Origin of the sequence: Streptomyces sp. NPDC050315, assembly GCF_040655775.1 — a bacterium.
In the GTDB taxonomy this organism is placed as follows: Bacteria; Actinomycetota; Actinomycetes; order Streptomycetales; family Streptomycetaceae; genus Streptomyces.
On sequence record NZ_JBFAKN010000016.1, the window covers coordinates 1 to 57,671 of the forward strand.

Consider the following 57,671-nt stretch of genomic DNA (forward strand, 5'->3'; position numbering starts at 1 on the left):
TAAGCACGCCGCCAGCGTTCGTCCTGAGCCAGGATCAAACTCTCCGTGAATGCTTCCCCGTAATCGGGGTGAACACCACGAGAGCGGAACGACCGAACGGAATAAGTCCAGTCATTCACAGCGTCCTCGCTGTGCGCCTTCCAAGCGGAAGGACTTTTCAAAGGAACCTCGTCCCAGCTGACGCTGGAGACGGGGTATCAACATATCTGGCGTTGACTTTTGGCACGCTGTTGAGTTCTCAAGGAACGGACGCTTCCTTTGGTCCCGTTTCACCGGGCCCTCCGGGCGCTTCCCTTCGGTGTTTCACACTCTATCAGGTCTTTCTGGCCTTCCGAACCGCGCTCTTTTCCGTAGCCATTGCACGCATTACAAAACAATGCAGGCATACAGAAACGACCGAGATTCTCGGATCAGAACTTCTGATGGGGTGCTGTCCCGGTCCTGGGCCGCAGCGACTGCGGCCTCGTTTCCGGGGCAGGTGTTAGACAGTACAGGCGGGGTTGGGGCGAGGCAAATCGGGGGAAGGGCGGGCGTCCAGCGGTACCCCTTCACACGCGTGCTCGCGCCTCGCGTCTGTCATGCGGAGTGTCCACTTCTTATGACTTACGCTCTGACCGGTGCGCCGTCCGGGACAGGTAGTGACGGCGACCTGATAGATCTCCACCCCTGGGAGGCTTCCCATGACCACCGTGACGTCCCCGCTCGCCGGACGCGCCATCGGGCTCAGTGCAGTTCCTGACCCCGTCTTCTCCGGCGCGATGGTGGGGCCCGGTACCGCGATCGACCCTGAGCGGGAGCCTTCCGTGGCGCTCGCGCCCGTGGAAGGCGTCGTCGTTTCTCTGCACCCGCACGCGTTCGTCGTCGTCGACAGCAACGGGCACGGAGTACTGACGCACCTCGGCATCGACACCGTTCAGCTCAACGGCGAGGGCTTCGAGCTGCTCGTCAACAAGGGGGACACCGTGACGCGCGGCCAGGGCGTCGTCCGGTGGAACCCCGCCGCCGTCGAGGAGGCCGGCAAGTCGCCGGTCTGCCCCGTCGTCGCCCTGGAGGCCACCGCCGACGCGCTCGGCGACGTGCGCGAGGACGGCGATCTGAAAGCCGGAGACCAGCTTTTCAGCTGGCAGTGATGCGCGGCGCCGTTCCGTAGGGCACGCGCGCGTGGCGCGCGCGGACGGCAGCGTGTACCGAGCGGTCCCACCGGACCGCACGTACGACAGTTCAACGCGACGGCAGTGACCGTCGCATCACACGGAGACGGGTGCAATGGAGACAACGCTGCGAGGCGTCGGCGTGAGCCACGGTGTCGCCATAGGCGAGGTGCGACACATGGGGACGGCGGTGCTGGAACCGCCGGCCAAGCAGATCCCCGCCGAGGAAGCGGAGCGCGAGCAGGGGCGCGCCCGCCAGGCCGTGGAAGCCGTGGCCGCCGACCTGATCGCCCGCGGCAACCTCGCGGGTGGTGAGGCGCAGGCGGTGCTGGAGGCCCAGGCCCTGATGGCCCAGGACCCCGAGCTGATGGCCGACGTCGACCGCCGGATCGCGGTGGGCAGCACGGCCGAGCGTGGTGTGTACGACGCGTTCGCGGCGTACCGGGCGCTGCTGGCCGGTGCCGGGGAGTATCTGGCGGGCCGGGTCGCGGACCTGGACGACGTGCGGAACCGGATCGTGGCGCGGCTGCTGGGCGTGCCGATGCCGGGTGTGCCGGACAGCGACGAGCCGTACGTGCTGATCGCGCGGGACCTCGCGCCGGCCGACACGGCGCTGCTGGACCCATCGCTGGTGCTCGGCTTCGTGACCGAGGAGGGCGGGCCGACCAGCCACAGCGCGATTCTGGCGCGGGCGCTGGGCGTGCCGGCCGTGGTCGCGCTGCCGGGTGCGCACGAGCTGGTCGAGGGCACGGTGGTGGCCGTGGACGGCTCCACCGGGGAGATCTTCGTGAACCCGAGCGACGAGAAGCGCGCCGAGATGGAGCGGGCGGCCGCGGAGCGGAAGGCCGCGCTGGCCGCCGCGACCGGGCCGGGCGCGACGTCCGACGGTCACAAGGTGCCGCTGCTGGCGAACGTCGGCGGTCCGGCGGACGTCCCGGCGGCGGTCGAGGCCGGTGCCGAGGGCGTCGGGCTGTTCCGTACCGAGTTCCTGTTCCTCGACGACAGCAAGAACGCGCCGTCGGAGGAGAAGCAGGTCGAGGCGTACCGCCAGGTGCTGGAGGCGTTCCCGGAGGGCCGGGTGGTCGTGCGCGTGCTGGACGCGGGCGCGGACAAGCCGCTGGACTTCCTGACGCCTTCGGACGAGCCGAACCCGGCGCTGGGCGTGCGGGGTCTGCGTACCCTGCTCGACCACCCCGACGTGCTGCGCACCCAGCTCACCGCGCTGGCCAAGGCGGCGGAGGGGTTGCCGGTCTACCTCGAGGTCATGGCGCCGATGGTGGCGGACCGTACGGACGCCAAGGCGTTCGCCGACGCGTGCCGTGAGGCGGGGCTGCAGGCGAAGTTCGGCGCGATGGTGGAGATTCCGTCCGCCGCGCTGCGGGCGCGTTCGGTCCTGCAGGAGGTGGAGTTCCTGTCGCTGGGCACCAATGACCTGGCGCAGTACACCTTCGCGGCCGATCGTCAGGTCGGTGCGGTGTCGCGGCTGCAGGACCCGTGGCAGCCCGCGCTGCTCGACCTGGTGGCGATTTCGGCCGAGGCCGCCAAGGCCGAGGGCAAGAGCTGTGGTGTGTGCGGCGAGGCGGCTTCCGACCCGCTGCTCGCGTGTGTGTTGACGGGACTGGGCGTCACCAGCCTTTCCATGGGTGCGGCGTCGCTTCCTTACGTGCGCGCGACGCTGGCGAAGCACACGCTGGCGCAGTGCGAGCGTGCCGCGTCGGCGGCGCGTGCGGCGGACACCGCCGAGGAGGCCCGTCTGGCGGCGCAGGCGGTGCTCTCCGGGGAGTGATCGCAGGGTCGGCGCTCGCTCGGTGAGCGTCCGATGTGGTCGTGATGGCCGTCCCGCCCTTGTGGCGGGGCGGCCATCGGCGTTTCGGGCGGGCTGCCCGCCGGCCTGTTATGTGTCCCCGCAGTGCTGGTGGGGGTAGGCGGGCGGCGGCACGGCGATGCCGGGGAGGTAGTCGACGCCCGGCTCGGGTGAGACGGGGTCGCCGGTCCTGGCGTCGGTGCAGTACGCGGAGAAGACCTCGGCGGCGGTGAGGGCGCGCAGCCAGGTGCCGTGCAGGGACCAGCCGCGTACCTCGTCGCCGTGCTCGTCGTCGAGGGTGCGGGAGACGATGCCGCCCGGGCGGCGCAGGGCGATGCCGGCGGCGAGCACCGTGCAGAAGATCAGTGCTTCCGCTTCAGACAGATGGAGGCGGCCGTCGGGGCGCGCCGTGGCGTGCAGCGTCGCGAGCAGTGGGCTGCCGTCGCCGGCGGGGACGCTGCAGACGAGGTGGTGTCTGCCGGGTCCCAGGGCGTCGAGGAGCCGGAGCATGGCCTGGGAGGCGTTTTCGAAGGCGTCGTGGGCGGTGTCGCCGTCGCAGGTGGGGCAGCGGCCTGCGGTGGCGAGGAGGGCTCCGGCGCGGTCCCAGGTGTCCTGGCGGTCGGCCTCGTCGAGGAGTGCGGGCAGGATGTCGGTGAGCCGTCGTCCGGTGTACGGGACGGTGGCGCCGGCCGCGGCGATCTCGGTGGTGTAGCGGGCGCGGCTTTCGGGGCGGTCGGGGTGCAGTCCCTTGTCGGTGCAGTAGGCGGCGTATTCGCCGGGGTCGAAGAGGGTGAGGGTGGTGTGCCGGCCCTGCGCTGCGAGGGTGCGGAGCAGGCCGTCGAGCCGGCGGAGGTAGCCGGGGTGGTCCTGGCCGGTGAAGGGGAAGGTGCGGTAGCGGCTCATGGCCGCAAGGTCGTCCGGCGTCGGCAGGACGGCGAGGGTGCCGGGGATTTCGCGGCTCTGCCGGCGCCGGGCGGCAGCGGTCCGGCGGCGGGCGTGGCCTGCGGGTCCGCGGGCCCGGCGGGTGGTGCGGCGGCGTCCGGCGGCGGGCTCGGTGCCGGGTCGGGTGCGGCGTGCGGTGCTGGTCATGATTTTCCCCCTTGGTGCTGCTGGTGAGCGGGCGCGGGCCGGCCGGTCGGCGGGCCCGGGCTCGTGTGTCGTCATCGCTGGCGACTCATTGCTCACTGAGCGTAAGCGAGGGGTCTGACAATGGCGCTCGTGAGCCGCCGGAACCGCCCATGACCAGGCGTTTCCGGCGGCTCACTTGATCACTTCGCGTGCGATCACCGTGCGCGGTCGGCGGCGATCCGCTCGTAGAACCGGAGGAGTTCGAGGTTGTCGACGGAGCCGGGGTTGACGGCCTTTTCCAGCGGGGTGCCCTGGAGGAGGCGCTTGACCGGGACTTCGATGCGCTTGCCGGTGAGGGTGTGCGGTACGCCGGGGGCCTCGATGATGTCGTCGGGGACGTGGCGCGGCGAGAGCTGGGTGCGGATGGTCTGCTTGATGCGGCCGCGCAGGTCGTCGTCGAGGGTGGCGCCTTCGGCGAGGTGGACGAAGAGGGGCATCCAGTAGCCGCCGTCGGGGAGTTCGAGGCCGATGACGAGGGATTCGCGGATTTCGGGGAGGCGTTCGACGGCTTCGTAGATGTCGGCGGAGCCCATGCGGACGCCCTGGCGGTTGAGGGTGGAGTCGGAGCGGCCGTGGATGACGACGGTGCCGCGTGCGGTGCGGGTGATCCAGTCGCCGTGCCGCCAGACGCCGGGGTACATCTCGAAGTAGCTGTCCCGGTAGCGGCTGCCGTCGGGGTCGTTCCAGAAGCGGATCGGCATGGAGGGCAGCGGGTTGGTGACGACGAGCTCGCCGACCTCGTCGGTGAGGGGCTTGCCCTGGGGGTCCCAGGCCTGGACGTCGGTGGCGAGGCAGGGGGCCTGGAGTTCGCCGATGTAGACCGGGAGGGTGGGTACGGCGCCGGCGAAGCAGCTGCAGACGTCGGTGCCGCCGCTGACGGAGGCGATCCAGAGGTCTTCGGCGACTTCGTCGTGCAGCCAGCGGAAGCCGTCGGGGGGCAGTGGGGAGCCGGTGGTGGCCACGCACTTGACGCGGGAGAGGTCGTAGTCGCGTCCGGGGTGGACGCCGGCCTTGGCGCAGGCCATGACGTATGCGGCGGAGGTGCCGAAGAGGGTGGCGCCGGTGCGTTCGGCGATGGCCCATTGGGCGCCGGTGTCGGGGAAGCCGGGGCTGCCGTCGTACAGGACGATCGTGGCGCCCACGAGGAGGCCGGCGGCGAGGAAGTTCCACATCATCCAGCCGGTGGAGGTGTACCAGAAGAAGCGGTCCTCGGGGCCGAGGTCGCAGTGGAGGCCGGCCTGCTTGAGGTGTTCGAGGAGGATGCCGCCCTGGGACTGGACGATGGCCTTGGGGAGGCCGGTGGTTCCGGAGGAGTACAGCACCCACAGGGGGTGGTCGAACGGCACCTGTTCGAAGACCGGCTCTTCGTCCCGGGAGACGACGTCGTCCCAGTGGAGTGCGCCTTCGGGGGCCTCGGTGCCGAGGAGCGGGATGTGCACGACGGCGGTGAGGCTGGGGAGTTCGGCGCGCAGCTCGGCCACGGTGGCGCGGCGGTCGTGTTCCTTGCCGCCGTAGCGGTAGCCGTCGACGGTAAACAGGACGACCGGTTCGACCTGCTGGAAGCGGTCCAGGACGCTGCGGGCGCCGAAGTCGGGGGCGCAGGAGGTCCAGACGGCGCCGACGGCGGCGGAGGCGAGGAGGGCGACGACGGCCTGCGGGATGTTGGGTACGTAGCCGCTGACGCGGTCGCCGGGGCGGACGCCGAGGCGGCGGAGTTCGGCGGCCAGGGAGCCGACCTGGGCGCGGAGTTCGGCCCAGGAGACGGGGGTGGGTTCGTGGCTCTCGTCGACGTGCAGGAGGGCGGGGTCGGCGGCCCTGGCGGGGTCCTCGCCGGCGCGCAGGGCGTGCTCGGCGTAGTTGAGGGTGGCGCCGGGGAACCAGCGGGCGCCGGGCATCGTGGCGTCGGCGAGCACGGTGTCGTACGGGGTGCTGAAGCGGACGTCGAACCATTCGGCGGTGGCGCGCCAGAAGGTGCTCAGCTCTTCGACGGACCAGCGGTGCAGTGCGGCGTAGCTCGCGGCGGGGTCCCCCGGGGTGGCGGCGGGGGCGCCGTGGTGGGTGGCGGCCCACTCCTGGAAGCGGGTGACCTGTGCCCCGGCGATACGGTCCGCGCCGGGCTGCCACAGGGGCTCCGGGTGGGGTGCGGGCTGCGGTGCGGTGGTCATCATGCGGCTCCCGGGCTGTACACGGTTGGTGTGCCGGTCCGTGCGCTGCGGTGGGCGGTGCCGCCGGCCGTCCCGGGCCGGCGGTGCCCGACGCGTCCGTAGGGGGTGCGCAGGACACGACTGGTCAGGACGATGCCACGTGATCGTCTGCTGCACCAGGGTGGGCACCCCACATTCGGGGGGAGGGGTATGTGGCGGGACCACGGTGTGAAGGGCGTGTCCGGAGGCGGGCCGCTGCTCCCGGAGTGCGGCCTCTCTTTTGGGGACACAGCAGGTCAACGCAGGTGAACGGAAGCTGAACGATGCCTTCATCGGCGTGTGTCGATGGCAGGCTGACGGTATGGACGGGCGGGATCTGGTGCGGTCGGCACGGATGGTCAGGGCGGTGGGCGCCGCACAGGGGTGGTTGTCGGTTCGGTCGGCGCTGCGCCGGAGGAGGGCGGACGCGGCCGGGCTGCCTCCCAGGGGTGCGGAGCGGGCGCGTGTACCGGGTGCGGCGGTGGGGGCGGAGCCGCAGCCCGGTGGCGGCGTGGTGCAGTTCGGGCGGTCCTCGCTGCGCATTCGGGTGACGGCGGGCGGCGCGGTGTTCTGCGGCTGGGACGGGGCGGTGCCGGAGCCGTCGTACGCGCTGGTGGGGACGGGCCCTGAGGCGGACGGCCGGGCGGAGCTGGAGCCGGACACCGAGGGCGGCTGGCGTGTGGTGTCGGAGCGGGTGACGGTCGCGGTGTCGCGGTACGGCGCGGTGGAGATCCGTACGCCGGGCGGGGTGGTGCTGCGTCGGGAGCTGCCGCCACGGTGGTGGGACCGGGTACCGGAGGGCGCGTCGGGGCGCGATGCCGCGCCCGGGGGCGGCCCGGACGAGGCAGCCGCGTCCGAGGAAGGCGCGCGGATCGGGGCGTACGGGGAGTCGCGGTGGGTGCAGCGCTCCGAGGTGGCGGCGGACGCGCGGTTCTTCGGACTGGGCGGCCGCGCCGGCGGGCCGCGGCTCCGGGACGGCACGTACCGGCTGTGGAACACCGACCCCGGGGGCGCGTTCGGGCCGGGCGACGATCCGCTGTCGCTGACCATGCCGGTGCAGCTGGTCGTCGCGGACGCGGGGACGCACCTGGTCTTCCACGACAACTCCTGGGACGGGCGGGTCACGCTGCACGAGGGCGAGGAGGGCCGGGGTTCGGGGCACGACCGGGCCGGTTCCTGCGAGCTCCGGATGGACGGTGGTCCGCTGCGCTACTGGGTGCTGACGGGGACGCCGGCCCGGGTACTGCACGGGTGGGCGTCTCTTACGGGTGCGCCCGCGCTGCCACCCCGCTGGGCGCTCGGGCACCAGCACGCCCGGTTCGGTTTCGGTACTGCCGCGGAGGTGCGGCGGGTGGCCGCCGGTTACCGTGCGCGCGGTGTGCCGCTGACGGCGCTCCACCTGGACATCGACCACTTTGACGACCACCGGGTGTTCACGGTGGACCGCACCCGCTTCCCCGACCTGCCGGGGCTCGCCTCGGAGCTGCGCCAGGAAGGCGTGCGGCTGGTGTCGATCATTGATCCCGGGGTGAAGGCGGAGCCGGGGAACGCGGTGTACGAGAGCGGGGCGGCGGCCGACGCGTTCGTACGGGAGGCGCGCGGGCGCGAGGTGCGGGGCGCGGTGTGGCCCGGTGAGGCGGTCTTCCCCGACTTCACGGACGCCCGGGTGCGCAAGTGGTGGGGCGGCCTGTACGCAGAGCGGCTGGCACAGGGGTTCGCGGGCGTGTGGCACGACATGAACGAGCCGTCCTCCTTCGCGGCGTTCGGCGAGCCGACGCTCCCCCGGTCCGCGCGGCACGCTCTGGAGGGCCGGGGCGGGGACCACCGGGAGGCGCACAACGTCTACGGGCTGGCGATGGCGCGCGCCGGCTATGAGGGGCTGTGCGAACTGCGCCCCGAAGAGCGGCCGTTCCTCTTCTCGCGCTCCGGGTGGGCCGGACTGCAGCGCTACGGGGGCACGTGGTCCGGTGACGTGGCGTCCGGATGGCCGGGGCTGCGGGCCTCGTTGTCGCTGGTGCTGGGCCTGGGGCTGTGCGGCATTCCGTACAGCGGCCCGGACATCGGGGGCTATTCGGGAGTGCCGTCGGCCGAGCTGTACCTGCGGTGGTTCCAACTGGGCGCGTACCTGCCGTTGTTCCGTACGCACTGTGCGCACGACGCGGGGCGCCGGGAGCCGTGGGAGTTCGGGGACGAGGTACTGGAGCACGCGCGTGCGGCGGCTCTCGAACGCGAGCGGCTGCTCCCCTACGTGTACGCGCTGGGCCACCTTGCCGGGCTCACCGGTGCTCCGTATGTGCGCCCGCTGTGGTGGGGCGCGCCGCGCGACCGGGCGCTGCGCGACTGCGAGGACGCGTTCCTGCTGGGTGACGCGCTGCTGGTGGCACCGGTGCTGGAGGCAGGGACGCGGCGGCGGGCCGTTCGGCTGCCGCGCGGGCGGTGGTACGACACGGTGACCGGCGAGGCGTACGACGGGCCGGGGCAGGTGGTGGTCGAGGCGCCGCTCTCGCGGATTCCGGTACTGGCGCGGGCCGGTGCCGTGCTGCCGGTGGCGGGCGCGGACGGCGGTATCGAGCTGGAGGTCTGGGCGCCGGCTCCGGGGCGCAAGGGCGGCGGAATTGTCGTGCCGGATTCCGGGGACGGTTGGGAACGCCCGTGCGTTGAACGGGTGGAGTCGCGGTGGGAGGCGGGACGTGTGGTGGTGAGCCGGGCGGACGGGGAGCCCGTTGAGTACGGGGTGCGGATACGTGGAGGCGGGTCCGGGTCGGGGGCCTGAGGGGCCGGGCCCGGTCCGGACGGGGAACGCGGCAAGGAGACGGGCGAAGCGGAGGACGTGGTGGGGAGCGAGGCTGTGGAGGGTTCCGGGGCGCCGGTCGGCGGGTTCCGGAGCGCGGCGGAGCTGGCGGATCTGATGACGCCGATGGCGGTGCGGACGGCGGCGACGCTGCGGCTCGCGGACCGTATCGCCGACGGCATACGGACCGCGCCCGCGCTCGCCGCCGCCACGGGCAGCGCCCCCGGGGCGCTGGAACAGCTGCTGAACCATCTGGTCACGGTGGGGCTGTTGCGGCCGGCCGGTGAGGCGGGGGCCGGGTACGCGCTCACCGCGGCCGGTGAGGAGCTGCGGGACGGGCATCCCGGTGGGCTGCGCCGGATGCTGGACACCGGGACCGCGATCGGGCGGGCCGACCTCGCTGCCGTCGAGCTGCCGCACTCCGTACGGACGGGTGCGGCGGCCTTCCCGGAGCGGTACGGGCGGGACTTCTGGGCCGACCTGCGGACGGACCCGGCGCGGACCGCCGACTACGACGCGCAGATGGCGGCCGACGTGACGGCGTGGGCCGAGGCCGTGCTGCCGGTGTACGACTGGGCCGGGCTCGGCCGGCTGGTGGACGTCGGCGGCGGCAACGGCACGATGCTCGCCACACTGCTGAGGGCCCATCCGGCGTTGCGGGGCACGGTGTTCGACCAGCCGGAGACGGCGCGGTCCGCGCGGGCCACCCTCGCGGCGGCCGGGATCGGGGACCGTGGTGACGCGGTGGGCGGCGACTTCTTCGGGGAGCTGCCGTCCGGTGCGGGCGGCTATCTGCTGTGCGCCGTGCTGCACGACTGGGACGACGAGGCGGCGGTGGCGATCCTGCGGGGCTGTGCGCGGGCGGCGGGCAGTACGGGCAAGGTGCTGGTGGTGGAGAAGTTCGGCGTGGACGGCGAGGCGGTCAGCACGGGGATGGACCTGCGGGTGCTGGTGTACTTCGGCGGCCGCGAGCGGGGCGTCACGGACCTGACGGCGCTGGCCGCGCGGGCGGGGCTGGAGGTGAGCGGGGTCCATCCGGCGGGGCGGCTGGCGGTGGTGGAACTGACCGCACGCTGACGCGGTGATCGGGCGGGACGCGACGCCGTCGGCCGCGCGTGGTGGTCTTCCGCGGCCGGGCCGGGCCTGGTAGACGATGGGCATGCCAAGACTTGCTGCCGCGCTGCGCGGCCTCGCCGTCACCGCCGCCACCCTGGTCTCCGTCGCCGCCCTGCCCTCGGGGGCCGAGGCCCAGCAGCCGCATGGAACGCCGTCCTCCGCACCGGCCGCGCCGGCCAAGGGCGCCAAGGACCCGAAGGCGCCCAAGGAGTTCGTGGCACTGCGGGATGTGGATCCGACGATCCGGCAGGAGATGCGGTACTACACGCCGCACAACTTCATGGGCGTACCGGTCACCGGTTACCAGAAGCCGATGTGTCTTCTGACGCGGGACGCGGCGGAGGCACTGCACCGTGCGCAGGTGTCCTTCCTCAAGGAGGGCTACACGCTGAAGGTGTACGACTGTTATCGGCCGCAGCGGGCGGTGAACCACTTCGTGGAGTGGGCCAAGGACCTGGACGACCAGCGCATGAAGGGCGAGTTCTATCCACAGGTCGACAAGTCGACGCTCTTCGAGGACGGGTACATCGCGGAGAAGTCCGGGCACAGCCGGGGCAGCACGGTGGACCTGACTCTGGCGAAGCTGCCCGCGCTGCCGACCCGTCCGTACGTGCCCGGTGAGCCGCTGCGTCCCTGCTACGGCCCGCAGGACGAGCGGTTCCCCGACAACTCGCTCGACATGGGTACCGGCTTCGACTGCTTCGACACCCTGGCGCACACCCTCGACCCGCGCATCAAGGGAGAGCAGCGGAAGAACCGGCTGCTTCTGAAGGAGGGGCTGGAGAAGACCGGTTTTGTGAACTACGAGAACGAGTGGTGGCACTTCACCTTCCAGCCGGAGACGTTCCCCGACACCTACTTCGACTTCCCCGTCGCACGGAAGTCGCTCGCCGGACGCCACTGACAGCCGTCGCGCACCGGGCTACGGTGCGCCCATGACGACACGGGAATTCGCCACCTACGAGGACTTCTGGCCGTACTACGTCGCGATGCACTCCAGTGCCGCGACCCGGTGGGTGCACCTGACGGGCACGCTCACCGGGCTCGCGGTCTCGGCGTACGGGCTGATACGGCGGCGCCGGAAGCTGCTGCTCGGGCTGCCGCTCATCGGTTACGGGACGGCCTGGCCCGCGCACTTCCTCATCGAGGGAAACAACCCTGCCACCTTCGGGCACCCGGCCTGGTCGCTGCGCGGTGACGCGCAGATGATCCGCATGATGCTGGCGGGCCGGGACGCCGAGCTGGACGAGATCGCCCGCAAGTGGCTCGCGGAGAACGCCCAGTAGGCCCCTGCCGCCGCCCTGCCTGGTTCAGAGCCGCCCGCCGGCCGAGTCCGACGACAGCCGCTGGGCGACGTACACCGGGATCACCGACAGGGCGATGAGCAGGGCGGCGACGACGTTGATGACGGGGGCCTGGTTCGGGCGGGCCAGGTTCTCGTAGATCCAGATGGGCAGCGTCTTCGTGCCCGGTCCCGCGGTGAACGTGGTGACCACGATCTCGTCGAAGGAGAGTGCGAAGGCCAGCAGCGCGCCCGCGAACAGGGCCGAGCGCAGCGCGGGCAGCGTGACGTGGCGGAAGGTCTGGGCAGGGCGGGCGCCCAGGTCGGCGGATGCCTCGGCGAGCGAGGGCGCGATACGGCGCAGCCGGGCGGCGACGTTGTTGAAGACGATGACGACGCAGAAGGTCGTGTGGCCGACGATCACGGTGAACAGGCCGAAGCCGATGCCGAACGGGTCCAGAACGGTGCGGAAGGCCGCGTTGAGTGCGATGCCGGTGACGATGCCCGGCAGCGCGATGGGCAGCACGACCAGGAACGACACCATCTGCCGGCCGAAGAAGCGGTGGCGGTGAACGGCGAAGGCGGCCAGTACTCCGAGGACGAGCGCGAGGGCAGTGGCGGCGAGGCCGGCCTGCAGGGAGGTCCACAGGGCGTCCCGTACGCCCTGGCTGTGTGCGGCGCGGATCCACCATTCGCCGGTCAGCCCGCTGGGCGGCCAGCCGAAGGAGCGGTCGGCGTTGAAGGAGTTGAGGACGACCAGGAGCAGGGGCACGTGGACGACCGCCAGCCCGGCGGCCATGAGCACGCCGAGCACGACGCGGGCGGTGCGGGTCAGATGCACCTCAAATTCCTCCTCGGAGGCGGGAACCGGGGCGTCCGGCGGTCCGTTGTCACTGTGAGTACAGGGTCACCACGCTGAGTGTGGGGCTGCGGCACTGAGTACAGGGGGTCACAGTGAATCCAGCGCACCCGCGCGCCGTACGGCCGCCAAGTAGCAGACGATCAGCACGACCGGTACGGCCGAGAGCGCGGCGGCCAGCGGGAGATCGAGCGTCACCTGTGACGCGATGACATTGCCGAGCAACTGCGTGCGGCCGCCGACGATTTGCACGGTGAGGTAGTCGCCGAGGCTGAGCGAGAAGGCGAAGACGGAGCCGGCGAGCAGGGCGGGGCGCACGGCAGGCAGGACGACGAGGCGCAGGGTGCGCCAGGCGCCTGCACCGAGGTCGGCGGATGCCTCCAGGTGCGGGGTGGGCAGCCGCTCCAGGGCGGCGAAAACGGGGAGGATCATGTACGGGAGCCAGAGGTAGGCGAGGACGAGCACGGCGGCCGGCAGGCCGTAGCCGGGGCCGGTCAGGCCGAGCGGGGCAAGTACCGCGTTGACCAGGCCGTGTTCGCCGAGCATGACGCGCCAGGCGTACGCCTTGACGAGGTAGCCGGCCCACAGGGGCATGAGCACGGCCACCAGCAGGGCGCGCCGCCACCGCCCCGACGCCACCCGCGCCATGAAGAAGGCCATGGGCAGGGCGAGGAGGGCGTCGATGAGGGTGACGGCGACGGCGACGCCGAGGGTGCGCACGGTGATGGTGCGGTAGACGGGATCGGTGAGGAGAGTGCGGAAGTTGTCGATGTTCCAGATATGAACGACGTCGGAGGTGAAGCTGTCGGTGGTCCAGAAGGCGGACAGGAGCAGGACGGCGAGCGAGCCGAGGTAGGCGAGGCCCAGCCACAGCAGGGGTGGCGTGAGCAGCGCCGCCAGCCTCAGCCGCGCGCCCGTGCGGGAGGTTCCCGCAGGCACTGAAGTCCCCGAAGGCATCGCGGCGGAAGTCTCCGAAGCCGACGTATCCGAAGTCGAAGGCACCGAGGTCACCGGGTCGCTCTCAGCCCTTGATCTCCGTCCAGGCGCGTGTCCACTGGGCGTAGTCGGTGCACTGCACGTTTGTCCTGCCGTCCAGGCACTGCTTCACAGGGGTGGTCCAGAAATGCACGCGCTTGTAGTAGCGCTCGTCATCGGCGTGGTAGGTGGCGCAGTGCTTGGGGTCGGCCGTCTCCTTGCACGCCTCGGCGTTCGCCGGGGCCTCGCCGAAGTACTCGGCGACCTGGGCGTTCACCTTCGGCGAGACGATCCAGTCGAGCCACTTGTAGGCGCAGTTGGGGTGCTTGGCCTTGGCGGCGACCATCCAGGTGTCCGACCAGCCGGTGGCGCCCTCCTTGGGCAGGACGGCCTTGACCGGGGCCTTCTCGGCCTTGGTGAGGTTGGCGATGACCTGCCAGGTGGTGCCGATGACGCTGTCGCCGCCCTTGAAGGCGGTGACTTCCTTCTGGTAGTCGCTCCAGTACTCACCGATGTTGCGGTGCTGCTTCTTCAGGAGCGCGACGGCGGCGTCCAGCTGCTTCTGGTCCAGCGCGTAGGGGTCCTTGATGCCCAGCTGCGGCTCGGTCTTCATCAGGTACAGCGCGGCGTCGGCGATGTAGATGGGCGAGTCGTAGGCGGTGACCTTGCCGGCGTGCTTCGGGGCGTCCTCGAAGACGGCCCGCCAGGAGTCGGGGGCCGGCTTGACCTTGTCGGTGCGGTACATGAGGAGGTTGGCGCCGCGGCCGTGCGGGACGCCGTACATCTGCCCGTCGACGGAGTTGAACGGCTGCTTCTTGAGGCCCGCGAAGATGTCCTTGTAGTTCGGGACGAGCTCGGTGTTGACGGGCGCCGCGTCGCCGGAGGCGATCAGGCGGAGGGTGGCGTCGCCGGAGGCGGAGACCGTGTCGTACTGACCGGTCTTCATCAGCGAGACCATCTCGTCGGAGGTCCCCGCGACCTTGGTGTTGACCTTGCAGCCGGTCTGCTTCTCGAAGGGGTGGACCCAGTCGGTCTTGGGGTCGTTGGAGCCGTCCTCGGCGTAGCCGGCCCAGGCGATGATGTTGACCTGGCCTTCGCCCTTGCCGAGCGTCTTCTTCATGGGGACGTCCGGCGCGCGGAAGCCGCCGCCCCGGTCGTCGCCGCCTCCGCCGCTCCCCCCGGAGCCGCACCCTACGGTCAGCAGCAGGACCGTGGCCGCCGCGGCGGCCTTCCACACGTTCGTGTTGCGCATCCGGTTCTCTCCCGTCGCACACGGCGTCAGACACAGGCTCCGAGCGTCGCCAGTATCCGGATCAAGGCGGTGCTCCACCAGTGCGCGTCGGGACACGATCGGGTCAAGTCCATACGCAGCGACCGGACTTCGGGCACGTGCGTCGGCTCGCCGCGGCGGCGCGGGCCCTCGGCCCGGTACGGGACATCAGCCCGGTACGGGATAGGCGTCGTCGGCGTCCCAGGCGAGGCGTACGGGGGTGTCGGCGCGGGCCGGCAGGGCGGGCCCGGAGGTGTTCAGGCGGAGTACGGTCAGCCGGTCGCCGCCCTCGTCGAGCCGGACGCGGAATCGGGTGTGCGGGCCGGCGTGCGCGATGTCGGTGATCCGGCCGGTCACCGACCGCTCCCCCGGGCTCCCCGGCCCGGCGCCGTACAGCTCGTCGAGTGGCGTGATCCGTATGCGCTCGGGGCGGATGCTGTACGTGCCCGGGCGGCCCGTCAGTCGCTGTGCTGCCGCGCCGCGCACCAGGTTCGTCACGCCCACGAATCCGGCGACAAAGGCGGTGGCCGGGCGGTCGTAGATCTCCAGGGGCGGGCCGGTCTGCGCGATGCGGCCGCCGTCGAGTACGGCGACCCGGTCGCTCATCGTCAGCGCCTCCTCCTGGTCGTGGGTGACCAGGAGGAAGGTGATGCCGGTGGTGCGCTGGATCTGTTTGAGCTCGGTCTGCATCTCCTGGCGGAGCTTGAGGTCCAGGGCGCCGAGCGGCTCGTCCAGGAGGAGCAGTCCGGGGCGGTCGACGAGGGCGCGGGCGAGCGCGACGCGCTGGCGCTGGCCGCCGGAGAGCTGTGCGGGGCGCCGGTCACCGTAGCCCTCGAGTCGTACGGTGGCGAGCGCCTCGCGGGCCCGGGACCGGCGTTCGTCCTTGCGGACGCCGGCCACGCGCAGCGCGTAGCCGACGTTCTGCTCGACCGTCATGTGCGGGAAGAGGGCGTAGTCCTGGAAGACGGTGTGCACGTCACGGCGGTGCGGGGGCAGGGCGGTGACGTCGCGGCCGGCCAGTTCGACGCGGCCGGAGGTGGGGCGTTCGAAGCCGGCGATGAGGCGCAGCAGGGTCGACTTGCCCGAGCCCGAGGGGCCGAGAAGGGAGAAGAACTCGCCTTCATGGATAGCGAGTTCGGCGTGGTCGACGGCGCGTACGGTGCCGAAGTCCTTGGTGAGGGCGGTCAGGCGGACCGCCGTCGGCCGGGCCTCGGGCCCACGTGCGGCCGCCGCGCCGCCGGTACGCGCTGCGAGCGGTGCGGGCCTCGGGCCCGGCACGTTGTCCTCTGCCATGCGGTCTCCTCCCCGGTGGGCGGCTTGATCGCGCCGGGTGACTGTACCGGGGCGGTGCGGCCGTCGTCACGGGTGCGGGGCGTCGTGGGCGCGGTCCGACGCGGGGCCATGTCGCCGCCTGCCGCCGGTACCGGCCCGTCGGGGGCCGCATTCTCGCGATGCCGTCGAAGGGTGCGTGAACAGCGCGTGAACCCTGCTGCGCGAGGGGCGGGAGGGAGGCATGCTGTCCGCGTGCCTGCCTGGACGGACCAGCTCCGATTCGCCTACCAGCCCGTCGTGAACCTCACGACCGGTTCCGTCGCCGCGCTGGAGATACTCGCCCGCCCCGAGCACGGGGACGTGCTCACCCAGGCCCGCCGCTCCCCCGGCATCGACGTCGAACTGGCCGCGCTCGCGGTGCGGCACGCCACGCAGCGCGAGACGCTGCTGCCGCTGCAGGTGAACCTCTTCGCCACCACCGCGGCGGAGGTGCCGGGGCTGACCGCGCTGCGCGCCGCGGTGCGTGCGGTGGGGCGGCGGCCGTGCGAGATCACCCTGGATCTGACCGGGCCGTACACGCATGTACCGGCTCCCGCGCTGCTGGAGGCGGTGGCGGGCCTGCGCGCCGACGGCTTCCGGATCTGCGTGGACGGGGTGGGCGACGGGGACATCCCGTTGCGGCTGTTGGGTGACCTGGCGCCGGATGTGATCAAGCTGGACGCCTCGCTCTGCACGGACCTGGACGCCCGGCCGGGGCGCGCGGCGGTGGTGCGGATGGTGCGACAGCTCTGCGACGAGCTGGGCGGGCTGTTGGCGGTGGAGGGGGTGGAGACCGAGCGGAGTTACGCGGCGGTGCTGGGGGCCGGCGCGCAGCTCGCCCAGGGGCATCTCTTCGCACCGCCCGCGCGCCGACCCACGGCCGAGGTCTTCGTGCCGGCCCGGGTGCCGTTGGCAGCTGGGCCGGGTGAGGCGTCGCCGTCCGCGCGTGTGCCGGGCGCGGCCCAGGCATCGCCCGCGCCGGGGTCGAGCCCGGCCCAGGACCTGGACCAGGCACCGGCCCCTTCCCCCGTCATGCCCAGCGGTGGCCAAGCCGGTCCGCCCGTTGCGCAGTTCCTGCAGCCGGCCGCGTTGTTGCCGGTGACCGCGTCGGCGGAGGAGGTGCGGCGGCGGCTCACGGGGCTGCCGGATGTCTCCGGGGTGCTGTTGGTGGACGCGGACGGCGTTCCCGTACGGGCGGTGGACCGGGACCGGTTCCTGCTGTCGCTGTCCGGGCGGTACGGGCACGCGCTGTACGCGGACCGGCCGGCGCTGCGGCTGGGCGACCGGCCGCGTACGGTCGGCGCGGGGGCGACCGCGTGGGAGGTGCTGGACGTCATCGCGGACGGCGACCGGGACCGTACGGGTGACGACGTGGCGGTGGTGGACGAGCAGGGGCGGTGCATCGGGGTGGTGCATCTGGCGGACATCCTGCGGGCGCTGGCGGAGAGCCGGGTGGAGGAGGCCGCGCGGCTCAATCCGCTGACCCGGCTGCCGGGTTCCGACGCGGTCAACGGGGAGGTGGACCGGCGGATCGCGCAGGGCCGGGCCTTCGCCGTGAGCTGGCTGGACGTGGACGGGTTCAAGCAGGTCAACGATGGCGCCGGGTTCGCGGCGGGGGACGAGCTGATCCGCGCGGTGGGCACGGCGCTGGCCCGGGCGGCGCACGACGACGCGGCCTGCCGGGTGGGGCACATCGGGGGCGACGACTTCCTGGTACTGACCGACCCGGAGGGTTTGGAGGCGATCGCCGCTGCCGTACTAGACGTGCCGTGGTCGGCGGGCGGGCGTCCCGTGACGCTGTCGCTGGCGACGGTGGTGTGCCCGGCCGGCGCGGTCGCCGGGCACGCGGAAGCGGCCGCGGCGCTCGCCCCGCTCAAGAAGGCGGCGAAGGGGCTGTCCGGCGCGAGCTGGGTGCTGCGCCGGTACGGCATGCCCCACCACGAGGTGCGCCGAGGCCAAATGCCCAGCCCGGCGCCCGACCCGGCGACCAGCCCGACGCCCGGCCGGACGCCCAGCTCAGTGCCCGACCAGGCCCACGGCCCGGCGCACAGCCCGGCCCCCAGGGCGTATGCCGGCGGCCTTGAGGCCCACGCCGACGAGCCCCAGGCGCCCGGAGCCCCGCGCCCTCGCGCCCCAGGTATATGCCGGTGACCTCCGCGGGCGAACAGGGAGGGGCAGCAGAGGCGCATGTTAAGCGCGGCGCGCTACGTGGTGGCAGTCGTTGCCGTTCATGTGCTTGACGCCCCATCACGGCCGGTGAACACTTCCGGGTGTCAGTCGGCGTGCCGTACGCAGGCTTCCCCCGACCGCGCGGTGATGCCGCGCGTTTCTGTGCCCCACCGGCGCCCTGCCGTACTGACACGCTCGTCGCGGAGGCCGGGCGGGATGCGGGACAACACGGCCGTCCGCTCCGCCCCGTACGGCTGTCGTGGCGCGTCCGGAAATCTGCGGCCGGGCCATGGGAGAAGTACGCACCCTGCACGGAGGACCGGGGTCCGTTCCCCGGGCAAGGGCCCAAGGAGCCGCAGATGTATTCCAATGGGGACATATTCGTCGGTGAAGTCATCGGCACCGCGATCCTGATTCTCTTCGGCGCGGGCGTCTGCGCCGCCGTCACACTGCACTACTCCAAGGCGAAGTCGGCCGGCTGGGTGGCCATCGCGTTCGGCTGGGGCCTCGGCGTACTCGCCGGGGCCTACACCTCGGCGCCGCTGTCCGGCGGCCACCTCAACCCGGCCGTCACCCTCGGCTCCGCCATCGCGGGCGGCACGCCGTGGTCGAAGGTGCCGCTGTACATAGTGGCGCAGCTCATCGGTGCGCTCATCGGCGCGGCGCTGACCTGGGGCGTGTACTACGCGCAGTTCGCGGCCAACTCGCAGGCGGACAAGGCCCAGCCGACGCTGGGGATCTTCTCGACCGGGCCGGAGATCCGCAAGCCGGTGGCGAACCTCGTCACCGAGATCATCGCGACCGTCGCCCTGGTGCTGCCCATCCTGTTCTTCGGTGAGAACAAGGGCATCGGCATCGGCCCGATCCCCGGCACCGACGGCGGGGTCTACGGCTCGGGCATCAACGTGCTGCTCGTCGCGCTGCTGGTGGTCGGCATCGGTCTGTCGCTCGGTGGCCCCACCGGGTACGCGATCAACCCGGCCCGTGACCTCGGTCCCCGTATCGCGCACGCGCTGCTGCCCATCCCGAACAAGGGCACGTCCGACTGGAGTTACGCGTGGGTGCCGGTCGCGGGCCCGCTGATCGGCGCGGTGCTCGCCGCCCTGGTGTACAACGTGGCCTTCTGACCCCGCGTGGGTGGTTCATGATTCCCTCGATGGATTCCCGGATCCCCGGATCTCCACGCGCGCGTGGTTCATCCCCCCTCAATGACCGCCCTAGCGCGCATCGTTCATGACTGCCCCTGTGCGCGGGCTTCCGACCGCGCCGTTCCGCCCGCAGCCTTGCGCTGCGGGCACCACCGCTCGCCGACTGCGGTCATCCGACTGAGGAGACGCCATGACGGACAGCACGGACAGCACGCAGAAGTACGTCGCCGCGATCGACCAGGGCACCACCTCCAGCCGTTGCATCATCTTCGACCAGGACGGCGCGATCGTCGCCGTCGACCAGCGTGAGCACCGGCAGATCTTCCCCAAGCCCGGCTGGGTGGAGCACGACGCGACCGAGATCTGGTCCAAGGTGCAGGCCGTCGTGGCGGGCGCGCTCGCGGGCGCCGGGCTGCGTGCCGACCAGCTCAGCGCGCTGGGCATCACCAACCAGCGGGAGACCACGGTCCTGTGGGACCGCAGGACGGGCAAGCCCGTGCACAACGCGATCGTCTGGCAGGACACCAGGACGGCGGCGCTCTGCAACGAACTGGGCGGCGCGGACGGCCAGGACCGGTTCCGTGAGGCCACGGGCCTGCCGCTGGCCAGCTACTTCTCGGGGCCGAAGGCGGCCTGGCTGCTGGACAACGTGCCCGGGCTGCGGTCGCGCGCGGAGGCCGGCGAGATCGCGTTCGGCACCATCGACTCCTGGCTGATCTGGAATCTCACCGGCGGCACGGACGGCGGGGTGCACGTCACGGACGTGACCAACGCCGGCCGGACGATGCTGATGAACTTGGCCACCCTCCAGTGGGACCCGGCGATCCTCTCGGCGATGGGCATCCCCGAGGCGGTGCTGCCGGAGATCAGGTCCTCGGCCGAGGTGTACGGCACGGCCGTGGGCCAGTTGGCGGGCGTGCCGGTGGCGTCGGCGCTGGGCGACCAGCAGGCCGCGGTGTTCGGCCAGACCTGCTACGGCGTCGGCGAGGCCAAGAACACCTACGGCACCGGCTCGTTCCTGCTGCTGAACACCGGGAACCGGCCCGTGCCCTCCAAGAGCGGGCTGCTGACGACGATGGGGTACCAGCTGGGCGGCGAGGCGCCCGTGTACTGCCTGGAGGGGTCGATCGCGATCACCGGCGCGCTGGTGCAGTGGTTCCGCGACCAGTTGGGCATCATCAGCTCCGCCGACGAGATCGAGACGCTGGCGGCGAGCGTGGACGACAACGGCGGTGCGTACATCGTTCCGGCGTTCTCCGGACTGTACGCGCCGTACTGGCGCTCCGACGCGCGCGGCGTGGTCACGGGTCTGACCCGCTATGTCACCAAGGCGCACCTGGCGCGTGCCGTGCTGGAGGCGACGAGCTGGCAGACCCGCGAGGTCGTGGACGCGATGTACCAGGACTCGGGCGTGCAGATCACGACGCTGAAGGTGGACGGCGGAATGACCGCCAACAACCTGCTGATGCAGCATCAGGCGGACGTGCTGGGCGTGCCCGTGATCCGCCCGGTGGTCGCGGAGACCACCTGCCTGGGCGCGGCGTACGCGGCGGGCCTGGCCACCGGCGTGTGGCAGGACCTGGACGAGCTGAAGGCGCACTGGAAGCGGGACGCGGAGTGGTCGCCGCGGATGCCGGGCGAGGTCCGGGAGCGGGAGTACGCGCAGTGGCGGAAGGCGGTGGAGCGCAGCTTCGGCTGGCTGGACGACAACGGCGAGTAGGACGGTCGGCAAGGCGTCCTGCGGGGCCGTTCTATGGCGCCCGCGGGTCCGGTGCGGCCCGTACTCCGGACGGCGGGGTACGGGCCGCGCGGCGTGTCCCCACGGGCCTCAGCGGGCCGCACAGGGCCGCGCCGGACCGCCGCACGGCTCAGGACAGCGCCGGCTCGCGCTGTTCCTCGCTCATGCGCAGCGCGTGCTGCACGACCTCGACGAGGACGTCGCGCGCCGAGCCCTTCTCGCGTGCGTCGCAGTACACGATGCTGACGTCGGGGTCCAGGTCCAGCGCGTCGCGGACGGTCTCGGCGGGGTAGCGCTCGGCGCCCTCGAAGCAGTTGACCGCGACGGTGAAGGGGATGCCGCGGCGCTCGAAGTAGTCGATCGCGGCGAAGGAGTCCTCCAGGCGGCGGGTGTCGGCGAGGACCACCGCGCCCAGCGCGCCGGTGGACAGCTCGTCCCACAGGAACCAGAAGCGGTCCTGGCCCGGCGTGCCGAAGAGGTAGAGCACCAGGTCCTCGCGGAGGGTGATCCGCCCGAAGTCCATGGCGACGGTGGTGGTGTGCTTGGCCTCGACGCCCGCGGTGTCGTCGACGGGCCGGCCCGCCTCGCTCAGCTGCTCTTCCGTGCGCAGCGGCTTGATCTCGCTCACCGCGCCGACCAGCGTTGTCTTGCCGACGCCGAAGCCGCCCGCGACCAGGATCTTGAGCGTGACCGGCTCGACGGCTTTCTTGCGGCGTCGCTCAGCGCGCCCGAAGACCATTGACCGCTTCCTCCGTTTTCGGTGCTGCCGCGTCAGCGACGGGCCGGCGCACCGTGGCTGATGACAAGTGGTGATGACAAGTGAGGGGGTACGACAACTCCCGGGTAGGAGTGGATCGTTCCGCACCGACTGTACCGACGGCAAGCCCTCGGTCCGGCACCGCCCCTGACTGATGTGCTCATGATCACTGAGCGTGCAGGGCGCCGCGTACGGGCGCTTCTGCCCGGCGAACCGCCGCCTTATGCCCACTAAACCCGCTGGTCCACCGTTTACGCAGGTCGGCCCGGGTGGCGTAACTCCGGCGTAACGCCCGGGGAGTACCGTCGACGGCTTCACGAAGGGAGTCGGTCATGCGGGAGACGGCACCACCGGGCGCGGAGGGCGGGGACGACGGGCCCTGGGTCTCCTCCCGGCCCCGCGCCGAGCGCGCCCGGCAGCTGGCCGATGTGCTCCGGCAGCGGATCACCAGCGGCGCGTACGAGGACGGCGTGCTGCCCAGTGAACGCGAGTTGGGCGCGCACCTGGGGGCGTCGCGCAACGCCGTACGTGAGGCGCTCGGGCTGCTGCGCAACGAAGGGCTGATCACCCGCAAACAGGGTGTGGGCACGACGGTCGTGATGCCCAAGTACGGCCACGGGCTGGACCGGCTGGCGGGCCTGGCGGAGACGCTGACCGGGCACGGCACGGTCACCAACGAAGTACGCGCTGCCCGCCCCGTGCCGGCTCCTCCGGCGGCCATTGCGGAGCGGCTGGGCCTGGCCCCCGGGGAGGGCGCGGTGTACATCGAGCGGCTGCGGCGGCTGGGCGGCCTCCCGCTGTCCCTGGACACCACCTACCTCACCGCCGACATCGGGATGCCGCTGCTCCGCTGCGACCTCGCGCACCGCGACCTGTTCGCGCTCATCGAGGAGACCTCCGGGCAACGGCTGGGCCGGGCCGAGGTGTCGGTGCACGCGGTCAACGCGGGGCCGGACACCGCGGCGCTGCTGGGCGTGGAGGCGGGCGCCGCGGTCTTCGCCATCGAACGGCTCACGCATCTCGCCGACGGCCGCCCCGTGGACGCCGAGTCGCTGCACATCAGGGCGGACCGGCTGGCGCTGCACGCCATACTGCACCGCGGCCCGGCCGCCCCGAAGGAAGCGTGAATGACCGGCCTGACGCCCGACACCACCACGCTGGTCCTGCTCGCGCTCTTCGGGCTGGCCGCCGGGATCGGCATTACGGCCGTGGGCCCCGGAGGGGTACTCGCGACGGTCGGCCTGTTCGTCCTCACCGACCTCTCCCCCGCCCAGGTCGCGGGCACGGCCATCGTCACGCACGTCGCCACCGGAATGCTGGGCACGGCCGCGTATGTGCGCTCCGGTGAGCTGCGGGAGCCGCGCACACGGCGCACGGCATGGGTGCTGGCGGGCGCCGCGGTGCTCGGCACTCCGCTCGGCGTACTGGCCAACACGCTGTTCTCGGGGCGCGCCTTCGGGCTGCTGCTGGGCGCCTTCGTGGCGCTCGTCGGGGTGCTGGTGTGGTACCGGGAGCGGCGCGCGGCGCCTACGGAGGCGGCGTATCCCTCGCCCGGGGTGACGGCGCCGCTCGGCTTCGGAGTGGCGGTGGCGAGCGGGGTGTTCGGGGTCGGCGGGCCGATGCTGACCGTGCCGCTGCTGGTCGCGCTGCGGATGCCGGTACTGGCCGCGCTGGCTGTCGCGCAGGTCCAGTCGGTGGTGATCGCCACGGTGGGGACGCTCGGCTATGTGGCACACGACGCGGTGGACTGGCCGCTGGCGGCGCTCGTCGGCGTACCGGAGCTCGCGGGCGTGCTGATCGGCTGGCGCATCGCCCGCGCGCTCCCCTCACGCACCCTCAAGACCGGCCTCGTACTGGCCCTCTTCGCACTGGCGCCGTACTTGGCGCTGTACGGGGGCTGAGGGCGCGGGCCCCGTAGGGGCGCCGCTCGTATACGGAGGCTGAGGCCGCGGGCCCTGTAGGAGCGCCGCGCGTATACGGGTGCTGAGAACCCCGCTCCCGTGCGGGCCGCGCAGGCTCTTACAGAGCGCGCAGGCCGTTGATGACCTCGCGCAGGATGTCCTCGTCCGGGAGCTCGGCGGGCGGCACCGGGCGGGTGACCCGGACCAGCTCCGCGTCGAGCAGGTCGCCGATGAACACCCGGACCACGCCCACCGGGAGGTCCAGTTCGGCAGCCAGTTCGGCCACGGAGAGCGGGGCCTCCCGGGTGAGGTCGACGATGTCGAGGTGTTCGGGCGACAGGGACTGATCGGTGACCGGTTCGTCGGCGCGGCTCTCCGCGATCACCTGCGCGATCAGGTCGAGCCGGGCGACGGCGGCGCTGGCGGTGCGGCCGCGGGTCATGGCGTACGGACGGACGACAGGGCCCGCCTCGTCGTCGAACCACCGGGCCGGGCCCGCTGCGGACCCGGCCTGATCTTTTCGGTTCATGCGGTCACCGTCGTCATCCTCAACTGGGCCCACCGGTCCTGGGAGCCGTACCCAGGTGCGTACCCACCCGCTTGACCAGCAGCGTCATCTCGTACGCGATCAGGCCGACATCGGAGTCGGCGTCGGCGAGCACGGCCAGGCAGCTGCCGTCGCCGGCGGCGCTCACGAAGAGGAACGCCTCGTCCAGCTCGACCATGGTCTGCCGCACCTGGCCCGCGTCGAAGTGCCGGCCGACGCCCTTGGCCAGGCTGTGGAACCCGGAGGCGACCGCGGCCAGGTGCTCGGCGTCCTCCCGGGGCAGGTCGGCGGAGGCTCCGGTGGCCAGGCCGTCGCTGGAGAGGATGAGCGCCTCGCGGATGGAGCCCACCCGGCCGACCAGCTCGTCGAGCAGCCAGCCCAGTTCGCCCGAGCCCTTTCCTGCGGTTCCGGCTGCTGTTGCCTTCGGTGCGGTCATCGACCGTCCCCTCCCATGTTCTTTCTCGGTGCTGTGGCGCTGCCGTCTTCGCCGGATTCGCGCCGGCCGCGCTGCCAGCCGCGCTGGAGCGATGCCATGCGGGCCCGTACGTCCTCGGCGTCGCGGTCGGCCGCGCGGTCCGCGGCCTGGGTCGCCGCGCCGGACGGCCGGCCGGACGACGTCTTGAGCTGGGGCGCGAGGCTGGCCTGCCGCACCCGCCGGGGCAGCGCGGGCACGGTCTTCGCGGGCTGCGCCTCTTGGGCGGACGGGGTCGCTTCCCCGGTTTCCCCGGGCGCTGCGCGCTCTACGGGCCGCTCTTCGTCGCGTACTTCCGCGGTCGGCCGTTCGGCGCCCTCCACCGGCCGGCCGTGGTCCCTGACCAGGACCGGCGAGCGGCGGCGGCGCGGCAGCGGCGCGGGGCCGCCGCCCGGGGGCGGCTCGTCGGCCGGCTCGTGCTCCACGCGCTCGGCGGGCACCGGGCCGGTCGGCAGCGCGGGGCGGCCGTCCTCGGTACGGCGCTGTCTACGGGGGCCGCGGAAGATGCTCTCGTCCTCCTCGGAGGCCCGCTCCGCGGCGTCCGGTGCGCCGCGCTCCGGCAGCGGCACCGGCACCTGGGCGAGCGCTGCCAGCGCCCCGCCACGTGCCGCCTCGGACGCCGCGCGACGCAGCGTCGAGCCGGTGTCCTCGCCGCGGCCGTCCGCGCGCCCGTCGGGGCTCTCGGTCAGCAGCGTGCCGGGGATGAAGACGACCGCGGTGGTCCCGCCGAACGGGGAGGGCTGCAGCGAGACGCGTACGCCCTGCCGCTGGGCCAGCCGGCTGACCACGAACAGGCCGAGCCGGTCGGTGTCGGACAGCTCGAACTCGGGGGTCTCGGCGAGCCGGAGGTTGGCGTCCAGGAGCGCGTCGGGCGCCATGCCCAGGCCGCGGTCGTGGATCTCCAGGGTGAAGCCGTTGGCGACCCGCTCGCCGACCACCTGCACCGCGGTGTGCGGCGGCGAGAAGACGGTGGCGTTCTCCAGGAGTTCGGCGATCAGGTGAGTGAGGTCGGAGACGGCCGGGCCCTCCACCGCGAGCCGCGGCAGCCGCCGCACCTCGATGCGCTCGTAGTCCTCGACCTCGGAGACCGCGGCCCGTACGACGTCCATGAGCTGGATGGGCTTGCGCCACTGCCGGGACGGCGCGGCGCCGGAGAGGATGACCAGGCCCTCGGCGTGCCGCCGCATACGGGTGGTGAGGTGGTCCAGGCGGAAGAGGTCGGCCAGCTCGTCGGTGTCCTCCGTACGGCGCTCCATGGCGTCCAGGAGGGTGAGCTGACGGTGCAGCAGGACCTGACTGCGGCGGGCGAGGTTGACGAAGACCTCGGAGACGCCGCGGCGCATGTCGGCCTGCTTGACGGCGGCCTCGACCGCGGCCCGCTGGAGAGTGTGCAGCGCCTGGGCGACCTGGCCCATCTCGTCCTGGGTGAATTCCAGCCGCGGCGCCTCGGTCTCCACGTCGACCTGTTCGCCCGCGGCGAGGCGGCGCATGACGCTGGGCAGCCGTACGCCGGACACCTCGTGCGCGTCCTTGCGGAGTTGGCTGAGGTCCTTCACGTGCCGGCGGCCGAGCCGGAAGGAGACGATGATCGAGGTGAGCAGGGCGACGAAGCCGAGGACACCGGCGAACGCGGCCTTGGCCAGTACGGTCATCGCGGCGGGCTGCACCCGCTCCCCGAAGCGGTCGCCCGCGGCCCGGTCCATCCTGTCCAGGTCGTCGAGGACCTGTCGCGCGGTGGCGTGCCAGCGTTCGGCGTTGATGGCTCCGGTGGCGCCGGACGCCCCCGCCGCGATCACCGCGTCCTCGAAGGACTCCAGTTCGCGCGGCTTGGCGCCGTTCCAGTAGTCCTCGAACACGGCACGTTCGGCGGCGGGCAGCGCGCTGAGGCTGGTCTTGTACAGGACCTTGCGCTCGGCCACCCGGTCGGAGAAGTCCCGCAGTTCGCGCGGGGACATCGAGCCGGACACCAGCGCGGCGCTGAGCAGCGCGTCCTCGCGCGCGAGGGCCTCGCGCCCGCGCGTGATCGCCACCAACGCGCTGCCCTGTTTGGAGATTTCCGCGTCGGGCAGGAAGTGCATGCTGCCCAGGAAGACGTAGCAGGGGTCGACCAGGGCGTTGTACTGGTCGAACGCCTCGCGGCGGGTGAGGGTGTTGTTCTCCACCCCGTCGCGCAGCTCGTCCAGGCGCGCGAACCCCTTGACGGCGGCCTGGAGCCGCGAGCCCGCGCTGCCGAGGAGGTCCTCGCGTACGTCGGAGCCCTTGGAGTTGGCGCGCAGCCGGGCCACGGCCCGGTCGGTGGCGAGGGTCTGTCGGCGCAGCTCGGTCAGCGAGCCCGCGATCCGCGGGTCGGCGAGGTAGACCAGGGTGGCGCGACGTTCCTTCTGCAGGGCCTGTACCGCGTCCTCGGTCGGGTAGCCGACCTTGTCGACGACGACCGCGACCTTCAGCAACTGGCGGGCCTCGGTGCCGGTGATGTACGTGGCGAAGGCCCACATGGCGGTGAGGGACACCAGAGGTACGAGCAGCAACGCCACGATCTTCCGGCGGATGGACTTCCCGCGAAAGCGCATGGCCTCCCCTACGTCAACCCCGGCGCGCGGGGGTGGTGTTCCGTCAACAAACGGCGCGAGCTTACTACTGTCGGGGGGTCAACTCGAAGAGCTGTCCGAGGGACCGGCCCGCAGGTCAGGGCCGGATGGCCGCCCTTGTCCGGTGATTCCCGGACAACCCGCCCGCCCGTGTGGTCTCCACCACCCCGCCCGTACCTCTCTTCCGGGCCACGACTGTTGGCCGGAAAGAACCGGCCCCCGCCGTCCGCACGACATCGGCGGTGGGCGACCATGAGTCCGGTGACGGTGCACGGCGGCATGTACCGGAGGAAATCCGGGCAGTCACCGAACAGCCGGACAGGCGGGGAAAGTACGGGGAGAGTGACGGCTTCATGGAGCTCGGCAGAGACGGCACGCTGTGGCAGGAAGAGCCGTCGGCCCGCCCCCGTATGCCCGATCCGGTGCGTACGGCCGCGGTGCGGGCCGTCATCATCGTGGCGGTGACGCTCGTCCAGGCCATGGTGGCCTTCCTCAGTACGCTCGCCGGGTCCTGGCTGGCCTTCCCCGCGGTGCTCAGTACGGTCGCCTCGACGGTCGTCGCGACCTGGGGCGTACTGGACGTCTGGGTGACCCGGCAGGTGTGGATCCAGCGGCACGGCGTGGAGTCGCAGCCGAGCAGCACGGCCAGGGCGCTGCGCCGGGAGCGGCGGCGCGCACGCCGGCAGGAACGGCGCTCGGCCGCCGCCTGACGTTCCCGGAGGGAGCGCCGGGCCTCTTCCGGAGCCCCGGACTCCGAAAAGCTGCGCCCGACATCTGGTTCCGTTAGCGCCGATAGGTATGATGGCGTTGCCTATCGCGCATCGCACCGCGCGATGCGCAACAACAGAGCGCGCAACAGACCGAGCTCGGGGGCGGATCACGACGGGGCTCCCGACGAATGGCCCGCAGGGCCGACGGGCGGTGACGCACACACCCATGCCGAAGACGACCGACACGAGCGCCAACGAGACCACCGAAACCACCGAGGAAGCCGGCGACAGCACACGCGGCGGTGCCGGCTCCGTCCAGTCCGTCGACCGGGCGGTGAGCGTGCTGGAGATCCTGGCCCGGCTGGGCGAGGCCAAAGTGACCGAGCTGGCCGAGGAGCTGGGCGTCCACAAGTCCACCGCCTTCCGGATCCTCGGCGTCCTGGAGAACCGCGGACTGGTGGAACAGGAGGGCGAGCGCGGCAAGTACTTCCTGGGCGCCGGCGTGCTGCGGCTGGCGGGCGCCGCCGCGATCCGGCTGGACATCTCGCAGGAGGGCGCCCCCGTATGCCGCGCGCTGGCCGAGGACACCGGCGAGACCGCCAACATCGCGGTACTGGACGGTGACGCGGCGGTCAACATCATGCAGGCGCGCGGCGGGGCCGCGGTCACCGCGTACAACTGGCTGGGCCGGCGCACCCCGCTGCACGCCACCGCGAGCGGCAAGGTGCTGCTCGCGCACCTGCCGCGGGAGCGCCGTGACAACCTGCTGACCCGCTCGCTGCCCCGCTTCACCGAGCACACCCTCACCGCGGCGCCCCTGCGCGCACAGCTGGCCGAGGCGCTGGAGGCCGGTTACGCCTGCACGGCCGAGGAGTTGGAGATCGGCCTGAACGCCGTGGCCGCGCCGGTACGGGCGCACGACGGCGCGGTGATCGGCGCGATCGGCGTGTCCGGCCCGGCGTACCGCATGGAGCAGGAGCTGCTGCCGGAGCTCGCCGAGCGGGCCGCGAAAGCGGCGGCCGACCTCTCCCGCGCCATGGGCTTCGCGGCCTGAGGAAGCACGACGAAACGGGCGGGGGAACGGGCTGAGCAGCAGCCGGAGAATCGGACGGAAAATCGGGCCGCGCGCGGGCGTCGAACCCCCTTGACGGATCGCCGCTCAAATCCCAGCATGTCTCCTATGGTGCAACAGGCCGCACGATAGGCAACAAGTACCGGCACCTACCCTCCGCCGCCCGCAGGCGCTGTCGAGGAGTGACGACATGCCGCACGAAGCCCGCGCCGTCATCGCCGTGAAGAAGGGGGCGCCGGTCGAGGTCCAGCCGGTCCTGGTGCCCGACCCGGGCCCGGGGGAAGTACTCGTACAGATCCAGGCGTGCGGCGTGTGCCCCACCGACCTGCGCCACCGGGACGGCCTCGCCGGTGAGGACTTCCCCTATGTGCTCGGCCACGAGGCGGCCGGCATCGTGGAGGCGACCGGCCCCGGCTGCGGCGAACTCGCCCCCGGCGACTACGTGGTGCTCGCCTGGCGGGCCCCCTGCGGCACCTGCCGCTCCTGTCGCCGCGGCCGCCCCTGGTACTGCTTCGACTCCCGTACCGCGCAGGGCACGCCGACCCTGCTCGACGGCACCCCGCTCACCCCCGCCCTCGGCATCGGCGCCTTCGCCGAAAAGGCGCTGGTCCACGCGCGCCAGGCGGTGAAGGTCGACCCGTCGGCCCGCCCCGAGGCCGCCGGGCTGATCGGCTGCGGGGTGATGGCCGGGTACGGCGCGGCGGTGTACACCGGCCGGGTGGGGAACGGCGACACCGTGGCCGTCATCGGCTGCGGCGGGGTGGGCAACGCCGCGATCGCCGGCGCCGCGCTGGCCGGCGCCCGCCGGGTGATCGCGGTGGACGTGGACGCCCGCAAGCTGGACGCCGCCGAACGCTTCGGCGCCACCGACACCGTCAACTCTCGCTGGACCGACCCCGTGACGGCGGTCCGCACGCTGACCGGCGGCCACGGCACCGACGTCACGATCGACGCGGTCGGCACCCCGGAGACCTTCCGCCAGGCCCTCGACATGCGCGACCTGGCCGGCGTCCTGGTCCAAGCCGGCATCCCCGACCGCGACCAGCACGTCGACCTCCCGCTGCACGACCTCTTCGCCCGCGGCGGCGCCCTCAAGACCTCCTGGTACGGCGACTGCCTGCCCACCCGCGACTTCCCCGTCCTGATCGACCTCCACCTCCGCGGCAAGCTGGACCTGGAGGCCTTCGTCTCGGAGACCGTCCCCCTGGACGACGTGGAGAGCGCCTTCGGCCGGCTGCAGCGGGGGGAAGTACTGCGGTCGGTGGCGGTGTTGTGAGGCCGGCCCGGTGGCGGTCACCGGCGGCGCCTCGGTGTCGGAGCACCACCTTCGGAGCACCGCCATACGAAGAGCCGCCGCGCGTTACTCCTCCGTCTCCCCCGCATCCGGCGTCGCCGGGCCGTTCTTCGGCGTCCGGTCGGCCTGCGGTACGCGCGGGGTTTCCTGTTCCTCCGGCCGCTTGAACATCCGGGTCGCCGTGATCTCGCCGTGGATCGTCTCCGACTCCGGGCGCTGCTGCGGCAGGCCGGGGCGGAGGTGTTCCTCGACGCTGATGTACTTCAGGCCCGCGCGCAGGTCCGCGTCGTTGCGCAGGCGGATGACCAGCGGGAACTCGGCGAGGGCCGTGGTGTCGAACAGGCCCGTCGTGTAGAGGAGCTGGACGCCGAGCGCGTCGGCGACGGCCCGCTGGAGCTCCAACAGGTACGTGGCGTTGGCGCGGCCGATGGGGTTGTCCAGGAACAGCGTGCCGGCGTGCCGTTCCTTGTCGCGGCCGCGGTCGTTGCTGCGCAGCGCCGCCATCGTGCAGTACAGCGCGATGGCCGCCGTGAGCAGCTGGCCGCCGGAGAAGACGTCGCCCATCTGCCCGACGGGGACGCGCTCGGCGCGCAGTACCGCGTCCGGCTTGAGGATCTCCACGGCCACGCCGCGCGGCTGGAGCCCCGCCGCGACGCCGCGCAGCAGCAGGGACATGCCGTCCCGGCGCAGGTCGCTGTTGCGCTTGACGGCCGCGCGGGTCGCCTCGTCGATGACCTCGCCGAGCCGCTCGGTGAGCGTGGCCTGGTCCGGGTCGTCGAAGCGGATGCGCAGGAACTCCTGGCCCGACCACTCCCCCAGGCCTTCGGGGAGCCGGGACAGCCGCTGGGCCGAACGCAGCGTGGCCAGCGAGGACTCGACGAGGCCGCGCAGCCGGTCGACGATGCTGTCGCGGTTGCGCTCCAGCTGCGCCAGCTCGTCGGTGAGGACGCGCAGCCGGGGCGCGAATGCCTCCGCCCACTTCGCGGCGTGATCAGGCAGCGCGGCGGCGGGCAGTTCGCGGATCTGCTGCCGGGCCGGGGTCTTGACCATCTCGTACCGGGTGGAGTTGGCGTGCCGTACGAGGACGTCGCTGGCCTCGCGGACCGCCGAGTCGGCCGCGGAGAGGTCGCTCGCGCAGCCGCGCAGCGAGCGGCGGGCCTCCGCGGCGGCCTGCCGGGCCTCCTCCAGTCGGCCCCGGTACGGCTCGGGAGCCTCCTGGTCCTCCTCGGGGCCGTTGTCGCGGAGGATGTCGCGCAGCATCGCGGCGGTCTCGTCGAAGCCGCCGGCCGCGTCCTCGGCGGCGCGGTGGCCGCGCAGCAGCTCGGCGTGGGTGGCGCGGGCGGTCTCCAACGCGTCGGTGGCGGTGGCCAGTTCGGTATTGGCGCTGCGGAGCAGCTCCTTGGCGCGCTCCGCGTCGGCGGGCACCAGCTCCTCGGGGAGCTCGGTGTGCGCCTCGACGCCTTCGGGCGGCGCCAGCCGCTCCGTCTCACCGCGCAGCCGGCCCAGCTGCTCACTGGCCGCGGAGGCCCGCGTCTCCAGCATCGCGACCAGCTCCTCGGCGCGGGCCGCCGCGGCCTGCCGGGACGGCCCGTCGGCCGCGTCCGGGCTCTGCAGCAGCGTCTCGGCGCGCGTACGGACCTTGTTGGTGAGCCGGTCCAGTTCGTTGCGCGCGTTGCTCTCGTCGCCCTCGGCACGGGCCTGCTCGGCCCGCAGGTCGGCGCCGACGCCGACCTTCTCGTACAGCTGGGACGCCGCACGGTACGCCTCGCGCAGGGTGGGCAGCGAGGACTCCGGCGGGGCCTCCTCCTCGCCCAGGTCGTCCGGCACGCCGGCGATCTCGGCGCGCTCGGCGCGCAGCGCGCGGGCGGTACGGCGGGCGTCGTCGGCGGCACGCTGCGCTGCACGGCGGTCCTCGTCGGCGGCGCGCGCCCGGTCGACGCACTCCTCGGCGCGCGCTTCGTACTCCGCGCCCTCATCGGCCAGTTCGCGCAGCTTGGTCTGCCAGGCGGCGCGCTCGCGGAGCCGGTAGGCGAGTCCGGCGAGCGCGTCGGCGACCCGGCGGGCGCGCTGGGCGGCCTCGCCCCGCTCGTCCCGTACGCGCGCGGCCTCGGCCGCCGCCTCGTCCGCCTCGGCCCGTGCCGTACGGGACTCCGTCAGCTCCTCGGCGGCGGCGTCGGCCGTCGTGCGGGTCTCCTCGGCCGCGGCCGCCAGCTCGGCGAGCCGGCCGGCCGGGCAGCCCGTACGCCACGAGGACAGCCGGGCGGCGAGCGCGCGGTCGGCGGAGAGCCGGGCCGCGAGCTGCCGGATCTCCTCATCACGGGCCGCTGCACGGGCCCGCAGCGCCTGCCGCTCCTCGTCGGCGGCCGACTCGTCGTGCATCGCCGGGTTCGGCGGCACCAGGAAGACGCCGCTGTCCTCGGCCTCCGGGGGCGGGGTCGGCGCGAGCAGGGCCGCTGCCGTGCCGACGGCGACGGCGGAGCGCGGCAGCAGGGCCGCCTGCGCCAGCACGTCACGGGCGCGCGCATGGGTGTCGGGGTCCGTGATGATCACGCCGTCGACCAGCTCGGGACGGGCGGCGAGCACACGGGCGTGGTCGACGGGGTCGACGGCCTGGGCGAGGTAGCGCCAGCCGGGCAGGGCCGGGACGCCGTGCTCGCCCAAGTACTCGACGGCCGCCAGGACATCGGGGCCGGGCGGCAGCAGGCCGCCGTCGCCGAGCGCCCCGAGAATGCGCGAGTCGTCGGCAGCGGCGGTCCGCATCTCGAACAGCTGCCGCTCTGCTGAGCTGACGCTGTCGTCGAGCAGTTCCTGGAGCGCGTCGGCGTTCCGGTCCACCTCTTCGGCGGAGAGGGGGCCGTTGGCGCCCTTGGCGCCGGTGAGCCGGGGGCGGGCGGGGGGCGCGTCGTGCGCGTCGGCCGCGCTGTCACCGTCGTCGGGGCAGGCTTCGCCCGCGGCGGGCGCGGCCTCAACGGGGGCGGCGTCGGCGCGCGCTTCGGGGGTGGCGTCAGCGCGCGCTTCGGGGTGCGCAGGCGCGTCGGCCGCTTCGGTACCGTCCGCCGATCCGGTGTCCTCGGCCGGTGCGTCCTCCTCGTGCCCGGCGTCCGCGGCGCCTCCCGTCGCCCCGGAGTCGATCCGCGCCGAGACCTCGTCCCGGGAGCCGGACTCGGCCGCGTACGTGCCGCGTCCGCCGGCGGGCCGCTCGTCGGAGGCGGGCGCCCCGTCCTCGACGGAGGCGCCGAGACCCACGACGCCGGACGCCCAGGAGCCGCCGCCCACGGCCATCGCGTCCGCCGTCGCGGCCGGGGCGGCCCCTTCGGAGGCGGTGCCGGTGAGCACAGCGGGGCGTACCTGCGCCGGGGCGCTGCCCAGCACGGGCCCCGCGAAGTACTCGTCGTCCGGCTCGGCGTCATCCGCGTCGGTACCGTGCGCACCGGCCTCCGCCGCGTCGGAGCCGGGCGCGAGCGCGCTCGCCTCCGCGTCGTCCAGCCGGACCGTCACCCGCACCGGCGGCTGAGCCTCCGCGGCGAGCGGGCGGCGGCCGCCGCTGCGCTGCCCCGGCAGGCCCGCGGCGGGCACACCCGGAGCCGACTCCATGCCCAGCAGCTCCGCGAGCCGTGGTTCCGCACCGATGGACTCGGCGGCGCGGCGCTCCGCGTCGTACGCACGCTCCGCCGCGAGCGCCGCGTCCTCCGCGCGGGCCGCGGCCAGTTCGGCGCGGGACTGGCGGGCCGCGGCCTCCTTGGCGCGGTCGGCGGTCTGCCGGGCCGCCTCGCGGGCGGTGTCCCAGGACTCGACCGCGGCCTTCTCCGCGTCCGTCGCGGCGAGCGCGGCGCGTGCCGGGTCGGCGTCCGGCGCGGTGTCGTCCAGCCAGCCGGCCCGTACCGCCTCCGCCGTCTCCTGCTCGACCTCGGCAAGCCGCTGCTTGAGGTGCTCGGTCTCGCTGCGGGCGCGCTGGGCGGCGGTCGCGGCGGCGGTGGCGTCACGGTGCGCCGACTCGCCCGTCTCCTGAAGCGCTGCGGACCGCTCCTCCTCCTGGTTGGCCCAGGTCTCGGCCTCCGTAGCGGCGGCGTGCAGCGCCCGTACGAGGTCGGCGGCGGCCTTGCTGCGGGCGGCGAGCGCCGGCGCGGCGTCCCGCTCGGCCTCCTGGATCGCGGCGGCGACGCGCGCCGAGCGGTCGGCCGCCGCGCGGTGCCGCAGTACGGTCTCCGCGGCCTGCCAGGCGGAGTGCAGCGTACGGGCGTCGTTCAGCTCGCGGCGCTGGGCCGCGGCGCCCTTCTCGGCGGCGGCCAGCGCGAGGGAGGCGTGCCGGTAGGCGATCTCGGCGGAGATGAGCGAGCGGCGCTCGCGGGTGGCCTCGGCCTCGGTGACGGTGTGGGAGGCGGCGGCGACCTGCTCGGCCAGTTCGGCGGCGCGACCGCGTTCCTCTGTGGCGCGGGCGTGCAGCCGCTGCGCAAGGTGGCGCGTGCGGCGCTCGGCCCCGGCGTGCACCTCCCGTGCGCGCTCCCGGTGTTCGGCGTTCTCGGCGATCTTCGAGAGGAGGTCGAGGGAGCCGGCGGTGAAGTCGCGCTCGGCGGTCAGCTCGGCGCGCCGGCCGAGCTTGTGCGCGAAGCCGTGCACGAGGTCGGCGAGGCCGTCGGTGTCGCGCGTGTCCGTGACGGCGCGCAGCAGGAGGTCGGTGAAGTCGGAGTCGTTCTTGACCGCGAAGAGGCCGGCCGCCTCGCCCTCGTCGGCGTTCATCTCGCGCTGGTACCGGAACAGTTCGGGGTCCAGGCCCAGCTCACCCAGGTGTTCGTTCCAGCGCTCGTGGATCTCGACCCAGGCCACGTCGAGGTTGGGGTAGTTCTTGCCGGCCTCGGTGAGGGCGTCGCGGAAGCCCTTCATCGTGCGGCGGCGACCCTGCGCCCCGGAGGCGCCCTCGACGATCGGGCGGACGGCGGTGGACTCGGCCACGGGGAGCGAGTCCAGGCTCATCCCGGGACCGGGGCGGAAGCTGTACCACGCCTCGGCGAACTTCCGCGGGTCGTTGGAGACCTGGCGGCCGCGCCACTCGCTGACCTTGCCGACCACGACGGTCTCGCCGGTGAGCGTGTGCTGCCACTCCAGCGCGACATGGCCGCAGTCGTCGGCGAGCAGGAACTTGCGCAGCACACCGGAGCTGGCGCCGCCGAGGGTGTTGCGGTGGCCGGGCAGCATGACCGAGAAGATCAGCTTGAGCAGTACGGACTTGCCGCCGCCGTTCTCCAGGAAGAGCACGCCGGCGGGGGCCGGGCGGCGCGGCGGGCCGACCGGCTCCTCCTCGAAGAAGTCCGCCTGCGCCGGAGCCGGCCGGGGCACCGGCTCACCGACTCCGCGCAGGTCCAGGACCGTGTCGGCGTAGCGCGCACCGGCGGGCCCGATGGAGTAGAGGCGAACCCGGGACAGCTCGTACATAGCGGCGGACTCTCGTTGTGGTGACGGTGATCGGTGGTGGCCGGCCGGCGGGCCGGCCGTGGATTCGGGTGTACGGGGGCGGGGTCAGCCCGAGTGGAAGGGCAGTCCCGCGTCGGCGACCAGGTCCAGGTCGTCGGTGTCCTCGGCGGGCAGCAGCGAGGCGCTGCCGTCCGCTATCGGGACCACGCCCAGCTCCAGCAGCTCGGCCATGGCGGCCGTACCCGCCATGTCGCGCACCTGGAGCTGATACCGGGCGGTGGTGCGGTACGCGCCTCCGGCGTCGTCCCCCGTGCGCTGCAGGAAGCCGGAGTCGACGAGGAAGGAGACGGCCTTGGCGATGATGCCGGTGGTCGAACCCGCCAGCCGCCGCGCGTCCTTCGTGGCGCCCGTCGAGCTGCGCCGGGCGTAGACCCGCCAGGACGCCTCCAGGCCGGGCGCGCCGCTGGTGGGGTCGGTGTTCTCGCCGGCCTCGGCGGCGCGCTCCTCCAGGCGGCGGCACGCCTGGCGGACGAAGGCGTCCACGCCGTTGACGGTGATGCGGCCGATGTAGCCGTCGTCGGCGAGGTCCTCGGGGCGCGGGAAGGCCATCGCGGCGACGGCCAGATGCGCGAGGCCGTGCAGGAAGCGGTCGCCCGCGTCCGTGGAGGCGCGGCGGGCGTAGTCGCCCATGCGGACCGCGAAGACGGAGTCCTCGGCGGCGGTGACGGCCATTCCGGCGCGGGTGGAGACCTCCAGGACGACCAGGCCGAGCCCGGAGGCGACGGCGTCGGTGAGCCGCGCGAAGGCGGGCTCGTCCCGATAGCGCCGCAGCAGCTCGCCGTACTCGACGTCGCGGGCGGGCAGTAGCTTGGGCTGGAGGCCGAAGGAGACCAGCCGGGCGGCGTCCGCCGCGTCGGCGGGGGTGACCGGCGCGGGGCCCTTGGCGGGCGGCTCCGCCTCGGGTGCGGGCACACCCCAGCCGTCGCCCGCGGCGGCCGTCGGGTCCGGCCGCGCGGCGTCGTCGGCGTCGTACTCGGTCACGAATCTGGCTCCTTGCGGCTCACGGTCTCAACTCTGATGCGCCCCTGCGCGAGCGCTTCGGGGCGCGCGGCCTCCGGGGCTGCGGCGGGCCCTTCGGGGCAGGCGGCCTGCACGGCTCCGGCGGGCGCTTCGGGGCGAGCAGCCTCGGCGAGCGCTTGGCGGCGGGCGGCGTCCACGGCTCCCGGCATCACGCCACCTCCGACCGCTCGGCCGCCATGCCGGCCGCGTCCAGCAGGGCGGTGCCCACGATCAGGTCGGCGCCGCCGAACTCCGGGTCGACCAGCTCCGTACCGTCGTCCACGGCGAACAACAGCTGCTCCTCGCCCTGGCGGTAGGCCGTGCCGACCGGCGGGCTGGCGGCGTGCACGGCCATCAGCGCGACCAGGTACGGCAGTTCGGGGTCCTGGAGGCGGGCTTCGGCGAGCAGTCCGGAGAGCCGGCGCGGCGCGTCCGCGGGCAGCGTGAGCAGCGCGGTCGCGGCGTCCAGCTGCTCCTCGCTGAACCGGCTGTCGTCGGGCGTGGCGATCAGGTCGGGCTCGGGCATCTCGGCGCCCAGATGCGCGCGCTCCTGGGGCGGCGAGAGCAGCATCTCGACCAGGTCGCCGACCCGGACGGCGGTGGGCGTGCGCAGGCCCGTGCCCTTGGCGAAGAAGGCGTCGGTGACCCGGGTGGACTGCTCGACGGAGAGCGGCAGTACGGGGGCGACGAGCTGGCCGTACAGGTCCAGTCCGGCGTGCGCGGCGGGCGGCGCGAACGCCTGCCGGTCCTGCTCGGCGCGGAAGAGCGGGCCCGCTTCCAGGAGGCGGGACTGCAGCTGGGTGTGGCGGCGGATGCAGTCCTTGACGATGTCGACGAGCTCGGCGGCGCGCCTCTTGTGCTCGGGTCCCTCGGCTTCGTCGCGGGCGCGGCGGATGTTGGTCAGGATGGCGTTCTCATGGCGGTACCGGTCCGCGACGTGGTCGAGCGCCTCGGTGATCATGTCGGGGACGGCGCGCAGCCAGTCGACCGCGCGGACGTTGCGCCGGGTGGCGTCGAGGGTTTTGCGGAGCGTTTCGGCGTACTGCACGGTGCGGTACCGCGCCTGCTCGGCGGCGAGCTGGGCGTCGGCGAGGCGGCCGCGGCTGATGAGCACCTCGAGCTTGACCTCGGCGGCGATCTGGGCGCTGGTGACGTCCGTGTCCAGCGCGCCCACCAGGACGTTGACCGCTTCGTCGGTGGTACGGAGGTAGACCGTGCCGCCGGGCCCCGGGACCTCCTCGATGAGCTTGAAGTCGTAGTCCCTGCGGACGTAGTCGCCCTCGGCGGAGAACGTGCCGTAGACCGCGCGGAAGCCGCGGTCCACGCTGCCGACGTTGATCAGATTCTCCAGGACCCAGCGGGCGACGCGCTCGTGCTCGGCCGCGGGGCGGCGCGGGGCCTGGGCCGCGATGCGGGGCTGCAGCCTGGCCACTATCTGTTCGTGGTCGGCGCCCGTGTCGAAGTCCATGTGGAGCGTGACGAGATCGATGGCGGCGAGGGCGACCTCGGCCATGGCGTAGACGCCGTACTCCCCCGCGAGGTTGGCCTTGCGCGCGTCGAGGTCGTGCAGCGGCGCCGTGCACGCGAGCGCGCGCAGCCGCCGGGCCAGGCCCTCGTCGGCCGCCGGCCCCGGCGCGGGCCGCGTCACCCCGCTGAACTGGGGCGCAGCGGTCTGGGGGGATGGAGAAGTCACGGTGAACAGATTAGGCCGTCGCACTGACAACGGACGAAACGGCACGGCCTCGCAGGTCAGTGTGTGGCGCCGCCCACAGCCTTGATGTCCTCGCCGCGCTCCGACGCCGTGATCATGATCACGCGCAGCGCCTCGGCGACGGAGGTGACCGGGAGTGACGGCCTGCCCTGGTCGGTGACCTGCCCGGGAGCATACGGGACGTGCACGAAGCCGCCGCGCACGGCGGGCCGTTCGGTGGCGACGAGGTGCATCAGCCCGTAGAAGACGTGGTTGCAGACGAAGGTGCCGGCGGTCTGCGAGACCGAGGCGGGCAGCCCGGCCTCCCGTACGGCGGCGACGCACGCCTTGACCGGGAGCGTGGCGAAGTACGCGGCGGGACCGTCCTCGACGATCGGTACATCGATGGGCTGCGCACCCGAATTGTCGGGGATGCGCGCGTCATCGATGTTGATGGCCACCCGCTCGACCGTGACGTCCGGGCGGCCGCCGGCCTGGCCGACGCAGAGCACGACCTCGGGGTCGGCATCCGCGACGGCCCTACGGAGCGCGTCGTTCGCCGCACCGAAGACACAGGGCAGTTCGGCGGTCGCGATCTCGTAGCCGGGCGGCGGGTCGGCCGCGACGGCCTGGACGGCCTGCCAGGAGGGGTTGACGCGCTCCCCGTCGAAGGGGGCGAATCCGGTCAGAAGTACCCGGGTCATGGAGTGTTACTCGGTTTCGGCAGGGTCCACGTCAGAACGCGAAGACGGACATGATGACGATGTTGCAGGCCAGCAGCGCGACCGCGGTGGGCAGCTGGGCCTTGATCGGACCGTACTGGTCCTTCAGCTCCAGCAGCGCGGCGGGCACCACATTGAAGTTGGCCGCCATCGGCGTGACGAGCGTGCCGCAGAAGCCGCAGAGCATGCCGATCGCGAGGATCGCCGGGGCGTTGCCGTGCGCCTGGTCCACGAGGACGGGCCAGCCGACGGCGGCGGTCATGACGGGGAAGGCCGCGAAACCGTTGCCCATGATCACCGTGAACAGGAACATCCCGACGCAGTAGACGATCACCGCGGTGACCACCGAGCCGTGCGGCAGCACCGCCTTGGTGAGGATGCCCACCTGCTTGCCGACACCGGAGACAGCGAAGATCGTGCCAAGAGTGGCGAGCAGCTGCGGCAGCAGCATCGCCCAGCCCATGGTCTCCAGCATCGAGCGGCCCGCGTGCAGGGGCGCCGCGGCCTGCTTCTCGCGCAGCATGACCATGGCGAGGACGAGCGCCACGATGGCGCCGATGCCGAGCCCGAGGATGGTCTCGCTGCCCTTCTGGAGGAGCGGCGTGCCCCCGAAGGAGAGCTCGGGAACGAGGACGGCGCAGACCAGGGCGACGGCGGGGATGGTCAGGGCGGGGATGAACAGCTTGCTGCCGTGCTTACGGGCGCTCGCCCGCCGCTCCTCCGTGGTGGTCGTCCGGGGCTTGCCGCGTCCGGTGAACCCGAAGGCGGCCAGGCCGATCATCACGAGGACCGCGACACCGAGGGGCTCCGCGGGTGCCGACTTGTCGACGACCCAGGAGCTGTAGACGAAGCCGGCGCCGAGCAGGCCCCAGAAGGCTGCCGTACCGAAGCGCTTCGGGTTGCTGCGGTCGGCGGCCATCTGTGCGGCCATCACCAGGAAGAGCCCGCCGACGAGCCAGTAGAACCACTCTGCCTTGATCACTTCGTGGCCTCCTGGGTGGCGAGTCCGTCCTGGGCGCCGAGCAGTTCGCGCTCCAGCGTGCGGTCCATGCGCAGCAGCCGGCCACCGTGGATGAGCAGCGCGCAGATCCCGGTCGGAATGGCCCAGAGGGCGAGCTGCAGCGGTTCGAGGTGGGTCTGGTACGTCGAGTTGGCGAAGCCGGTGATCAGGAGGATCGACCCGACGGCGAGGAAGACGTCCTCGCCGAAGAAGAGCCCGACGTTGTCCGCGCTGACGGTGAAGGACCGGATCTTCTCGCGGGTCTTGTCCGGCAGCGCTCCGTAGCGGCGTTCGGCCGCGCCCTCGGCCATCGGTGCGGCGAGCGGGCGCACCGTCTGCGCGGGCCCGAAGAGGTCCCTCAGGCCGAGCGCGGCGAAGCACTGCCGCAGCACGAGGTAGAGCGTGAGGAAGCGTCCGGTGGTCAGCTTCGCGAAGCGTGCGATGAGGTTGCGGGCCTGCTCCTGGAGGCCGTGGCGCTCCAGGAGAGCGATCACCGGCAGCGTGATGACGAAGATCGTCACTGCCCGGCTGGAGGCAAAGCCGTCACCGAAGGCCGCGAGGACCTTCTGCGGCGACAGGCCGCCGAGGAATCCGGTGGCGATGCCCGCCACCCCCACCACCAGCAGCGGGTTGCGGCGTGTGGCGAAGCCGATGATCACCACGAGAACGCCCAGAAGAACGATCACGGGACCGCCTTTCGCACGCAGAAACCCACGCGTCTCGTGGGGATGTGCCAGGACGGTAGAGGATCGTTCTACGATCCGACAATAGGTGGGTGATTCTCGTTACCTGCCGGAGACTTGCTCGGCCACCCGCCGGGCGTACGCGCTGGACAGCTGAGCCCGGGAATCCTCCAGGTAGGACGAGAGCAGCCGCTCCGCCTGGACCACGTCGCCGCTCTGCAGCGCTTCGAGGATCTGGCGGTTGCGCGTGAGGTACGGCTCGTGGAAGCGGCGCGGGTCGTCCATCACGTGGAACACCAGCCGCAGCTCCGCGAGAACGCCGCGCATCAGCTCGTCCGTGCGCGGGCTGCCGGCGAGCGCGACCAGCGCCTGATGGAAGCGGATATTGGCCGTCGAGAGGTCCTGCCAGGACCGCTCCAGCGCGGCCCGCTCCCCCGCCTCCACGGCCGCCTCGACCTGGTCCAGCGCGTACGGCGGCTCGCCCAGGCCGCGGATCACGGCGCACTCGACCATCCCGCGCACCCGGTAGATGTCACCGAGGTCCTCCACCGCGACCATCCGCACGAAGACGCCCCGGTTCAGCTCGTGCACCAGCAGCCGCTCGTGCGTGAGCAGCCGGAACGCCTCCCGCAACGTATTCCGGGACACCCCCAGCGCCCCGCCGATGGAGTCCTCCGACAGCCGCGCCCCGGGCGGGAAGAAGCCCTCCGCAATACGGTCGCGCAGTATGTCCGCGACCCGCTCGGCGGTGCTCGTCCGCCCCAGCAGCGCCCGGTCCATCGCCAGCCCGCCCGGCTCCTCGAACCGCCGGTCCATCCCCTTCGCCACCTCGCGCCTCACTTTCGTCCCCCTGGTCACCGTGACCGCGTACGACGGCCGCGCGGCCGCCCGCAAGGGCACGCAGTCAATCCCAGAACGCCGAACAAGACAACAACCCTCTTGTCCTATCGTTCAACAATCCTCTAGCTTGATGCGGTAACCGGCCGGCCCGAGCGCCCCAGGAGGACAGCCGCTACGGAAACGGGCCGGCCGGCTCTGCCTTGCCCTGCCCTGCCCACGTCCGGCTCTGCCGGCCAGTAGAAACGTCGGCCTCGCCGGCCCTGTTGGAACGGACGCCCATGACGGACCCGGTGATCGACCTCAACGCCGACCTCGGCGAGGGGTTCGGACGGTGGCAGCTCACCGACGACGACAGTCTGCTCTCCGTCGTCACCAGCGCCAATGTGGCCTGCGGCTTCCACGCGGGCGACCCGTCGACGATGCGCAGGGTCTGCGAGACCGCCGCCGAGCGCGGCGTCCGCATCGGCGCCCAGGTGTCCTACCGCGACCTCGCCGGCTTCGGGCGCCGCGCCATGGACGTCCCCCCGGACGAGCTCGCCGACGAGATCGCGTACCAGATCGGCGCGCTGGAGGTCTTCGCACGCGCCGCCGGTTCCCGCGTCGCCTATGTGAAGCCGCACGGCGCGCTGTACAACCGTGCCGTCCACGACACCGAACAGGCCGGCGCGATCGTGGCCGGCATCCGGCGCGCGGCCGGTCCGCTGCCTGTACTCGGGCTCCCCGGTTCGCAGTTGCACGCGGCGGCGCGCGCCGCCGGGCTGCCCACCGTCACCGAGGCGTTCGCCGACCGCGCCTACACGGCCGCGGGCACCCTGGTCCCGCGCCGGGAGCCCGGCGCGGTCGTCCACGACCCTGACACCGTCGTCAAGCGCTCCCTCGGCCTCGCCCGCGACCACGCCGTCACCTCCCTCGACGGCGAGCGCGTGGAGGTCGACGTGCAGTCGCTGTGCCTGCACGGCGACACCCCGGGCGCCGCGACCCTCGCGCGGCGCGTACGCGAGGAACTGACGGCGGCCGGCGTCCGCGTGGCGGCGTTCGCATGACCGCACTCCCGGCCACCGCCACCACGCTCCCGGCCACTGACGGGGACAGCACCCGGTCCGCCGGGGAGCGCGGCCTCCGTATGCGCACTCTGCCCGTGGGCGACCACGGCCTGCTCGTCGAGCTCGACAGCTCCGCGGCCGTCGAAGCGCTCCACGCCGAACTGCTGCGCCGCGCCGCGGCCGGCCGGCTGCCCGCCACCCGCGAGATCGTTCCCGCGGCGCGCACCGTACTGATCGACGGGCTCGCCGAACCGGCGCGGTTCGCGGCCGAGCTGACCGGCTGGGACGTCCCCCCGGCCACCCGCTCCGGGGCGCAGACCCTCGAAGTGCCCGTCCGCTACGACGGCCCCGACCTCGCCGACGTCGCCGAACTGTGGGGCGTCACCCCGGAGGAGGTCGTACGCATCCACTCCGGTACCGAATTCCGCGTCGCCTTCTGCGGTTTCGCGCCCGGCTTCGGCTACCTCACGGGCCTGCCCGAGCGCTACCACGTGCCGCGCCGTGCCACCCCGAGGACGCGCCTCCCGGTCGGCTCCGTGGCACTCGCCGGCCCGTACACAGGGGTGTACCCGCGCTCCTCCCCCGGTGGGTGGCAGCTGCTGGGCACTACGGATGCCGTGTTGTGGGACGCCTCCCGGGAGCCGGCGGCGCTGTTCACCCCGGGCACTCTCGTGCGCTTCATTCCGCAACCGTTCGACCCGCACCCGGAGGCGGCCCAGTGACCGACCGCGCATTCGCCGTCGTACGCGCCGGAGCACTGACCACCGTCCAGGACCTCGGCCGCGCCGGCCACGCCCACCTGGGCGTCCCGCGCTCCGGCGCGCTCGACGCGGACGCCCACCGCCTCGCCAACCGCCTCGTCGGCAACGGCCCCGAGGCGGCCACCCTGGAGACCACCGTCACCGGGTGCGCGGTACAGATGCGCAGCGCCGTCACCGTGGCCGTCACGGGTGCGCCGTGCCCGGTGACCGTCGACGGCCGCCCCGCCGCCTGGGGCGCCCCGGTGCACGTACCGGCCGATGCCGTCCTGGAGGTGGGCACCGCCACCTACGGGCTGCGCAGTTACCTGGCCTTCGCGGGCGGCATCGAGGCCGAGCCGGTACTCGGCAGCCGGGCCACCGACCTCCTCTCGGGGCTCGGCCCCGACCCGCTCACCGATGGCGCAGTGCTGCCGCTCGGCACACCGGGCGCGCCGGTGCCCGCGGCCGACGCGGTGCCGCACGCCGGTCCGGCACGCGAACTGGTCCTGCCCGTCCGCCTCGGGCCGCGCGACGACTGGTTCACGAAGGCGGGGCTGCGTACCCTCCTGACCGGCGTCTGGCGGGTGTCGTCCGCGAGCAACCGCATCGGACTGCGCACCGAGGGCCCTTCCTTGGAGCGCGCCCGGGACGGCGAACTCCCCAGTGAGGGCATGGCCCTGGGCGCCGTCCAGGTCCCCCCGAACGGCCTCCCGGTGCTCTTCCTCGCCGACCACCCCACGACCGGCGGCTACCCCGTCATCGGCGTCGTGCGCGAGTCCGCGCTGCCCGCCGCCGCCCAGGCCGCACCGGGCACCCCCGTGCGCTTCGTACGGGCCCACAGCGCCGCCTGAGGCCCTTTCTCCGACCGGCCCGCTACTCCTTGGCCGTGCGCGCGCTGCAGGCGTTGGCAGCCAGGTCAGCGTCCCGAGATGCGGTCGGCGAGCTTCGCGATCGGTGCGGTGGTGGTGCGGCGCGCGGCCTCGCTGCGGTCGGCCGCCCGGTAGGCGGCGTACATGCCGTGCACGCCGAGCCAGCGGGCGGGCTCCGGCTCCCAACCGCGCGTCCGGTGACCTGTCCACGGCAGCCGGGTCAGCTCGGTGTCCCGTTCCAGTACGAGGTCCCGCAGGGTGCGGCCGGCCAGGTTGGTCGCCGCGACGCCGTGCCCGACGTAGCCGCCGGCCCAGCCCAGTCCCGTACGCCGGTCGAAGGAGACCGACGCGCACCAGTCGCGCGGCACGGCCAGCACGCCCGACCACGCGTGGTCGATCCGTGCGCCGGCGGTCGCGGGCAGCAGCCGGGCCAGGGTGTCGCGCAGCGCTCGTACCGTCTTCGGGCTGGTCCGGCCGTCCCGGTCCACACGGGACCCGAAGCGGTACGGGACGCCGCGGCCGCCGATCGCGATACGGCCGTCGGCGGTGCGCTGCGCATACGTGTAGGCGTGCGTGAGGTCACTGAGCTGTTCGTGCCCGTCCCAGCCGATGGCCTTCCACGCCTCTTCGGGCAGCGGTTCGGTGACCACCATGGAGGAGTTCATCGGCAGCCAGGTGCGGCGCTCTCCGTGCAGGTCGCTGGTGAACCCCTCGGTGGCCCGGAGGACGCGGCGGGCCCGCACCGTCCCGAAGGGCGTCTCGGCGCGCCCCGGTGCGATGCGCGTGACGGGCGTGGACTCGTGGATGGTCACCCCGAGGGCCGCGACCACCCGGGCGAGGCCCTGCACCAACTTGGCGGGGTGGACACGGGCGCAGTGCGGGTTGTGCACGCCGCCGAGCGCGCCGGCCACGTCCACCCGGTCGCGCACCTCGCGCCCCGAGAGCAGGACTTCGTCCGCGTTGCCCCAGTGCACGGACTTCTCGTGTGCGGCGCGCAGCCGCGGCAGCTGGGCGGGCCGATGGGCCACGGTCAGATAGCCGCTCTTGACGATGTCGGCGTCGATGCCCTGGGCCCCGGCCACCGCGATGACCTCATCCACCGTGGCGTGCATGGCCCGCTGCAGCTCCCGTACGGACTGCGGACCGCGTTCCCGTGCGTACACCGCGGGAGAACCGGCGATCTTGCCGCTGAGCCAGCCGGCGTTGCGCCCCGAGGCCCCGAAGCCCGCGAACTCCCGCTCCAGTACGACGATGCGGAGGCCCGGGTCGGCCTTCTTGAGGTAGTACGCGGTCCACAGTCCGGTGAAGCCGGCGCCCACGATGCACACATCGGCGTCGACCGGGCCGTCCAAGGGGTCGCGCCGGCTGGGGATGCCGGTCTGGCGGTACCAGAAGGAGATGTTGCCGTTCCTCGTCATCGTGGCCTCCGTCGCTCAGTAGCCGGGCGGACTGATCACCCATTCAACTGCCGTGCTGCCTGCCGTGGCCGCGGGGCTACGAGCCCTCCGGCTTCCCGTATCCGCCCCCGCCCGGCGTGTGGAGCACCAGCACGTCGCCCGCGCCCACCTCGGCCACGTCGCAGCCCTCCAGCCGCTCCGTGCCGCCCTCCGCGCGCTCCACGCGGTTCTCGCCCGGTGCGCCCGGTCCGCCGCCCGCCATGCCGTACGGCGGCACCCTGCGGTGCCCGGTCAGCAGCGCCACCGTCATCGGCTCCAGGAAGCGGATACGGCGGGTGACACCGCGGCCGCCGTGCCATCGACCGCGGCCGCCGCTGCCCTCCCGTACGGAGAAGTCCTCCACCCGTACCGGATAGCGCCACTCCAGCACTTCGGGGTCGGTGAGCCGGGAGTTGGTCATGTGGGTCTGCACGGCGTCGGCACCGTGGAAGCCGTCGCCCGCGCCCGAACCGCTGGCGACCGTCTCGTAGTACTGCACGCGGTCGTTCCCGAAGGTGACGTTGTTCATCGTGCCCGCTCCCTCGGCCTGGACGCCCAGCGCCCCGTAGAGCGCGCCGGTGACCGCCTGAGAGGTCTCCACGTTCCCGGCGACGGTGGCGGCCGGGAAGACCGGCGCGAGCATCGAGCCCTCCGGGATGCGCACCTCTACGGGCTTGAGACAGCCGCTGTTGAGCGGAATGTCCTCGGCGATCAGGGTGCGGAAGACATACAGGACGGCGGCCATCACCACGGAGCTGGGCGCGTTGGCGTTGCCGGGCTGCTGGGGCGAGGTACCGGCGAAGTCGAGCACCGCGCTGCGCGTCTCCCGGTCCACGGTCAGCGCGACCCGGATCTCCGCGCCGCTGTCGGTCTCGTACCGGAAGGCGCCGTCGGCGAGCCCGGCGATGATCCGGCGCACCGACTCCTCGGCGTTGTCCTGCACGTGGCCCATGTAGGCACGCACCACGTCGAGGCCGAACTGCCCGATCATCTTGTGCAGTTCCCTGATGCCCTTCTCGTTGGCGGCGATCTGCGCCCGGAGGTCGGCGATGTTGGCGTCCGGGGAGCGCGAGGGGTACGGCCCTTCGGTGAGCAGCCGCCGCGTCTCCTCCTCGCGCAGCCTGCCGTCCCGTACGAGCAGCCAGTTGTCGAAGAGGACGCCCTCCTCCTGGATCGTGCGGCTGAAGGCGGGCATGGAGCCCGGCGTGATGCCGCCGATCTCGGCGTGGTGACCGCGGGAGGCCACCAGGAAGAGCAGCTCTTCGTCCCGCTCATCGAAGACCGGGGTGACGACCGTGACATCGGGGAGGTGCGTTCCGCCGTGGTACGGGTCGTTGATCGCGTACACGTCGCCGGGGCGCATGTCGTCCCGGCGACGGCGCAGCACCTCCTTGATGGACTCGCCCATCGAGCCCAGGTGGACGGGGATGTGCGGCGCGTTGGCGATCAGATTGCCGGCGGCGTCGAAGAGCGCGCAGGAGAAGTCCAGCCGCTCCTTGATGTTGACGGAGTGCGCGGTGTGTTCGAGACGTACGCCCATCTGCTCGGCGATGGCCATGAAGAGGCTGTTGAAGACCTCCAGCATGACCGGGTCGGCGGCGGTGCCCACGGCGGTCCGCTCCGGACGCGCCTCGACCCGGGTGAGCAGCAGGTGCCCGCGGTCACCGGCGGCCGCCTGCCAGCCGGGATCGACGACGGTGGTGGCGTCGTCCTCGACGACGATCGCGGGCCCGGTCACGGCGTCACCGGGCCGCAGGTCGTCCCGGCCGTACAGGCGGGTCTCCTGCCACCGTCCGGCCACGAACATCCGCACGGTGTCCAGCGGCCGCAGCGGGCCCTCACGGTCCGCGGCGAGGCTGCGGTGGCCCGAGGTGCCACCCGCCGCGCCGACGGCCTCCACAGAGGCCGCCTCGGCGATCAGGGGCTTGTCCATGGTGAAGGCGTACCGGGCACGGTGGACGCGCGCGAACTCGGCCGCCATGTCGTCGGCGTCGGCCAGCGGCACGGGGATACCCGCGTCGGTGCCCGCGTACCGGAGGACGACGCGGGCCCGGGTGGTGATGCTCTCCTCGGGCACGCCATCAGCGCGGAGCTCCTCACGGGTGCGCGCCGCGAGGTCGTCACAGGTCGCGCGGACGCGGTCCATGGCGTCGGCCGTCAGCTCGGTCTCGATGGACTGCTCGCGCATCGCGGTGGCGTCGGCGACGCCGATCCCGTACGCGGAGAGCACGCCGGCCAGCGGCGGGACGATCACGGTACCGATGCCGAGCGCGTCGGCGACCGCGCAGGCGTGCTGGCCGCCCGCGCCGCCGAAGCTGGTGAGCGCGTACCGGGTGACGTCGTGGCCGCGCTGCACGGAGATCTTCTTGACCGCGTTGGCCATGTTCAGCACGGCGATGTCCAGGAACCCGGCGGCGACCTCCTCCGGGCCGCGCCGGTCGCCCACCGCCCGCTCCGCCTCCCGCGCGAGCGCTTCGAAGCGCTCGCGCACCTCCTCCGGGTCCAGCGGCTGGTCGCCGTGCGGCCCGAACACCGCGGGGAAGTGCGCGGGCTGGATGCGGCCGAGCATGACGTTGGCGTCGGTGACGGTGAGCGGGCCGCCGCGGCGGTAACAGGCGGGCCCGGGGACGGCGCCCGCGGAGTCCGGCCCCACCCGGTAGCGGCGGCCGTCGAAGTGCAGGACGGAACCGCCGCCGGCCGCGACCGTGTGGATGTTCATCATGGGTGCGCGCATCCGGACGCCCGCGACCTCGCTGCCGAAGACGCGCTCGAACTCGCCCGCGTAGTGCGACACATCGGTGGACGTGCCGCCCATGTCGAAGCCGATCACTTTGTCGTGCCCGGCCTCGGCGGCGGACCGCACCATGCCCACGACGCCACCGGCCGGCCCGGAGAGCACCGCGTCCTTCCCCCTGAAGTGCTCCGCCTGCCGCAGCCCCCCGTTGGACTGCATGAACATCAGCCGGATACCGGGGAGTTGTGCGGCGACCTCCTCCACGTAGCGCCGCAGGATCGGCGACAGGTAGGCGTCCACGACGGTGGTGTCACCGCGCGGTACGAGCTTCATCAGCGGGCTCACCTCGTGCGAGCAGCTGACCTGCGTGAACCCCGCCTCCGTGGCCAGCTCGGCGAGCTGCTTCTCATGGGCGGGGTGGCGGTAGCCGTGCAGCAGCACGACGGCGGCGCTGCGGAAGCCCGCTTCGTACGCGGCGGCCAGTGCTTCCCGGGCCGCGTCCGTGTCGAGGGGCGTGACCGTCTCCCCGTGCGCGTCCACGCGCTCCGGTACCTCGATCACCCGGTCGTAGAGCGCATCCGGCAGCACGATGTGCCGGTCGAACAGCCGGGGCCGGTTCTGGTAGGCGATGCGCAGCGCGTCCTTGAAGCCGCGCGTGGTGACGAGCACGGTGGGCTCGCCCTTGCGCTCCAGGAGGGCGTTGGTGGCCACGGTGGTGCCCATCTTGACGACGGCCACCCGGTCGGCCGGCACCGGCTCGCCAGGGCCCAGTCCCAGCACCTCACGGACCCCGGCGACGGCCGCGTCGTCGTACCGCTCGGGGTGGTGCGAGAGCAGCTTCCGGGTGACCAGCGCGCCGTCCGGCCGCCGCGCCACCACATCGGTGAAGGTCCCGCCCCGGTCGATCCAGAACTCCCAGCGTCCCGTCATGCGGCCATTGTGACAACGAAGCGGCGCGCGCCGCGGGAGCGGCGTCAGCCCCGGGCCTCCTGCATTTGGGGAACGGCCAGCGGGGCCGCGTCGTGGGCGGCGAGGAAGGCGTTGACCGCGGTGTGCCAGCCGAAGTGCTCGGCGCGGCGGCGGGCCGTGGTGCGGCGCGGCCCTTCGGGGCGGGCCAGGACGCGCCGTACGGCGGCGGCGATGCTGTCGCCGTCGTCGAGTGCGGTCTCGCCCGCGGGACCGATCAGGCCGGCGAGGGCGGAGCCGGCGTTGGCGACGACCGGGGTGCCGCAGGCCAGTGCTTCCAGGGCGGCGAGGCCGAAGGTCTCGGCGGGGCCGGGTGCCAGGAGGACGTCGGCACTGGCCTGCAACGCGGCGAGCGCGCCGGGGTCGGCGACGTGGCCGAGGAAGGCCACCGGCAGGCCCTCGGCCCGGGCCCGCGTCTCCAGGCGGGCGCGCAGCGGGCCGTCACCGGCCACGGCCAGCGCGGCATCCATCCCGTCGGCGCGGAGCCTCGAGAGGGCCTCCAGGGCCCTTGCCGGGCGCTTCTCGACCGACAGCCGGGAGCACAGCAGGAGCACCGCGGACGCGCCGCCGCCGATCCGCCGACGCAGCTCCTGGCTGCGGCAGCCGGGGTGGGCGCGGGCCAGGTCGACGCCGAGCGGCGCGGTGACGACGTTGCGCGCGCCGGTCCGGGTGAACTCGGCGGCCGCCCACTCGGTCGTGCAGACGACGCGGCTGTACGCGTGCGCCGTACGGGAGTTGAGCCGGTCACCGACCCAATGGGCGGCGTGCCGGGGCACGCCCCAGGTGTGCAGCACCCCGTCGACGCTCTCGTGCGAGACCATCACCGCCGGCACCCTGGCGCGCCGGGCCCACTCGCCGGTCCAGCGCAGCGTGGTGCGGTCGGAGACCTCCAGGCGGTCCGGCGCGAGGGTGTGCAGCAGGCGCTCCAGGCGCGCCCGGCCGGTGAGGACGCGGTAGCCGCCGGTACCGGGCAGCGTCGGGCCCGGGAGCGTGATCACCCGTCCCTGTGCCGTGTGTTCGTCGCTCGCGGCCGGGCCCGGCACGACGAGTACCGGGTCGTGGCCGGCCGCCCGGTAGCCCTCGCCCAGTTCGCGCAGCGCGGTGCGCAGCCCGCCCGACGCCGGGGTGACGAAGTTGGCGAGGCGAACGATGCGGAGGCCCTCACGGCCCCTGCCCCCGTGGTGCGCCGTCCCCGCGTGCCCCGTCCCCGTGTACTGCGTACCGCTGTACTCCGTACCGTCGCGCCTCGTGCTGTTCATGCAGCCACCGCCTCCGGTTGTCCCAGTACGTCCTCGTAGTGCGCCAGCAGCCGGTCGCCGACCGCCTCCCAGGTGCGGTCCGCGACCGCCGCCCGGCCCGCCGCCCCGTAGGCGGCGCGCAGCTTCGGATTCCCGGCGAGCACCTGCACCGCGTCGCGGACCGCGGTGGCGTCACCGGGCGGTACGAGCAGCCCGGTGCGCCCGTGTGTCACCAGGTCCAGCGGGCCGCCCGCCGCGGGCGCCACCACCGGCACCCCGCTGGCCATCGCCTCCTGCACGGTCTGGCCGAAGGTCTCGTACGGCCCGGTGTGCACAAAGACATCCAGGCTGGCGAAGAGCCGGGCCAGTTCGTCCCCGGTGCGACGGCCGAGGAAGCGCGCCTCCGGGAGCGCGGCGCGCAGCCCCGGGGCGCTCGGCCCGTCACCGATCACCACGGTCCGCACCCCCGGGAGCCGCGCCGCCTCTCTGAGCAGCCCGACCTCCTTCTCCGGGGCGAGCCGCCCGATGTACCCGACCAGCACCTCGCGCCCGGCGGCCAGCGAACTGCGCAACACCTCGTCGCGGCGGGCCGGGTGGAAGCGCATGGAGTCCACCCCGCGCGGCCACAGGCGCACCCGGGGCACGCCGTGCTCGGTCAGCTCCCGGGCGGCGGCGGTGGAGGGGGCGAGGGTGCGGTCCGCCGCGGTGTGCACGGCGCGCAGCCGCCGCCAGGCCGCCCCGGTACCGGCGCCCAGGTACGTACGGGCGTAACGGCCCAGGTCGGTCTGGTACACGGCGACGGCCGGCACGCCCAGCCGGGTCGCGGCCGCCATGCCGCGCACACCGAGCACGAAGGGGCTCGCGAGGTGGACGAGGTCGGGCCGGTGCGCGGCGAGTGCGGCGGCCAGCCGGCGGCCCGGCAGCGCGACCCGTACCTGCGGATAGCCGGGCAGCGGCAGTGAGGGCACCCGGACGACCGGGCACGGCAGGGTCCGCCCGCCCTCCGGGTCCTGTGCCGCCGCCGGGGCGACGACCAGCGGTTCGTGGCCGCGCCGCATCAGGTGCCGGGCGGTTTGCAGGGTGCAGTGTGCGACGCCGTTGACGTCGGGCGGGAAGGATTCGGTGACGATGGCGACACGCATACTCGTGTTGTCGGCGGGCCGGGCGTGGACGGGGCCACGGGGATCTTTCCAACGGGGGAACGTCCCATGAGCGTTCCGTCGTCGGGCGGACCCGGTGCCCTGGAGGGCCCCGAGTGTCAGGCCGATGCCCCCGGTGTGCGCAGGACCCGCGCGGCGGTGGCGTGCCCGGCCGCGCACGCCGCACGAATGCCGGCGCCCGTCAGGGAGGCGGTGAGGTAGCCCGCGGCGAACGCGTCACCGGCGCCGGTCAGATCGCGGACGCCGTCGACCGGTGGGACGGCGATCTGCACGGGCGGCCGTCCCGGGACGAGGACCGTGGTCGGGCGGGCACCGTCCTTGACGATCACCGTGGTGCGGGGCAGCCGGCCGGCCAGCATACGAAGGTCGGCGCTGCCCGTTCCGCCCCCGCACGCCAGCGCCTCCGCTTCGGCGCGGTTCGCAAAGAGCACGTGCGGCGCCAGCGTGCCCAGTAGTCGCAGGAACCGCCGCTCCCCATAGGCGCGCAGCATCCCGGTGGACGACGCGTCGACGGACACCGTCCCGCCGCGCGCGGCCGTACGGCGCAGCGCGTCGGCCGCCGCCGTCCCGGTCGGCTCACCGGCGAACGCGTACGCCGGTACGTGCAGGTGCGCGAGGCCCTCGGTCCACTCCGGGGCGACCGGCTCCAGGAGCGTGGCCGCGCCCCGGTAGGGCAGCATCGTGCGCTCCCCCGAAGGGTCGATCAGTACCACGACGCTGCCGGTCCGCCCGGCACGCTGGACGCGGACGTCGACGCCGTGCGATGCCAACTCCGCCACGAGCCGGTCGCCCTCCGGGTCGGCGCCCACACAGCCGATGAACCGGGTGGGGTGCCGCTCCCCCGCGAACGCGGCCACGTTGGCCGCGCTGCCGCCGCGCACCCGGTACATGGTCACCTCGGTGTCCGAGGCCGCCCGCAACGGCTCCCGCAGCCACACGACATGGTCTTCCAGCAGATCCCCGAGGACCCCGAGCACGGCGCCGCCCCCGCCCCGCTGCTCAGCCGGCGAGCGCCCGCGCGATCGCGGCGCCCACGGTGACGTTGTTGCGGTAGACCTCGGCGTTGACGTCCAGGCTGCGGCCGCCGGTCGCGCGGCGGATGCGGTCCAGCAGGAACGGCGTCGTGGCGGCCCCTGAGACGCCCTCTCGCGCCGCCGCGTCCCACGCCTCGGCCAGCACCGCTCGTGCAGCCGCGGATCGAGCTGGCGGTCACGTGGTACGGGATTGGCGACGAGCAGCGCGGAGCGGAGGCCGAGCGCGTCCCGGGCCCGGATCATCGCGGCGATCTCCGCGGGCGACTCCGCCGACGTGTCGATCCCGTGGCCCGAGTCGGCGACGTAGAAGCCGGGGAAGCGGCGCGTCCGGTAGCCGACGACCGGGATGCTCAGGGTCTCCAGCCGCTCCAGGGTCGCCCCGATGTCCAGCACCGACTTCACCCCGGCGCTGACCACCGTCACCGGGGTGCGGGCGAGGGTCACCAGGTCCGCCGACTCGTCGAAGCTGGTGCGCGCCCCGTGGTGCACCCCGCCGAGGCCCCCGGTGGCGAACACCTGGATGCCCGCGAGGTGGGCGAGGTGGGAGGTGGCGGCCACCGTCGTGCCGGCGTCCCGGCCGGTGGCGATGGCACCCGGCAGGTCGCGGACGCTCGCCTTGGCCACGTCGTCCACGGTGCACAGCCGCTCGATGTCGGCATCGGAGAGGCCCACGGTGGGGACGCCCGCCACCACGCCGATCGTCGCCGGCACCGCGCCGGCGGTGCGCAGGATCTCCTCGGCCTCGCGTGCGATGGCGAGGTTGCGCGGCCGGGGCAGCCCGTGCGTGAAGATCGTCGACTCCAGCGCGACCACGGGGCGCCCTGCGTCGAGCGCCCGGCGCACATCGTCGGCCACTGCGGGGAGGTGCGCTGTCTGCCGGGTCATCTCCTGCTGCCTCCTGGGACGCGACGACGCGGGACCTCGTGCGGCGGCGGGCGTACCGCGCTCGACACGATGGCGGTGCGGTGTTCCCGTACCGCTGTTCTCTGCCCGTATCGGCTGCGCCCTATCCCGTAGGGGCGTCCACCGCCGCGTACTCAGTAGGGCGGTCGGTTGCGGCCGCACGAGGGTCAGCAGCGCGCCGTACAGGGGACGACGACGCGCCACAACGAGGAGCGCGGCGCCTCCGAAGCACAGCGGCGCCCCTCGGATCTCCCCTCAGACCTCCGCCGCGTCCGGCCCGATCCGGCCCCGTACGGCGGTCTGGACCTCGGTCTCCTCCGCCGGGTCGGCGGCGAGCCGGCGGAGCTGTTCGACGACGCGGGCGTCGGCGGTCGCGGCCGTACGGGCGGCGAGCTCCCGGGTGGTCTCCTCGCAGTCCCACAGGCACTCGACGGCGAAGCCCGCGGCGAAGCCGGGGTCGGTGGCGGCCAGCGCGGCGGCGGCCCGGCCGCGCAGGTGCGAGGAGGAGGTTTCGCGGTAGATGTGGCGCAGTACGGGCGCGGCGCACTCGACGCCGAGCCGTCCGACGCCGTCGGCCAGCTCCCACAGGCCCTCGGCGTCCGGGCCCTCGGCCTGCACGGTCCGGCGGAGCACGGCGAGCACCGTGTCGGCGTCCCTGGCGCCGCCGCGGCGGGCCAGCAGCGCGGCGGCCACGGCGCCCAGCCGGTCCGGGCGGCGGGCCCAGACCCGGGCGCGTTCGACGGCCGCCACGGAGCGCATACGGCAGAAGGCGCCGGTCGCTGCCTCGACGAGCTCCGGGTCGGCGAGCGGGTCGGAGGCGGCGGCCTCGATCAGGTCGAGCGCCTCCGGGTCGCCCCGTTCGGCGAGGTGGCGCAGGGCAGCCGCGCGGGCGGCGTCCGGACCGCTGCGCGCGGCCGCCAGCAGCTCGGGGCGGTCCTCGGGGCCGGCCACCGCTGCCAGGCAGCGCGCCGCCGCGCCGGTCCGCCACTCGGCGGGCCGCTCGGCACGGCCGTCCTCGGCCCACTGCAGGACCTCGCGGACGCTCCAGCCGGGGCGCGGGCCGCTCGGCGTGAGCTGGCGCTGCCAGCGGTCGAAGCAGCCCTGCTCGCCCGCGGCGCGCACTCGGGCGCCGTACCGGGCGTCCTCGGCCCACAGCCGCCAGGGGCGGGGCTCGAACGCGTCCCGTACGGCAGCGGCCAGCTCGGCCTCGCCCTCGGGGGTCTCGGGGAAGCGGGCCAGTACGGCGGGCGCCAGGGAGAGCAGGCCCTCGTCGTCGTCGCGCAGGGCGAGCTCGTCCAGGGCCCAGCGCCAGTTGTCGCCGACCGCGGCGTAGCTGCGCAACAGGAGCAGCGCGGCGTCGCGCCCGTAGGAGGCGAGGTGGCCCAGGACGGAGAGCGCGAGGCCGGTGCGCTCCTCTCGGGTGTCGATGCGGTCGTCGGGGTGGAAGAGGTGCCGTTCGATCTCTTCGAGGCCGCCGTCGAGCTGCATGTACAGGCGTGCGTAGTACAGCGAGCGGTTCTCCAGCTGCCAGTCGCGCCGGGGGTCGCGCAGCACGCTGTCGTTGAGGGCGGCCAGGGCCTCGGCCCGGGGCGCCGCCAAGGCATGCAGGGTCCCGTCGCCGCGGCCTCGCTGGAGGAGGCCGAGCAGGGTGCCACTGGGCGCTATGTCTGGATCGAACATGAGGTCAGCATCCGGTGCGGGGGACTGGCTGGCAACGGGATTTCCGCCGACCGGCATTCTTGCCGGTGTCCGCGGGCCGTATGCGTCGTTCCCCACAGTGGATCGGCGGAACGACTGCCGTACGGCGGCCGAAGCCTAGCCCGGAGCGATGGATTCCGCAGCGGCCGGGCGGGTTACCAAGGCGCAGCCGGGGGCATATGCCATGCGCACCACCGTATCGGGTCATGCCAAATCCCTTACGCGCGGTCGCAGCCTGTGCAACAGTCGTTACCGGCCCTTCCATCAGACATGGCCGACGAGGCCACAGACATGGCCGCGCGCCGCCTGATATCGGAGTACGTCATGCCGTCCCATCTCTTCGCGGACCATCATCACGCGCAGCCGCCCGAGCGCGGCGCGGTCGACGCACTCATCTCGCAGGCACGCCGGCTCCGTGGCAGCCTCGACGCGGTGCGCCGCGAGGCCGCCGCCGAAGGTCACCCGGACGAGGACGCCCGGCTGCGCTGGCAGCGCGCGCTGTGCGACCTCGCGGTCCACCACCTCGACGATCTCGGTGGCCATCTGGACCAGCTCAGAGAGGGACTGCCGGCCGGGCCCGTGGAAGGCCCCGTGGAGGGCGTGGACGGGTTCCTGCCGCACCCCGCGGCCCCGCCCGGCCCCGACCCCGAGGCGCAGGCCCGCGGCTCGCTGCTGACCCGCGTGGGCAGCGCGGAGTGGAACCTCCTCACCGACGAGGCCAGCTGGTCCGAAGAGCTCTTCGGGATCTTCGGCCGGGAGCCCGCCGACGGGCCGCTCACCCTGGACGAGCTGCCCTCCCTGATCTTCGCCGACGACCAGCCCCTGGTGACCGCGATGGTCACGGACTGCCTGGTGGACGGCAAGCCGATCGACGGCGAATTCCGCATCGTGCGCTCCGACACGAGCGTGCGCACGGTGCACATGGTGGGCGAGCCGGTGCTCGACGCCGACGGCAGCACGGCCTGCATGTGGGCCGTACTGCGGGACGTCAGCGAGCTGCGCCGCAGCCAGAGGGCGGTGCGCGAGACCCGTGACTCGCTGCAGCGTCAACGGCACATCGCGCAGACCGAACACCGGCTTGCGGTCGAGCTGCAGGAAGCCGTGCTGCCGCCGTGGCGCGGCTCCCTGCGGTTCCCGCACGGCGGCCCGGTCGCCCTGGACCTCGCCGCGCGTTACCTCCCTTCCGGCTCCAGCGCCCTCGTCGGCGGCGACTGGTACGACGCGCTGCAGCTGCCCGACGGGCGCACGCTGCTGAGCGCCGGCGACCTCACCGGGCACGGCGTGACCGCCACGTCGGGCATGGCGATGCTGCTCGGCGCGCTGCGCGGCATGGCCGTCTCGGGCCAGGAGCCGGGCCCGATGATGGGCTACCTCAACCAACTCCTGGACACCTCCGCGCAGCCCGCTCTGGGCAGCGCGGTGTGCTGCCGCTTCGACCCGGCCACCCGCAGGCTGGACTGGGCGCAGGCGGGGCACCCCGCCCCGCTGCTGTTCCGGGACGGGCGGGGACGGGCGCTGCAACCGCCGGAGGGCGTGCTGCTGGGCGCGACCTCCGGGGCCGTGTACACGCAGCGCAGCGTGCAGTTGGAGCCCGGCGACCTGCTCGTGCTGTACACCGACGGGCTGGTGCCCCGGCGCCGTACGCCCGACGCGGACAGCGCGCATGAAGGCGCGGAGCGGCTGCTCGCCCTCGCCCCCCGGTTCGCGGCGGCGCGGAGCGCGCAGGACAGCGTCCGTATCGTCGTCGAGGAGTTCGGCAACGCCGAACGGGAGGACGACGCGTGCGTGTTGATCGCGCAGGTCGGTGAATAACGGGTCAGTGAGCAGCCGGTCGGCGAACAGCCCCTACGGGGGCTGACGGCACGCCGGAAAGCGCCCCGAGGTCTTGGGGGCGTCTCCGCGGTATCGCGGGGCTCCGGCAGTCGCTGACGGCCGCTCAGATCTGCCCGTTGCGGTCCTTCGGCTTCTTCTGCTTCGGCAGGGCGAGCCTGATCTCCTCGCGCAGGTCCTGGACCTTGGCGTAGTCGGTGTACTGCCCCGTCAGGCGGTACATCTCGCGCAGCCGGTCCCATGTGCGGTGCGAGGAGTTCTCCCCGATGGACACCAGCGCCAGCCGTGCGTACCGGTCCGCCTGTTCGGGATCGTTGGCGATGAACAGGGCGGAGGCCATCGACAGATAGT

Annotated in this window: 43 protein-coding genes and 1 pseudogene (1 of these 44 running past the window's edge); 18 read left to right on the top strand and 26 right to left on the bottom strand. The window is 73.3% G+C overall.

Annotated features, from left to right (window positions below):
- Positions 1–680: 680 nt before the first annotated feature.
- Positions 681–1,130: a PTS glucose transporter subunit IIA gene (locus AB0I82_RS35520; RefSeq protein WP_363261626.1), complete on the top strand. Its 450-nt coding sequence runs from the start codon at positions 681–683 to the stop codon at positions 1,128–1,130.
- 136 nt (positions 1,131–1,266) lie between these two features.
- Entirely contained in the window at positions 1,267–2,937 is a 1,671-nt protein-coding gene (gene ptsP / locus AB0I82_RS35525) for a phosphoenolpyruvate--protein phosphotransferase (RefSeq protein ID WP_363261627.1), read from the top strand.
- A 108-nt stretch (positions 2,938–3,045) separates the two neighbouring features.
- On the opposite strand, the gene AB0I82_RS35530 is transcribed toward ptsP, so the two are convergent.
- Entirely contained in the window at positions 3,046–4,044 is a 999-nt protein-coding gene (locus tag AB0I82_RS35530; protein ID WP_363261628.1) for a hypothetical protein, read from the bottom strand.
- 194 nt (positions 4,045–4,238) lie between these two features.
- Positions 4,239–6,248, bottom strand: a complete 2,010-nt coding sequence (locus AB0I82_RS35535; protein ID WP_363261665.1) for an acetoacetate--CoA ligase — start codon at positions 6,246–6,248, stop codon at positions 4,239–4,241.
- 340 nt (positions 6,249–6,588) lie between these two features.
- Here AB0I82_RS35535 and AB0I82_RS35540 point away from each other — a divergent pair, with 340 nt between their 5' ends.
- The 4 genes from AB0I82_RS35540 to AB0I82_RS35555 all read left to right on the top strand — a co-directional run bounded on the left by AB0I82_RS35540 (position 6,589) and on the right by AB0I82_RS35555 (position 11,459).
- Positions 6,589–9,039, top strand: coding sequence for a glycoside hydrolase family 31 protein (locus AB0I82_RS35540; protein ID WP_363261629.1), 2,451 nt, complete (start codon positions 6,589–6,591; stop codon positions 9,037–9,039).
- A 60-nt stretch (positions 9,040–9,099) separates the two neighbouring features.
- Positions 9,100–10,134, top strand: a complete 1,035-nt coding sequence (locus AB0I82_RS35545; RefSeq protein WP_363261630.1) for a methyltransferase — start codon at positions 9,100–9,102, stop codon at positions 10,132–10,134.
- 82 nt (positions 10,135–10,216) lie between these two features.
- Positions 10,217–11,077: a M15 family metallopeptidase gene (locus AB0I82_RS35550; RefSeq protein WP_363261631.1), complete on the top strand. Its 861-nt coding sequence runs from the start codon at positions 10,217–10,219 to the stop codon at positions 11,075–11,077.
- A 31-nt stretch (positions 11,078–11,108) separates the two neighbouring features.
- Entirely contained in the window at positions 11,109–11,459 is a 351-nt protein-coding gene (locus AB0I82_RS35555; RefSeq protein WP_363261632.1) for a DUF962 domain-containing protein, read from the top strand.
- A 24-nt stretch (positions 11,460–11,483) separates the two neighbouring features.
- Here AB0I82_RS35555 and AB0I82_RS35560 read toward each other — a convergent pair whose 3' ends face one another.
- From AB0I82_RS35560 to AB0I82_RS35575, 4 genes are all read right to left on the bottom strand, one after another.
- Entirely contained in the window at positions 11,484–12,296 is an 813-nt protein-coding gene (locus tag AB0I82_RS35560; protein WP_363261633.1) for an ABC transporter permease, read from the bottom strand.
- A gap of 108 nt (positions 12,297–12,404) precedes the next feature.
- Positions 12,405–13,253 (bottom strand): ABC transporter permease, encoded by an 849-nt coding sequence (locus AB0I82_RS35565; protein ID WP_363261634.1) that lies wholly within the window; start codon positions 13,251–13,253, stop codon positions 12,405–12,407.
- Between the two features lie 82 nt (positions 13,254–13,335).
- A complete protein-coding gene (locus tag AB0I82_RS35570) occupies positions 13,336–14,541 on the bottom strand; it encodes an ABC transporter substrate-binding protein (protein WP_363261635.1) in 1,206 nt (401 codons plus the stop codon).
- Positions 14,542–14,727: 186 nt separating this feature from the next.
- Positions 14,728–15,852 (bottom strand): ABC transporter ATP-binding protein, encoded by a 1,125-nt coding sequence (locus AB0I82_RS35575; RefSeq protein WP_363261636.1) that lies wholly within the window; start codon positions 15,850–15,852, stop codon positions 14,728–14,730.
- 231 nt (positions 15,853–16,083) lie between these two features.
- Here AB0I82_RS35575 and AB0I82_RS35580 point away from each other — a divergent pair, with 231 nt between their 5' ends.
- The 3 genes from AB0I82_RS35580 (at position 16,084) to glpK (ending at position 20,907) form a co-directional block, all read left to right on the top strand.
- Positions 16,084–18,021, top strand: coding sequence for an EAL domain-containing protein (locus tag AB0I82_RS35580; protein ID WP_363261637.1), 1,938 nt, complete (start codon positions 16,084–16,086; stop codon positions 18,019–18,021).
- Positions 18,022–18,398: 377 nt separating this feature from the next.
- A complete protein-coding gene (locus tag AB0I82_RS35585) occupies positions 18,399–19,166 on the top strand; it encodes an MIP/aquaporin family protein (protein ID WP_363261638.1) in 768 nt (255 codons plus the stop codon).
- Between the two features lie 211 nt (positions 19,167–19,377).
- Positions 19,378–20,907 (top strand): glycerol kinase GlpK, encoded by a 1,530-nt coding sequence (gene glpK, locus AB0I82_RS35590; RefSeq protein ID WP_363261639.1) that lies wholly within the window; start codon positions 19,378–19,380, stop codon positions 20,905–20,907.
- Positions 20,908–21,055: 148 nt separating this feature from the next.
- Here the strand turns inward: glpK and AB0I82_RS35595 are convergent, their stop codons facing one another.
- The gene (locus tag AB0I82_RS35595) at positions 21,056–21,664 is read right to left on the bottom strand and encodes an ATP/GTP-binding protein (protein ID WP_363261640.1); all 609 of its coding nucleotides are present in this window, start codon (positions 21,662–21,664) and stop codon (positions 21,056–21,058) included.
- 350 nt (positions 21,665–22,014) lie between these two features.
- Between AB0I82_RS35595 and AB0I82_RS35600 the strand changes: the two genes are divergently transcribed.
- Both AB0I82_RS35600 and AB0I82_RS35605 read left to right on the top strand, forming a co-directional pair.
- Complete coding sequence (locus tag AB0I82_RS35600) at positions 22,015–22,809, top strand: GntR family transcriptional regulator (RefSeq protein ID WP_363261641.1); 795 nt, start codon at positions 22,015–22,017, stop codon at positions 22,807–22,809.
- Entirely contained in the window at positions 22,810–23,583 is a 774-nt protein-coding gene (locus AB0I82_RS35605) for a sulfite exporter TauE/SafE family protein (protein ID WP_363261642.1), read from the top strand.
- 118 nt (positions 23,584–23,701) lie between these two features.
- Here AB0I82_RS35605 and AB0I82_RS35610 read toward each other — a convergent pair whose 3' ends face one another.
- Genes AB0I82_RS35610 through AB0I82_RS35620 form a run of 3 tightly spaced genes read right to left on the bottom strand, consistent with a single transcriptional unit; the run spans position 23,702 to position 27,172 of the window.
- Positions 23,702–24,112 carry a DUF742 domain-containing protein gene (locus tag AB0I82_RS35610; protein ID WP_031064053.1) on the bottom strand — a complete coding sequence of 137 codons (411 nt, stop codon included), beginning with the start codon at positions 24,110–24,112 and terminating at the stop codon, positions 23,702–23,704.
- A gap of 19 nt (positions 24,113–24,131) precedes the next feature.
- Positions 24,132–24,566 carry a roadblock/LC7 domain-containing protein gene (locus AB0I82_RS35615; protein WP_030250594.1) on the bottom strand — a complete coding sequence of 145 codons (435 nt, stop codon included), beginning with the start codon at positions 24,564–24,566 and terminating at the stop codon, positions 24,132–24,134.
- Positions 24,563–27,172, bottom strand: coding sequence for a nitrate- and nitrite sensing domain-containing protein (locus tag AB0I82_RS35620; RefSeq protein WP_363261643.1), 2,610 nt, complete (start codon positions 27,170–27,172; stop codon positions 24,563–24,565). The genes AB0I82_RS35615 and AB0I82_RS35620 overlap by 4 nt, the downstream gene beginning before the upstream one ends.
- A 260-nt stretch (positions 27,173–27,432) precedes the next feature.
- Between AB0I82_RS35620 and AB0I82_RS35625 the strand changes: the two genes are divergently transcribed.
- The 3 genes from AB0I82_RS35625 to AB0I82_RS35635 all read left to right on the top strand — a co-directional run bounded on the left by AB0I82_RS35625 (position 27,433) and on the right by AB0I82_RS35635 (position 30,248).
- The gene (locus tag AB0I82_RS35625) at positions 27,433–27,900 is read left to right on the top strand and encodes a hypothetical protein (RefSeq protein WP_363261644.1); all 468 of its coding nucleotides are present in this window, start codon (positions 27,433–27,435) and stop codon (positions 27,898–27,900) included.
- Between the two features lie 226 nt (positions 27,901–28,126).
- Positions 28,127–28,954 carry an IclR family transcriptional regulator gene (locus AB0I82_RS35630; protein WP_363261645.1) on the top strand — a complete coding sequence of 276 codons (828 nt, stop codon included), beginning with the start codon at positions 28,127–28,129 and terminating at the stop codon, positions 28,952–28,954.
- Positions 28,955–29,162: 208 nt separating this feature from the next.
- The gene (locus tag AB0I82_RS35635) at positions 29,163–30,248 is read left to right on the top strand and encodes an S-(hydroxymethyl)mycothiol dehydrogenase (RefSeq protein ID WP_363261646.1); all 1,086 of its coding nucleotides are present in this window, start codon (positions 29,163–29,165) and stop codon (positions 30,246–30,248) included.
- Positions 30,249–30,332: 84 nt separating this feature from the next.
- On the opposite strand, the gene AB0I82_RS35640 is transcribed toward AB0I82_RS35635, so the two are convergent.
- The 8 genes from AB0I82_RS35640 to AB0I82_RS35675 form a co-directional block, all read right to left on the bottom strand.
- Positions 30,333–35,696, bottom strand: coding sequence for a hypothetical protein (locus AB0I82_RS35640; RefSeq protein WP_363261647.1), 5,364 nt, complete (start codon positions 35,694–35,696; stop codon positions 30,333–30,335).
- An 84-nt stretch (positions 35,697–35,780) separates the two neighbouring features.
- Positions 35,781–36,716, bottom strand: a complete 936-nt coding sequence (locus tag AB0I82_RS35645) for a hypothetical protein (RefSeq protein ID WP_363261648.1) — start codon at positions 36,714–36,716, stop codon at positions 35,781–35,783.
- Positions 36,713–36,904 carry a hypothetical protein gene (locus AB0I82_RS35650; protein WP_363261649.1) on the bottom strand — a complete coding sequence of 64 codons (192 nt, stop codon included), beginning with the start codon at positions 36,902–36,904 and terminating at the stop codon, positions 36,713–36,715. Before AB0I82_RS35650 ends, AB0I82_RS35645 begins: the two co-directional genes overlap by 4 nt.
- Positions 36,904–38,427, bottom strand: coding sequence for a hypothetical protein (locus AB0I82_RS35655; RefSeq protein ID WP_363261650.1), 1,524 nt, complete (start codon positions 38,425–38,427; stop codon positions 36,904–36,906). Before AB0I82_RS35655 ends, AB0I82_RS35650 begins: the two co-directional genes overlap by 1 nt.
- Before the next feature lie 56 nt (positions 38,428–38,483).
- A complete protein-coding gene (pcp, locus tag AB0I82_RS35660) occupies positions 38,484–39,128 on the bottom strand; it encodes a pyroglutamyl-peptidase I (RefSeq protein ID WP_363261651.1) in 645 nt (214 codons plus the stop codon).
- A gap of 31 nt (positions 39,129–39,159) precedes the next feature.
- Positions 39,160–40,128 carry a DUF979 domain-containing protein gene (locus tag AB0I82_RS35665; RefSeq protein ID WP_363261652.1) on the bottom strand — a complete coding sequence of 323 codons (969 nt, stop codon included), beginning with the start codon at positions 40,126–40,128 and terminating at the stop codon, positions 39,160–39,162.
- Positions 40,125–40,832, bottom strand: coding sequence for a DUF969 domain-containing protein (locus AB0I82_RS35670; protein ID WP_363261653.1), 708 nt, complete (start codon positions 40,830–40,832; stop codon positions 40,125–40,127). Before AB0I82_RS35670 ends, AB0I82_RS35665 begins: the two co-directional genes overlap by 4 nt.
- 99 nt (positions 40,833–40,931) lie before the next feature.
- Entirely contained in the window at positions 40,932–41,645 is a 714-nt protein-coding gene (locus tag AB0I82_RS35675) for a GntR family transcriptional regulator (RefSeq protein WP_363261654.1), read from the bottom strand.
- 302 nt (positions 41,646–41,947) lie between these two features.
- Between AB0I82_RS35675 and AB0I82_RS35680 the strand changes: the two genes are divergently transcribed.
- The 3 genes from AB0I82_RS35680 to AB0I82_RS35690 all read left to right on the top strand — a co-directional run bounded on the left by AB0I82_RS35680 (position 41,948) and on the right by AB0I82_RS35690 (position 44,303).
- Positions 41,948–42,712 carry a 5-oxoprolinase subunit PxpA gene (locus tag AB0I82_RS35680; RefSeq protein WP_363261655.1) on the top strand — a complete coding sequence of 255 codons (765 nt, stop codon included), beginning with the start codon at positions 41,948–41,950 and terminating at the stop codon, positions 42,710–42,712.
- Positions 42,713–42,792: 80 nt separating this feature from the next.
- Positions 42,793–43,434, top strand: a complete 642-nt coding sequence (locus tag AB0I82_RS35685; RefSeq protein ID WP_363261666.1) for an allophanate hydrolase subunit 1 — start codon at positions 42,793–42,795, stop codon at positions 43,432–43,434.
- A complete protein-coding gene (locus AB0I82_RS35690; protein ID WP_363261656.1) occupies positions 43,431–44,303 on the top strand; it encodes a biotin-dependent carboxyltransferase family protein in 873 nt (290 codons plus the stop codon). The genes AB0I82_RS35685 and AB0I82_RS35690 overlap by 4 nt, the downstream gene beginning before the upstream one ends.
- Positions 44,304–44,368: 65 nt before the next feature.
- Here AB0I82_RS35690 and AB0I82_RS35695 read toward each other — a convergent pair whose 3' ends face one another.
- The 7 genes and pseudogenes from AB0I82_RS35695 to AB0I82_RS35725 all read right to left on the bottom strand — a co-directional run bounded on the left by AB0I82_RS35695 (position 44,369) and on the right by AB0I82_RS35725 (position 55,472).
- Entirely contained in the window at positions 44,369–45,739 is a 1,371-nt protein-coding gene (locus AB0I82_RS35695; protein ID WP_363261657.1) for an FAD-dependent oxidoreductase, read from the bottom strand.
- A gap of 76 nt (positions 45,740–45,815) precedes the next feature.
- A complete protein-coding gene (locus AB0I82_RS35700) occupies positions 45,816–49,421 on the bottom strand; it encodes a hydantoinase B/oxoprolinase family protein (protein WP_363261658.1) in 3,606 nt (1,201 codons plus the stop codon).
- 44 nt (positions 49,422–49,465) lie between these two features.
- Complete coding sequence (locus AB0I82_RS35705) at positions 49,466–50,716, bottom strand: glycosyltransferase (protein WP_363261659.1); 1,251 nt, start codon at positions 50,714–50,716, stop codon at positions 49,466–49,468.
- Positions 50,713–51,837: a glycosyltransferase family 1 protein gene (locus AB0I82_RS35710; protein WP_363261660.1), complete on the bottom strand. Its 1,125-nt coding sequence runs from the start codon at positions 51,835–51,837 to the stop codon at positions 50,713–50,715. The genes AB0I82_RS35705 and AB0I82_RS35710 overlap by 4 nt, the downstream gene beginning before the upstream one ends.
- 116 nt (positions 51,838–51,953) lie before the next feature.
- Positions 51,954–52,745 (bottom strand): PfkB family carbohydrate kinase, encoded by a 792-nt coding sequence (locus AB0I82_RS35715; RefSeq protein WP_363261667.1) that lies wholly within the window; start codon positions 52,743–52,745, stop codon positions 51,954–51,956.
- A 109-nt stretch (positions 52,746–52,854) separates the two neighbouring features.
- A pseudogene (locus AB0I82_RS35720) lies at positions 52,855–53,774 on the bottom strand (pseudouridine-5'-phosphate glycosidase).
- A gap of 273 nt (positions 53,775–54,047) precedes the next feature.
- Positions 54,048–55,472, bottom strand: a complete 1,425-nt coding sequence (locus tag AB0I82_RS35725) for a HEAT repeat domain-containing protein (protein ID WP_363261661.1) — start codon at positions 55,470–55,472, stop codon at positions 54,048–54,050.
- 342 nt (positions 55,473–55,814) lie between these two features.
- On the opposite strand from AB0I82_RS35725, the gene AB0I82_RS35730 reads away from it, so the two are divergent.
- Positions 55,815–57,302, top strand: coding sequence for a SpoIIE family protein phosphatase (locus AB0I82_RS35730; RefSeq protein ID WP_363261668.1), 1,488 nt, complete (start codon positions 55,815–55,817; stop codon positions 57,300–57,302).
- Positions 57,303–57,426: 124 nt separating this feature from the next.
- Here AB0I82_RS35730 and AB0I82_RS35735 read toward each other — a convergent pair whose 3' ends face one another.
- Positions 57,427–57,671 carry the 3' portion of a hypothetical protein gene (locus AB0I82_RS35735; RefSeq protein WP_363261662.1) on the bottom strand. The gene runs 1,240 nt beyond the window's last position, so only the last 245 of its 1,485 coding nucleotides appear in the window; its start codon lies off the right edge, out of view — the gene reads right to left on this strand; the stop codon is at positions 57,427–57,429.

Excerpts from the sequence above, each read along its gene's own strand:
- AB0I82_RS35520 (WP_363261626.1), top strand. The coding sequence starts at position 681 with ATGACCACCGTGACGTCCCCGCTCGCCGGACGCGCCATCGGGCTCAGT.
- ptsP (WP_363261627.1), top strand. The coding sequence starts at position 1,267 with ATGGAGACAACGCTGCGAGGCGTCGGCGTGAGCCACGGTGTCGCCATA.
- AB0I82_RS35530 (WP_363261628.1), bottom strand. The coding sequence starts at position 4,044 with ATGACCAGCACCGCACGCCGCACCCGACCCGGCACCGAGCCCGCCGCC.
- AB0I82_RS35535 (WP_363261665.1), bottom strand. The coding sequence starts at position 6,248 with ATGACCACCGCACCGCAGCCCGCACCCCACCCGGAGCCCCTGTGGCAG.
- AB0I82_RS35540 (WP_363261629.1), top strand. The coding sequence starts at position 6,589 with ATGGACGGGCGGGATCTGGTGCGGTCGGCACGGATGGTCAGGGCGGTG.
- AB0I82_RS35550 (WP_363261631.1), top strand. The coding sequence starts at position 10,217 with ATGCCAAGACTTGCTGCCGCGCTGCGCGGCCTCGCCGTCACCGCCGCC.
- AB0I82_RS35555 (WP_363261632.1), top strand. The coding sequence starts at position 11,109 with ATGACGACACGGGAATTCGCCACCTACGAGGACTTCTGGCCGTACTAC.
- AB0I82_RS35570 (WP_363261635.1), bottom strand. The coding sequence starts at position 14,541 with ATGCGCAACACGAACGTGTGGAAGGCCGCCGCGGCGGCCACGGTCCTG.
- AB0I82_RS35575 (WP_363261636.1), bottom strand. The coding sequence starts at position 15,852 with ATGGCAGAGGACAACGTGCCGGGCCCGAGGCCCGCACCGCTCGCAGCG.
- AB0I82_RS35585 (WP_363261638.1), top strand. The coding sequence starts at position 18,399 with ATGTATTCCAATGGGGACATATTCGTCGGTGAAGTCATCGGCACCGCG.
- glpK (WP_363261639.1), top strand. The coding sequence starts at position 19,378 with ATGACGGACAGCACGGACAGCACGCAGAAGTACGTCGCCGCGATCGAC.
- AB0I82_RS35595 (WP_363261640.1), bottom strand. The coding sequence starts at position 21,664 with ATGGTCTTCGGGCGCGCTGAGCGACGCCGCAAGAAAGCCGTCGAGCCG.
- AB0I82_RS35600 (WP_363261641.1), top strand. The coding sequence starts at position 22,015 with ATGCGGGAGACGGCACCACCGGGCGCGGAGGGCGGGGACGACGGGCCC.
- AB0I82_RS35605 (WP_363261642.1), top strand. The coding sequence starts at position 22,810 with ATGACCGGCCTGACGCCCGACACCACCACGCTGGTCCTGCTCGCGCTC.
- AB0I82_RS35610 (WP_031064053.1), bottom strand. The coding sequence starts at position 24,112 with ATGAACCGAAAAGATCAGGCCGGGTCCGCAGCGGGCCCGGCCCGGTGG.
- AB0I82_RS35615 (WP_030250594.1), bottom strand. The coding sequence starts at position 24,566 with ATGACCGCACCGAAGGCAACAGCAGCCGGAACCGCAGGAAAGGGCTCG.
- AB0I82_RS35620 (WP_363261643.1), bottom strand. The coding sequence starts at position 27,172 with ATGCGCTTTCGCGGGAAGTCCATCCGCCGGAAGATCGTGGCGTTGCTG.
- AB0I82_RS35630 (WP_363261645.1), top strand. The coding sequence starts at position 28,127 with ATGCCGAAGACGACCGACACGAGCGCCAACGAGACCACCGAAACCACC.
- AB0I82_RS35635 (WP_363261646.1), top strand. The coding sequence starts at position 29,163 with ATGCCGCACGAAGCCCGCGCCGTCATCGCCGTGAAGAAGGGGGCGCCG.
- AB0I82_RS35640 (WP_363261647.1), bottom strand. The coding sequence starts at position 35,696 with ATGTACGAGCTGTCCCGGGTTCGCCTCTACTCCATCGGGCCCGCCGGT.
- AB0I82_RS35650 (WP_363261649.1), bottom strand. The coding sequence starts at position 36,904 with ATGCCGGGAGCCGTGGACGCCGCCCGCCGCCAAGCGCTCGCCGAGGCT.
- pcp (WP_363261651.1), bottom strand. The coding sequence starts at position 39,128 with ATGACCCGGGTACTTCTGACCGGATTCGCCCCCTTCGACGGGGAGCGC.
- AB0I82_RS35675 (WP_363261654.1), bottom strand. The coding sequence starts at position 41,645 with ATGGACCGGCGGTTCGAGGAGCCGGGCGGGCTGGCGATGGACCGGGCG.
- AB0I82_RS35680 (WP_363261655.1), top strand. The coding sequence starts at position 41,948 with ATGACGGACCCGGTGATCGACCTCAACGCCGACCTCGGCGAGGGGTTC.
- AB0I82_RS35685 (WP_363261666.1), top strand. The coding sequence starts at position 42,793 with ATGCGCACTCTGCCCGTGGGCGACCACGGCCTGCTCGTCGAGCTCGAC.
- AB0I82_RS35695 (WP_363261657.1), bottom strand. The coding sequence starts at position 45,739 with ATGACGAGGAACGGCAACATCTCCTTCTGGTACCGCCAGACCGGCATC.
- AB0I82_RS35700 (WP_363261658.1), bottom strand. The coding sequence starts at position 49,421 with ATGACGGGACGCTGGGAGTTCTGGATCGACCGGGGCGGGACCTTCACC.
- AB0I82_RS35705 (WP_363261659.1), bottom strand. The coding sequence starts at position 50,716 with ATGAACAGCACGAGGCGCGACGGTACGGAGTACAGCGGTACGCAGTAC.
- AB0I82_RS35710 (WP_363261660.1), bottom strand. The coding sequence starts at position 51,837 with ATGCGTGTCGCCATCGTCACCGAATCCTTCCCGCCCGACGTCAACGGC.
- AB0I82_RS35715 (WP_363261667.1), bottom strand. The coding sequence starts at position 52,745 with ATGTACCGGGTGCGCGGCGGCAGCGCGGCCAACGTGGCCGCGTTCGCG.
- AB0I82_RS35725 (WP_363261661.1), bottom strand. The coding sequence starts at position 55,472 with ATGTTCGATCCAGACATAGCGCCCAGTGGCACCCTGCTCGGCCTCCTC.
- AB0I82_RS35730 (WP_363261668.1), top strand. The coding sequence starts at position 55,815 with ATGCCGTCCCATCTCTTCGCGGACCATCATCACGCGCAGCCGCCCGAG.